The organism is Catenuloplanes atrovinosus (genome assembly GCF_031458235.1).
GTDB classification, from domain to species: Bacteria; Actinomycetota; Actinomycetes; order Mycobacteriales; family Micromonosporaceae; genus Catenuloplanes; species Catenuloplanes atrovinosus.
On sequence record NZ_JAVDYB010000001.1, the window covers coordinates 6,255,894 to 6,313,564 of the forward strand.

47 protein-coding genes, 1 tRNA gene, 2 pseudogenes and 1 riboswitch (2 of these 51 cut by a window edge) are annotated in these 57,671 nt (G+C 70.5%); of the genes and pseudogenes, 30 read left to right on the top strand and 20 right to left on the bottom strand.

Going from position 1 to position 57,671, the window contains the following annotated elements; all coding sequences use genetic code 11:
• Positions 1-1,294, top strand: partial view of a methyl-accepting chemotaxis protein gene (locus J2S41_RS27675; RefSeq protein WP_310371905.1) — the 3' portion only. Its footprint begins 305 nt before the window's first position; only the last 1,294 of its 1,599 coding nucleotides appear in the window; the start codon falls outside the window, past its left edge; its stop codon occupies positions 1,292-1,294.
• A 65-nt stretch (positions 1,295-1,359) separates the two neighbouring features.
• Here the strand turns inward: J2S41_RS27675 and J2S41_RS27680 are convergent, their stop codons facing one another.
• The 6 genes from J2S41_RS27680 to J2S41_RS27705 all read right to left on the bottom strand — a co-directional run bounded on the left by J2S41_RS27680 (position 1,360) and on the right by J2S41_RS27705 (position 16,291).
• The gene (locus tag J2S41_RS27680) at positions 1,360-4,920 is read right to left on the bottom strand and encodes a LamG-like jellyroll fold domain-containing protein (protein ID WP_310371908.1); all 3,561 of its coding nucleotides are present in this window, start codon (positions 4,918-4,920) and stop codon (positions 1,360-1,362) included.
• Complete coding sequence (locus tag J2S41_RS27685; RefSeq protein WP_310371910.1) at positions 4,917-6,374, bottom strand: integrin alpha; 1,458 nt, start codon at positions 6,372-6,374, stop codon at positions 4,917-4,919. Before J2S41_RS27685 ends, J2S41_RS27680 begins: the two co-directional genes overlap by 4 nt.
• 480 nt (positions 6,375-6,854) lie before the next feature.
• Positions 6,855-7,406 carry a hypothetical protein gene (locus tag J2S41_RS27690; protein ID WP_310371912.1) on the bottom strand — a complete coding sequence of 184 codons (552 nt, stop codon included), beginning with the start codon at positions 7,404-7,406 and terminating at the stop codon, positions 6,855-6,857.
• On the bottom strand, positions 7,403-13,834 hold the full coding sequence (locus J2S41_RS27695; RefSeq protein WP_310371914.1) for a polymorphic toxin-type HINT domain-containing protein: 6,432 nt from the start codon (positions 13,832-13,834) through the stop codon (positions 7,403-7,405). The genes J2S41_RS27690 and J2S41_RS27695 overlap by 4 nt, the downstream gene beginning before the upstream one ends.
• A 761-nt stretch (positions 13,835-14,595) precedes the next feature.
• A tRNA-Arg gene (locus J2S41_RS27700) sits at positions 14,596-14,672 on the bottom strand.
• 554 nt (positions 14,673-15,226) lie between these two features.
• Positions 15,227-16,291 carry an alpha/beta hydrolase gene (locus tag J2S41_RS27705; protein ID WP_310371916.1) on the bottom strand — a complete coding sequence of 355 codons (1,065 nt, stop codon included), beginning with the start codon at positions 16,289-16,291 and terminating at the stop codon, positions 15,227-15,229.
• A 148-nt stretch (positions 16,292-16,439) separates the two neighbouring features.
• On the opposite strand from J2S41_RS27705, the pseudogene J2S41_RS27710 reads away from it, so the two are divergent.
• From J2S41_RS27710 to ybiA, 5 genes and pseudogenes are all read left to right on the top strand, one after another.
• Positions 16,440-17,124 (top strand): annotated as a pseudogene (locus tag J2S41_RS27710) (single-stranded DNA-binding protein); the annotation flags it as partial.
• 178 nt (positions 17,125-17,302) lie between these two features.
• Positions 17,303-18,276 (top strand): annotated as a pseudogene (locus J2S41_RS27715) (cobalamin biosynthesis protein); the annotation flags it as partial.
• The gene (locus J2S41_RS27720; protein ID WP_310371920.1) at positions 18,262-19,800 is read left to right on the top strand and encodes a cobyric acid synthase; all 1,539 of its coding nucleotides are present in this window, start codon (positions 18,262-18,264) and stop codon (positions 19,798-19,800) included. The pseudogene J2S41_RS27715 and the gene J2S41_RS27720, both read left to right, overlap by 15 nt.
• 682 nt (positions 19,801-20,482) lie before the next feature.
• The gene (locus J2S41_RS27725; RefSeq protein ID WP_310371922.1) at positions 20,483-21,049 is read left to right on the top strand and encodes a hypothetical protein; all 567 of its coding nucleotides are present in this window, start codon (positions 20,483-20,485) and stop codon (positions 21,047-21,049) included.
• 210 nt (positions 21,050-21,259) lie between these two features.
• Positions 21,260-21,772, top strand: coding sequence for a riboflavin biosynthesis intermediates N-glycosidase (gene ybiA / locus J2S41_RS27730; RefSeq protein WP_310371923.1), 513 nt, complete (start codon positions 21,260-21,262; stop codon positions 21,770-21,772).
• Positions 21,773-21,952: 180 nt separating this feature from the next.
• Here ybiA and J2S41_RS27735 read toward each other — a convergent pair whose 3' ends face one another.
• Positions 21,953-22,807 (bottom strand): SDR family oxidoreductase, encoded by an 855-nt coding sequence (locus J2S41_RS27735; RefSeq protein ID WP_310371925.1) that lies wholly within the window; start codon positions 22,805-22,807, stop codon positions 21,953-21,955.
• A 202-nt stretch (positions 22,808-23,009) separates the two neighbouring features.
• Here J2S41_RS27735 and J2S41_RS27740 point away from each other — a divergent pair, with 202 nt between their 5' ends.
• Positions 23,010-23,333 (top strand): winged helix-turn-helix transcriptional regulator, encoded by a 324-nt coding sequence (locus J2S41_RS27740; protein ID WP_310371926.1) that lies wholly within the window; start codon positions 23,010-23,012, stop codon positions 23,331-23,333.
• 82 nt (positions 23,334-23,415) lie between these two features.
• Here J2S41_RS27740 and J2S41_RS27745 read toward each other — a convergent pair whose 3' ends face one another.
• Positions 23,416-23,691: an SCO0607 family lipoprotein gene (locus J2S41_RS27745; RefSeq protein ID WP_310371927.1), complete on the bottom strand. Its 276-nt coding sequence runs from the start codon at positions 23,689-23,691 to the stop codon at positions 23,416-23,418.
• 311 nt (positions 23,692-24,002) lie between these two features.
• Between J2S41_RS27745 and J2S41_RS27750 the strand changes: the two genes are divergently transcribed.
• From J2S41_RS27750 to J2S41_RS27790, 9 genes are all read left to right on the top strand, one after another.
• Positions 24,003-25,166 carry a serine hydrolase domain-containing protein gene (locus J2S41_RS27750; RefSeq protein ID WP_310371928.1) on the top strand — a complete coding sequence of 388 codons (1,164 nt, stop codon included), beginning with the start codon at positions 24,003-24,005 and terminating at the stop codon, positions 25,164-25,166.
• A 20-nt stretch (positions 25,167-25,186) separates the two neighbouring features.
• On the top strand, positions 25,187-27,067 hold the full coding sequence (locus J2S41_RS27755; RefSeq protein ID WP_310371929.1) for a site-specific DNA-methyltransferase: 1,881 nt from the start codon (positions 25,187-25,189) through the stop codon (positions 27,065-27,067).
• Positions 27,067-28,860, top strand: a complete 1,794-nt coding sequence (locus J2S41_RS27760) for a DEAD/DEAH box helicase family protein (RefSeq protein WP_310371931.1) — start codon at positions 27,067-27,069, stop codon at positions 28,858-28,860. Before J2S41_RS27755 ends, J2S41_RS27760 begins: the two co-directional genes overlap by 1 nt.
• Before the next feature lie 105 nt (positions 28,861-28,965).
• Positions 28,966-29,667 (top strand): YqeB family protein, encoded by a 702-nt coding sequence (locus J2S41_RS27765; protein ID WP_310371932.1) that lies wholly within the window; start codon positions 28,966-28,968, stop codon positions 29,665-29,667.
• Between the two features lie 11 nt (positions 29,668-29,678).
• The gene (locus J2S41_RS27770; RefSeq protein WP_310371934.1) at positions 29,679-31,142 is read left to right on the top strand and encodes an MFS transporter; all 1,464 of its coding nucleotides are present in this window, start codon (positions 29,679-29,681) and stop codon (positions 31,140-31,142) included.
• 44 nt (positions 31,143-31,186) lie between these two features.
• Positions 31,187-31,777: a class I SAM-dependent methyltransferase gene (locus J2S41_RS27775; RefSeq protein WP_310371936.1), complete on the top strand. Its 591-nt coding sequence runs from the start codon at positions 31,187-31,189 to the stop codon at positions 31,775-31,777.
• Positions 31,778-32,042: 265 nt separating this feature from the next.
• Positions 32,043-32,915 carry a sigma-70 family RNA polymerase sigma factor gene (locus J2S41_RS27780; protein WP_310371937.1) on the top strand — a complete coding sequence of 291 codons (873 nt, stop codon included), beginning with the start codon at positions 32,043-32,045 and terminating at the stop codon, positions 32,913-32,915.
• Between the two features lie 74 nt (positions 32,916-32,989).
• Positions 32,990-34,684 (top strand): MDR family MFS transporter, encoded by a 1,695-nt coding sequence (locus J2S41_RS27785; protein ID WP_310371939.1) that lies wholly within the window; start codon positions 32,990-32,992, stop codon positions 34,682-34,684.
• Positions 34,685-35,063: 379 nt separating this feature from the next.
• Entirely contained in the window at positions 35,064-35,360 is a 297-nt protein-coding gene (locus J2S41_RS27790) for an antibiotic biosynthesis monooxygenase family protein (RefSeq protein ID WP_310371941.1), read from the top strand.
• Between the two features lie 170 nt (positions 35,361-35,530).
• Here the strand turns inward: J2S41_RS27790 and J2S41_RS27795 are convergent, their stop codons facing one another.
• From J2S41_RS27795 to J2S41_RS27810, 4 genes are all read right to left on the bottom strand, one after another.
• A complete protein-coding gene (locus J2S41_RS27795; RefSeq protein ID WP_310371942.1) occupies positions 35,531-36,310 on the bottom strand; it encodes a GAF and ANTAR domain-containing protein in 780 nt (259 codons plus the stop codon).
• 71 nt (positions 36,311-36,381) lie between these two features.
• On the bottom strand, positions 36,382-37,182 hold the full coding sequence (locus J2S41_RS27800) for an ABC transporter permease (RefSeq protein WP_310371944.1): 801 nt from the start codon (positions 37,180-37,182) through the stop codon (positions 36,382-36,384).
• A complete protein-coding gene (locus tag J2S41_RS27805; protein ID WP_310371946.1) occupies positions 37,175-37,963 on the bottom strand; it encodes an ABC transporter permease in 789 nt (262 codons plus the stop codon). Before J2S41_RS27805 ends, J2S41_RS27800 begins: the two co-directional genes overlap by 8 nt.
• A complete protein-coding gene (locus J2S41_RS27810; RefSeq protein ID WP_310371947.1) occupies positions 37,960-38,961 on the bottom strand; it encodes an ABC transporter ATP-binding protein in 1,002 nt (333 codons plus the stop codon). The genes J2S41_RS27805 and J2S41_RS27810 overlap by 4 nt, the downstream gene beginning before the upstream one ends.
• A 124-nt stretch (positions 38,962-39,085) precedes the next feature.
• Between J2S41_RS27810 and J2S41_RS27815 the strand changes: the two genes are divergently transcribed.
• Positions 39,086-40,174 (top strand): S-(hydroxymethyl)mycothiol dehydrogenase, encoded by a 1,089-nt coding sequence (locus J2S41_RS27815; protein ID WP_310371948.1) that lies wholly within the window; start codon positions 39,086-39,088, stop codon positions 40,172-40,174.
• Positions 40,171-40,800: an MBL fold metallo-hydrolase gene (locus tag J2S41_RS27820; RefSeq protein ID WP_310371949.1), complete on the top strand. Its 630-nt coding sequence runs from the start codon at positions 40,171-40,173 to the stop codon at positions 40,798-40,800. The genes J2S41_RS27815 and J2S41_RS27820 overlap by 4 nt, the downstream gene beginning before the upstream one ends.
• 236 nt (positions 40,801-41,036) lie before the next feature.
• Here the strand turns inward: J2S41_RS27820 and J2S41_RS27825 are convergent, their stop codons facing one another.
• Positions 41,037-41,237, bottom strand: coding sequence for a hypothetical protein (locus J2S41_RS27825; RefSeq protein ID WP_310371950.1), 201 nt, complete (start codon positions 41,235-41,237; stop codon positions 41,037-41,039).
• A gap of 282 nt (positions 41,238-41,519) precedes the next feature.
• Here J2S41_RS27825 and J2S41_RS27830 point away from each other — a divergent pair, with 282 nt between their 5' ends.
• Entirely contained in the window at positions 41,520-42,596 is a 1,077-nt protein-coding gene (locus tag J2S41_RS27830) for a 3-deoxy-7-phosphoheptulonate synthase (protein ID WP_310371951.1), read from the top strand.
• A 354-nt stretch (positions 42,597-42,950) separates the two neighbouring features.
• Here the strand turns inward: J2S41_RS27830 and J2S41_RS27835 are convergent, their stop codons facing one another.
• Positions 42,951-43,244 carry a DUF6158 family protein gene (locus J2S41_RS27835; RefSeq protein WP_310376568.1) on the bottom strand — a complete coding sequence of 98 codons (294 nt, stop codon included), beginning with the start codon at positions 43,242-43,244 and terminating at the stop codon, positions 42,951-42,953.
• Positions 43,245-43,589: 345 nt separating this feature from the next.
• Between J2S41_RS27835 and J2S41_RS39945 the strand changes: the two genes are divergently transcribed.
• Complete coding sequence (locus J2S41_RS39945; RefSeq protein WP_374728173.1) at positions 43,590-43,937, top strand: hypothetical protein; 348 nt, start codon at positions 43,590-43,592, stop codon at positions 43,935-43,937.
• Between the two features lie 46 nt (positions 43,938-43,983).
• Positions 43,984-44,331, top strand: a complete 348-nt coding sequence (locus J2S41_RS27845) for a DUF3817 domain-containing protein (RefSeq protein WP_310371953.1) — start codon at positions 43,984-43,986, stop codon at positions 44,329-44,331.
• Between the two features lie 93 nt (positions 44,332-44,424).
• Here the strand turns inward: J2S41_RS27845 and J2S41_RS27850 are convergent, their stop codons facing one another.
• Positions 44,425-44,628: a DUF397 domain-containing protein gene (locus tag J2S41_RS27850; RefSeq protein WP_310371954.1), complete on the bottom strand. Its 204-nt coding sequence runs from the start codon at positions 44,626-44,628 to the stop codon at positions 44,425-44,427.
• 622 nt (positions 44,629-45,250) lie between these two features.
• Here J2S41_RS27850 and J2S41_RS27855 point away from each other — a divergent pair.
• Together J2S41_RS27855 and J2S41_RS27860 are read left to right on the top strand one after the other, a co-directional pair.
• The gene (locus tag J2S41_RS27855) at positions 45,251-46,117 is read left to right on the top strand and encodes a helix-turn-helix domain-containing protein (RefSeq protein WP_310371955.1); all 867 of its coding nucleotides are present in this window, start codon (positions 45,251-45,253) and stop codon (positions 46,115-46,117) included.
• A gap of 108 nt (positions 46,118-46,225) precedes the next feature.
• Positions 46,226-47,053 carry a helix-turn-helix domain-containing protein gene (locus J2S41_RS27860; RefSeq protein WP_310371957.1) on the top strand — a complete coding sequence of 276 codons (828 nt, stop codon included), beginning with the start codon at positions 46,226-46,228 and terminating at the stop codon, positions 47,051-47,053.
• Positions 47,054-47,230: 177 nt separating this feature from the next.
• On the opposite strand, the gene J2S41_RS27865 is transcribed toward J2S41_RS27860, so the two are convergent.
• Positions 47,231-47,686, bottom strand: a complete 456-nt coding sequence (locus tag J2S41_RS27865; protein ID WP_310371958.1) for a DUF6232 family protein — start codon at positions 47,684-47,686, stop codon at positions 47,231-47,233.
• Positions 47,687-48,469: 783 nt separating this feature from the next.
• Positions 48,470-48,614: riboswitch (cyclic di-AMP (ydaO/yuaA leader) on the top strand.
• Positions 48,615-48,622: 8 nt separating this feature from the next.
• Here J2S41_RS27865 and J2S41_RS27870 point away from each other — a divergent pair.
• A complete protein-coding gene (locus tag J2S41_RS27870; protein ID WP_310371960.1) occupies positions 48,623-49,651 on the top strand; it encodes a C40 family peptidase in 1,029 nt (342 codons plus the stop codon).
• A 47-nt stretch (positions 49,652-49,698) separates the two neighbouring features.
• Here the strand turns inward: J2S41_RS27870 and J2S41_RS27875 are convergent, their stop codons facing one another.
• The 4 genes from J2S41_RS27875 to J2S41_RS27890 form a co-directional block, all read right to left on the bottom strand.
• Positions 49,699-50,319: a DUF6642 family protein gene (locus J2S41_RS27875; RefSeq protein WP_310371963.1), complete on the bottom strand. Its 621-nt coding sequence runs from the start codon at positions 50,317-50,319 to the stop codon at positions 49,699-49,701.
• Positions 50,320-50,506: 187 nt separating this feature from the next.
• Positions 50,507-51,448, bottom strand: a complete 942-nt coding sequence (locus tag J2S41_RS27880) for a sigma-70 family RNA polymerase sigma factor (RefSeq protein WP_374728174.1) — start codon at positions 51,446-51,448, stop codon at positions 50,507-50,509.
• Between the two features lie 484 nt (positions 51,449-51,932).
• Positions 51,933-52,832: a MurR/RpiR family transcriptional regulator gene (locus tag J2S41_RS27885; RefSeq protein ID WP_310371966.1), complete on the bottom strand. Its 900-nt coding sequence runs from the start codon at positions 52,830-52,832 to the stop codon at positions 51,933-51,935.
• Between the two features lie 106 nt (positions 52,833-52,938).
• Complete coding sequence (locus J2S41_RS27890) at positions 52,939-53,646, bottom strand: dTMP kinase (RefSeq protein ID WP_310371968.1); 708 nt, start codon at positions 53,644-53,646, stop codon at positions 52,939-52,941.
• Between the two features lie 282 nt (positions 53,647-53,928).
• On the opposite strand from J2S41_RS27890, the gene J2S41_RS27895 reads away from it, so the two are divergent.
• From J2S41_RS27895 to J2S41_RS27920, 6 genes are all read left to right on the top strand, one after another.
• Complete coding sequence (locus J2S41_RS27895) at positions 53,929-54,633, top strand: SigB/SigF/SigG family RNA polymerase sigma factor (protein WP_310376569.1); 705 nt, start codon at positions 53,929-53,931, stop codon at positions 54,631-54,633.
• Positions 54,634-54,733: 100 nt separating this feature from the next.
• Positions 54,734-55,357 (top strand): nucleotidyltransferase family protein, encoded by a 624-nt coding sequence (locus J2S41_RS27900; protein WP_310371969.1) that lies wholly within the window; start codon positions 54,734-54,736, stop codon positions 55,355-55,357.
• A 15-nt stretch (positions 55,358-55,372) separates the two neighbouring features.
• Positions 55,373-55,654 (top strand): hypothetical protein, encoded by a 282-nt coding sequence (locus J2S41_RS27905; RefSeq protein ID WP_374728175.1) that lies wholly within the window; start codon positions 55,373-55,375, stop codon positions 55,652-55,654.
• Positions 55,651-56,412: a metallophosphoesterase family protein gene (locus tag J2S41_RS27910; protein ID WP_310371970.1), complete on the top strand. Its 762-nt coding sequence runs from the start codon at positions 55,651-55,653 to the stop codon at positions 56,410-56,412. Before J2S41_RS27905 ends, J2S41_RS27910 begins: the two co-directional genes overlap by 4 nt.
• A gap of 93 nt (positions 56,413-56,505) precedes the next feature.
• Positions 56,506-56,658, top strand: a complete 153-nt coding sequence (locus tag J2S41_RS27915) for a GPGG-motif small membrane protein (protein WP_310371971.1) — start codon at positions 56,506-56,508, stop codon at positions 56,656-56,658.
• Between the two features lie 253 nt (positions 56,659-56,911).
• Positions 56,912-57,671 carry the 5' portion of an MHYT domain-containing protein gene (locus J2S41_RS27920; protein ID WP_310371973.1) on the top strand. Its footprint extends 152 nt past the window's final position, so only the first 760 of its 912 coding nucleotides appear in the window; the start codon lies at positions 56,912-56,914; its stop codon lies off the right edge, out of view.

Below are 57,671 nucleotides of genomic sequence, written 5' to 3' on the forward strand. Positions count from 1 at the left end.
CAACTGGGGGCTCTACACCGCCACGGACATGACCGGCCGGGAGGAGGCGCGCGACCGGTTCGACGCCGCACTCGCCGAATTCCGGCAGGTACGTACCGGGACGCTGATCCCGGCAGCCGAGTCCAGCGACTTCGATGCGTTCCTCACCGCCTACAACGCGCAGGGCAAGGCGCTGGAGACCGCGATGAGCGCGGCACTGGACGACCTCCAGACGATCGAGGACACCGCCGCGCAGCGGGCACTCGACGACGCCACCTCGGCCTCCCGTGCGGCCACGCTGCTCATCTGGCTGCTCATCGCCGGCGCGGTAGCGGTCAGCGTGGTCGTCGTGATCGTGGTGAGCCGCATGATCGCCGGGCCGCTGACCCGTACCGTCGCGGTGCTCAACGGGCTCGCCGAGGGCCGGCTCGACGAGCGCCTCGACGTGACGAGCCGCGACGAGGTCGGCCGGATGGCCACATCGCTCAACGCGGCGCTGGACCGCATCTCCGGCGCCATGCGGGAGATCGCCACCAACGTCGACACGCTCGCCTCCGCCAGCGAGGAACTGTCCGCGGTCGCCGGCACCGTCAACGACTCCGCCGCGCGCTCATCCGCCCAGGCCCAGGCCGCCTCGTCCGCCGCGGAGCAGATCAGCGTCAACATCTCCACGATCGCGGCCGGCAGCGACGAGATCGGCGCCTCCATCTCCGAGATCGCCCGCTCCACCTCCAGCGCCGCCGACGTCGCGGCCGGTGCCGTCACCGCCTCCGCCCGCGCCGGCGAGATCCTCGACCAGCTCGGCGCGTCGTCCGCCGAGATCGGCAACGTGGTCAAGCTGATCACCTCGATCGCGGAGCAGACCAACCTGCTGGCGCTGAACGCCACCATCGAGGCCGCGCGCGCCGGCGACGCGGGCAAGGGCTTCGCGGTGGTCGCCTCCGAGGTCAAGGACCTGGCCCAGGAGACCGCGCGGGCCACCGGCGACATCTCCGCCCGGGTCGCCGCCATCCAGTCCGACGCCGACGCCGCGGTCGCCGCGATCGCCGCCATCAGCGACGTCATCGAACAGATCAACGCCACCCAGACCGCGATCGCGGCCGCGGTCGAGCAGCAGACCGCCACCACCGCCGAGATGAGCCGCAACGTCAACGAGGTCGCCACCGGCTCCTCCGAGATCAGCTCCAACGTCACCGGCGTCGCCGAGGCCGCCGCCGAAACCACCGGCGCGGCCGCGAACACCGAGCAGACCTCGGCGGAACTGGCCCGGGTGGCGGCGGCACTCCAGCGCAACCTGGCCCTGTTCCGCTACTGACCGGCCCCGCGACGCGAAACGGGTCCACGGGGGAATCCCTTCCCCCGTGGACCCGTCGTTTCCGGTCAGAGCTGCGTCTGCTCCTGCCGGTTCGCCAGCAGTTGCACCATCGGCGTGGTCGCGACACCGGTGTAGACCCGCACGTCGTCCACGACACCGGCGAAGTACTGGCCGTACGCGCCGTCGGTCATCGCCCGGCCCACCTGGAGCCCGCCACCGGCGGCCCAGTCGGACGCGTACGGGACCGTCGCCGTGGCACTCAGCGCGCCGTCGACGTAGAGCGAGGCCGTGTTCAGGAACGCGTTGTAGACCAGCGCGAGATGCTGACCGCTGTTGTCGGTGCTCACCGCGACACCGCTGTCGATCACCGTCTGCGCCGAGCCGTTCGCGTCGTCATGCGGCAGGACCGCCTCCCAGCGGCCGGTGGCACCGCACCGGATCACGAACCCGCTCGACCGGGTACCGGCCTGAGAGATCGCCGCGCGGCCGGTGCCGCACTGCGTGGACGCGGCCTGGACCCGCAAGCTCACGGTGAAGCTGCCATCGGTCGCGGCGACCGGCCCGGCCGTGTACGCGTGGTCGTCGACCCCGTCGAACACCAGGTGGCCCGCGCCGACCAGGGCCGACCGCAGGGTCGGGTCCGCGTCGAGGTCCGGTGCGTACAGCACCGGCCCCCCGGCCAGCGTCAGGTCCTGTCCGGGTGTGGTGTCGTCGTCGCTGTAGTACGGCGACGTGTTACCCGCGACCGAGTTCAGCGTCCAGTAGCCGACCCGGCGGGGCGCCAGCTCGGCCAGCGCGGTGATCTGGCCGGGCATCACGATCCGGTCGAAGAGCGCCACGTCGGCGACCTCGCCCTTGAAGAAGTCGCGGTAGCCGGCGTGGTGGTAGCGGCGGCCGATCTGTATCGGCCCTTGTGCGTACCAGCTGGCGTCGACCGAGACGTACCCCTGCACCACTCCGTTGACGTAGAACGTCATCTTCCCCAGCCGCGGGTCCACGACCAGCGCCAGGTGCGTCCACTCGTTCGGGGTGGCCCGCGTCGGGGTCCAGGCCGAGTGCGAGTCGAGACTGATCACGTCGGTGTGCGGCAGCCGGGCCACCCACGCATCGAGTTCGGCCTCGTACCCGATCGAGTACGCGTACTGTCCACTGCCGTCGTGGCTGAGCACGGTCTGATCACGGCGTGCTCCGGTGCCGTGGTCCGCCAGCCGTGCCCACGCCGAGACCGTGTACGGGCGGCTGGTGTCGATCGGCACGGCACCCGCGCCGGTGGTCAGGTGGCCGGCCGCCGTGCCGTTCAGCGCCACGGCGTTGTCCGTACACCCGGTGGGTGTGTCCTGGCAGGCCGGGCCCGGCACGTCGAACGTCACGCCCGCGCCCGCCGTGGCGGGCAGCGCACCCCGCGCGTCGGCGGCGGTGGCCGAGCCGGCCGCCTCGTCCAGCGCCCACTCCGCCACCGACGGCCGGTTCGGGACCCAGAACGTGCACACGGATGTCACCGTGGCGTTGTTCGCCTTGTCGAACGCCTGCACCGTGACGAAGTTCTGCCCGTCCCCGGTCGGCATCCAGTCCACCGACACCGGTCCGCCCGGCGCGGCAGGCGTGAGGACGTTGTTCGCCGACGGGTTGGTGTTGAACCCGTACCGGTAGGAGACGACGTCCGCCGACGGGCTGTCGAACGTGAAAGTCCCGTACTGCCCCACCGAGCCGATCCAGTCCTCGCTCTCCACGCACGCCGCCGTGGTGTCACCCGCGTCCGACGCCAGGTACTCCGGTGAGTCGATGTCCGGCCCCACCGGTCGCGTCCGGTCCAGCACGAACTGGCACTTCGACTGGCCGCCCTCGCCGCTCCACTGGCTGATCGTCCGGTCATCACGCGCCCGGACCTGCCAGGTCACCACCACGTTCTCCGGGATGTCGGACGGCGCGGTGATGCTGAACTGCGAACCGCTGGCCTTCACGCCGGTGGTGATGAGCCGGGTCACGGTGCTGCCGCCCGCCGGCGTCCAGGACACCTGGAACTCGCCGGTCATGTTCTCGGTGTGCTTGCCCGGCTTGTGGTCCGGGTCGGTGAGCGTGGCCCTCAGCGTGGGGATCGTGTCGGTGTACGGCGCGTTCGCGCCCGACACGCACGCACCCCCCGGCGTGGTCAGCAGCGAGTTCTGCGCCGGCCGGTTCGGCGTGGAGTTGTAGTTGACCCGCAGCAGCGCGTTGCCGCAGAAGCGCTTCCACGCCGTACCGTCGGTCTCGCTCGTCGCCTTCAGCAGGAACGTGGTGGTCGACCAGTTCTTCGCGGCGGCCTGCTGCACCGCGTTCGTCGCGTTGAACTCGACGTTGCGCGAACCACAGCCGACCGTGTTCGTCGGCGACTTCTGCTCCTGCAGCGCCCCCATCGCGGGCTGGTTGTTCCACGTGGTGCCGGAGCCGATGCCGGCGTTCGCCAGATGCAACGACACCGACCGGGTCACCGGGCCCCACAGGTACGTCATGCCCACGTGGAACTGCGCGCTGATGATGCTCTTCCCGCCGTACGGCGTGGGCAGCGCGTACAGGATGCGCTTGACGTCGTTGCCGCCGGCGCAATCGGAGTCCGCGGGCGGGCACAGGCCGACGCCCGCGTTGCCGCTGAACTTCCAGTTCGGCTGGTTCGGGAACGCCTTCTGGACGCCGGCCCAGCCGGAATTGGTCGTGTCCACCCACACCGGGTCGATGTACACCGGCCAACGGGTGTCCTTCGCGGTGAGCATCGCCCGGTCGGGAGTCAGCGTGAGCGTGTCCTTGCTCAACCGCACGCCGAGCTCGGCGCGCTTGGCGTTGTCCGGTGCCGCGCTCGCCGCGTCGACCGGCGGCGGAGCCGCGGAGCGCGCGTTGGCTCGCGGAGCCGGGCCAGAGTCCCACACGATCGGATCCGCCGCCTCGAAGAGCGCGCCGCCGGTCGCGGTGTCCACCGCGGCGAGACCCTCACCCCGCTCACGCACGGTCAGCCCGCCGGTACGGACACCGAGGTCCAGCTCGGCCAGCTCCGGATTGGTGGCCGCCTCCGCGTTCTTGACCACAAGAACGTGGGAGAAACCGGTCGACGTCACGTTGACCACCAGGTCGACACCCGGCAACACCTCGCCGTACGTCGCCCGGTCCCCACTGAGCGTGGGCTTCGGCAGCTTTCCCGGCCATGTCAGGCCCATCGTGCGGCCGGCACGCTCAACCTCGATGAACGGCGCCTCAGCACCGCCACCGGACAGAGCGGCACCGAACGGTACGGCCTTCGGCGCCACCGAGCCGTCCGAGCGCTCGACGAGCGTGGTGTCCACCGGCACCCAGCTGCCGCCCTTCGCCACATGCTCGGGCTGGACGTACAGGTTCTCGGTCGTGGTGCCGTCCGGGTTGGCGAAGACCTCGCGGCGCTCACCGCGGAACGCGAGGATCTCGACCGGCTTTCCGGTCTTCGTGGCCGCCTCGATCGCGGCGTCCTGGGTGTGCTGCGGGCCATCGGCCGGCGCGGTCACCGCCGACGCGGCCACCGCCGCGTCCGGCGCATGCTCCACGTAGGCCAGGCCGCCGAGCAGGCCGGCGAGACCGGCCGTCAGCCCGGCGGCGCGGAACCATCTCGTGCCGTGAATCGTCATGACGCGGTCCATCCCAGGAGTGCGGAGCCGGCCGGGGCAGAGGTGCCGTCGTTCGGGAACACGTAGTCGTAATCCGGCGTTCCGACGGCCACCGTCGACCACAGGACGCCGTAGAGTTTGTCTTCGCCGGTGGGGGTGCCGACATGCAGGCGGGCGCCGGACATGCTCATCGCCATGCCGATCATTTCGCCGGCCCTCGGCTCACCCGGCAACGCGGTGTTCCGGTCGACTCCGACGTCGGAGGGGATCGAGGTCAGGCCGCCACGGAACACCCGGATCGTGCCCGCGTCGCGCGCACCGCCCACGTCCTTGCCGGGCGCGCCGACCGCGAGGAGCAGCGTGTCATCGGTCACCGGCGTCGGTTCGGCATGGTTGACCATCCGCACCGAGAACCCGAAGTAGCCGCCGCGCTCCGGATCGCCGCCGATGCCCGCCGTCGCCTCGGTGACCGGGCTGAGCACCGTGCTCGTCGTGTCCGTGATGACGAACCGCTGCACCATGCCCGCGTCCTGGACATTGTTGACATCCTCGTTCGGCACACCGATCGCCAGCAGCGACGTGGCGGTCCCCGTGTACTGAATGATCGCCACGGACTTACCCCACTGGTCACCGCGCCCCGCGACGCCGTCCACCTCTCGACCGGCGCTGTCCTTCGAGTCCTGGCTGAGGTCGGCCACGAGTTTCGGCAGCGAGCCGCTCATGGCCGTGCTGCTGAAGACCTGCGCCGAGCCGGCGAACGGCCGATCGCCGATCGTGTCCCCGGGCCGCCCGAGCACGAAGTGATGGGTGGCGGCGTCGAGGGAATAGCCGACCTGATCGTTGAGAGCCGCGGCACCGGGTATGCCGTTGCCACTCCACATCGCGTAGTTCGCCGTGCCCCGCAGCACGTGCACGAGCCCCGCGTCCCAGTGGCCGAAGTGGTCCTCACCCGGCACCCCGATCAGCAGGTACGGCTGGTTGGCCGCGGTCCTCGACGCGGCCACGGCGTACCCGAAGTGATCCCGGTTCTCCGCGGCATCGCCGAACCCGGCGGCGTCGCTGTCCTGAGACCAGTTCTCGCTGGCCTTACCCTTGCCCAGCCCATCCGGCGACCCGTAGATCAGGTGCACCATCCCGTGATCCCGGCCGCCGTTCGCCAGATCCTCGTACGGCACCCCGACCAGCAGATCCGTGCACCCATCGGAATTCCAGTCCACGACGTCCATCGAGTAGCCGAACTGATCACCGGCCTCGGCACCCCAGAGATTATTGCTGGCCGCATTCTGATCGATCGTCTGGGTGACGTTGATCCCCTCGTACTGCACGATGATCCGCCCGGCGCCATCATTCGCCCCGGGATCGGCGATGGCGATGTCCCGATGCCGGTCCCCGTTGAAGTCGTAAGCGCCACCGGTCCCGGCGCAGGTGGCCGCAGCGATCGCCATCCCCCTCTGAGGAGCAACGGTGGCCGACACTCCGGGACTGATGAGCGGATCAGCAATTGATTTAGTGAACCCAGACATGACCTCGGCCCGGGGTCCAGATACCGAGCCAACGAGGACCGCAGCGCCGAGCAGAATGCAGCCAAAAATCGCAACAGCGCATCGACCGCGCCCCACATTGAAGCCTGGCGGAGAGCCGCGCAGACCGGCCATAATGATTCCTCCTCTGGGAACTTATGCACTGGCACCAAATAGGCAATACATAGCCCGGCACGGACAGCGCACACATCACATACGCAACGGCACATCCATTGAGTCAGAATGCGATGCTACCGGTCGCCAACACCCACGGAACCTCTTTAACCACGGCAGTGACCGCCCCAGCCCTTCAATACGCCGACCAGGAAACACCGAGAACCGCGTTCACCAATTGAATCGCCGAGGGGCCGGCCTACACCAGAGTACGCATAATTAGAGACCCAGCCGAACAGAACTAACGCCGTCGGCATACCGTCAGTACAATCCTCGGTCAATCTCCGAAAAGATCCTCTGAACACCTTCGGCCTTGTCCACTTCTCGCCTAACACCCATAACTAGCGCCCACCGGCGGGCATCAGGTTCCACCTTCCGGAGAATCAGAATAGCCAGTTGCCGAACATCACTATCACCATCACTTAACCAATCATAGAAAACCCAAATGGCGCCACGCGCAAGCCGCTGGCACTCACTCGCAATATCGGAGTTTCCTAATGCCATTTCAGACGGGTGCGGCTGCCCGAATACCATCTGCTGAATTAGTTCAGCCACCGTTCGCCGCACGGCACCAGAGGGCACGGACACTGCCATACACAAAAGAATTTCAAGCGTCGGCACAGCCGCCTCGTGCAGTTGCCCCTGCACGATCACCTCATTGTCGATACGCCAATATGCGGCCTCAGCAGCATCCTCGGAGGACGCCGAGAACAGGTCCCATAGCGCCTGTGGCACGCCAACGGCACTACCCGAGTCCGATCTCAAGCTCGCCCAATACACAGAGTCAATTAAGATTCGCGCGACATTATTCATGGCACAACTTCCATATCCCACGCGCCGCCAGGCTTCACCAATGTCCCGGACGGAAACTGAGACGGATCGAGGTTTTCCTGACATCGGTGACAGATTGGCACCTGCTTGCCGGTCCGCGGACGAATTGCCTCGACATATATGATTTTCTTTGGATCGATCCCTAGTTGCCGAGCAACGTCATCCTCCGCACAGCCGTCCGGATTGCTATTACAGCCTGCCGCAACCCTCCCAGTAGCCGGATCCGATCCGGCCGTCACCGTTGCCTTACTACTTCCAACCTCCGCCGCAAGGGCGTCGCGCGCCTCCCTTGCCTCATCAAGCGGGTCACCACAGCCACCAGTGTTGTGCACAAGCACCGACGTTGCGCCCGCCAGTACATAGTACGTGTGAATGTCATCAACGGTCAGGTTGTGGACGCGTTCAACTTCGGACCAGCGAGAAACTGCGGAGATTGAGACTCGAGCGCCACTGGACGTCCGCAGCCATTGACCCGGATTCAGATCAGCAGCTCTCGCCCATGCGCCTTCTTCTGGAAGCCAAAAGGGATGACCATCAGTGGCGATGATCTGGTCGACATCTTTGCCACCGGTGTCGATAGTGAGTCGAACTAGATTCTTTTCACCATCACCAACAATCGTCGCGACGACGCTCTTCGCCGCCGTCTGACCGGTATCCGGATTCGTGGCGAGCACGCTGTCGCCAGTTTCGACTTCCTCGATCGGCTTTGTAGACCCGTCAGCGAGAACGACCACGGTACCGGGAAGAAAACTATTCTTGATCGAGATTGGGCAACTGCCGTTCATATTTGGCAGAGCATCAACACGTTTGCGGCTGGCGAACCAGTTACGAGCGCCCTCGATCAGCTTGCCGCCGAGGTTCCACAGACGCTTGCCGAGGGCCGCGGCCTTCTCCCACTGCCACGGTGCGCCGTACTTGCGGGCGATTTTGGCGGGAAGCCCGCCGATGAAAGTGGTGAGAACGTTGATGGCGGTTTCGGCGCAGGCCATCAGGTCGCCGTTGGTGAAGCAGTCCAGAGCGTCGGTGATGCCCAGTTCGTCCATCAGGATCTTGCCGAGTTCCTTGGCGACCGTGATGACCAGTTGCTTGGCCGCCTCGGCCTCGGCCTGGGCCTTGGCCACCGCCGGGTCGACCGTCGGCGTGGGGTTGCGGGCGTAGCCGCCGGTGTTGGCGGTGGTCGCCTTCTTGCCGCTCGGCCGGTCGTACAGGTAGAACTTGCCGTTCGAGGCCTTCTTGAACTGGGTGTTGTTGGCCTTGTGGTAGTCCTCCTCGGCCCGGCCGCCCTCGGTGACCAGCGGGCGCAGCCCGTCCGGGTCGGAGTAGGACGTCGGGTTGTTGTTGCCGTAGGCGTACCCGTGCATCTGTTGCGGATCGGTGCTGTCGATGATCGGGTCGACGGAGATGAACCGGCCGATCGCCGGGTCGTACTCGCGTGCCCCGAGGTGGGTCAGCCCGGTCGACGCGTCCTGCGTGCCGCCGACGAAGCCCTTCTCGCTCGACCACGATGCCGGCTGCGTGCCGCGCGGTGTGCCGAACGGGGTGCTGCGCCGCATGGTGATCGCGCCGGTGGTCGCGTCGATGCTGGCCTGGCCGGTGCCGTGGTGGTCGGCGACCTCGAAGAACGTGCCCGCCACGGTCCGCACCACGACCGCGCCCGAGCCCACCGGGTAGTACCGCGTGCCGTCGACGACGCCGGTCGCCGTCTTGAGCTTCAGCTCCATGCTGCCCATGTACAGCGTGGTCGCGCCCGGTTCCTTGCGCACGATCCGGTTGCCCGAGGCGTCGTAGACGTAGCTGGTGGTCTGGCCGGCCTTGGTGACCGACTCGAGCTTGCCCTCGGCGTTCCAGTCGAACGTCTGCTCCTCGCCCACCTGGACGCGCTTGGTCATGTTGCCCGCGGCGTCGTACTCGTAGGTGTGCAGCCGGTCCCCGGCGATGGTGCGCTCGGTGACCTTCGTGAGCGCGTGCGGCCTGGCCTCGCCCGGCTCCGGGGTGACGTAGTCGCGGGTGACGCTCGCGGCGCCGCCGACGCCGTGCTGGGTCTCGGAGACCCGGTTGCCGGCCTTGTCGTAGGTGTACGTCGAGTGGTACGCCGCCGGCCCGCCGACCGTGCCGGATTCGCAGGTGGTCGAGGTCGATCGCGCCTCGGTCATCCGGCGCAGATAGTCGTAGGTGAAGCACTGGACGTCGGCGGGACCGCTGGCGGACCTGTCCTCGATTCTCTGCACGTTGCCGGAGGCGTCGTAGGCGTAGTGCTGGTCGAAGGCTGTTGCCGGCGTCGCGCCCTCGCGGCCGAGCGTGGACCGCACCAGGCGGCTGGTGCCCTCCTCGTAGAAGAACGTCTGCCACGCCTTCTTGCCGCCCGTGTTCAGCTCGGCCTGGAGCAGTTCGCCGGTCTGCGCGTAGGAGGTCGCGGTCAGGATCGTCGAGATACCGGTGCGGATGCCGGTCAGCCGCTGAAGATCGTCGTACGAGTAGGTGACGCCCTCGCCGGGCAGCCCGCCGGACGCCGGGAACGACGTCGACTTCACCGACCCGTCGGCGTTGTACGACGTGACGAAGCTGTAGGTCCCGCCCAGCGCGTCGCCGACCTCGGCCTTCGGGAAGCTGTATCGCACGGTGGTCGGCCGGTAGTTGACGTCCAGCTCCGCGTTCACCTGCACGAACTTGTTGCCGTTGACGATCCGGCTCGCCGTGTGCAAGTGCCCCTTGGCAACCTGGTCGTAGGTGTACTCGGTCAGCTTCGTGCCGGTGGTGTCGGTACCCGCGTAGGTGGCGAGCGTTCGGCCGATCACGTCGTATGTCGTGTGGATGCTCTCGCCGTTGCCGTTCTTCGTGGTTACCGGCCGGTCGAGGTCGTTGTACGTGATCTCCGAGGTGCCCGCGTCCGGGTCGATCGACTTGATCTTCCGACCGCGCTGGTCGTAGAAGTACCGCCAGACGTTGCCCTCGGGGTCCGTGACCGTCGCCTGCTGACCACCCGGCGTGTACGTGTACTTCGTGACGTCGTACGCGTCGCCGGTCGCCGTGGCACCGTGGTACTGCCGCAGCTCGATCAGCGCACCCCGGGCATCGGTGATCCGGGTCGTCGCCGTCTCGCCCGCGGGCGGGTCGACGTGGACGCGATCACCGCCGTACCTGGTGACCGAGTGCCACTTCTCCTGGCCGGCGACGAGCGTGGTCGTCACCTTGACCCGGTCGGCGCCGTCGTAGGTGTACGCGGTCTGGAGGTCGACCAGGCCGTTGTCGATCGCCTTCGTACCGTCGCTGGTCAGCAGCTGCCCGGACGGAGCGCCCGCCGCGAAGTAGGTGTCGTTGACCTTCGCCAGCTGGCCGGTGTGCGTGTAAAACGTGTCCGCGACCAGCCGGCCGCCCTCGGGTCCCTCGGACTGGGTCTGCCGCGGCCGCAGGAAGCCGTCGTAGAGCGTGTACTCGGCGCCGTACCCGACGCCGTCCGCCTCGATCTTCTCGGTCCTCGTCGACACGATCTTGCCGGACTCGATGGTGTAGCCGTACTTGATGGATGGTGACGCGCCGGCCGCGCGCGACCGATCCGGCAGCCACACGCTCACGACCCGGCCGATCGGGTCGTACGCCATCTCGGTCCGGCGCCCGTTCGGGTCACTCTGCGCCTTCGGCAGGCCCCAGGCGGGCTCGTACTCCGTGGTGGTGACGAAGTTGAACGGGCTGGGTGTGGTCTCCACCTTCAGCGTGGTCAGCCCGTACGTCTCGGTGTACGCGGTCTTCGTGAGCGTCCCGGCTCCGTCCCGCGACTCGACCGGACGCCCGTAGCCGTCGTAGACCGTGCTGGCCACCGGCACGAACGTCGCCGTGGTGCCGTCGTGCGTGGCCAGCTTCTCCGTCTTGGTCACGTCGCCCTTGGAGGGCGCCGCGCCGAGCGTGGTGGAGACGTCGTGGTAGTTCCGGTCGTGGGTGAGCAGTTGCGTGGCCCGGTTCGGCGTCACCGAGCAGAGCACGGAGAAGCCCTCGACCTGGGACACCACCTGATACAGGTGCGCGGTGGCGTTGTCGGCGTAGGTGGTGCGCGTGCACTTCTCGTCGCCGGTGACCTTGACGTCGCCGTGCTCCTCGACGCGCGTGACCCGGCCGACCGTCGTGTCGTAGCTGGTGACGGTCTTCGTCTCCCGCCAGCCGCCGGACTCCAGTGCCGTGAACCCGCGTTCGGTCTCGGGCGACACGAAGAACGCCCGGTCCCAGCCCCAGCTGTGCTGCACGGCCGCGGTCTCGTGCCGCCACGGCGACGTCACGGTCTTAGAGATCATTTTCGCGCCGTCGAAGGCCTGCGTCTCGTACGTGAATCCGGCCAGTTCGTCGTGGTCGGTGTGCGTGGTACCGACCGAGTCGGTAACCGTGCCGCCGAGGCCTCGCAGGTAGAAGTGGTCACTGCGGGTGGTCTCGATCTGGCCGTTGCCCTGCCGGACCCGCACCTGGTTGTAGCCGCGCCAGTCCGACCAGGTCAGATACGCCGGGTCGGAGAGGCCGTTCGGCTCCTCCTTCTTCCAGCCGGCGTTGCCCACGTACTCGTAGGAGGTCACCATGTCCGGCGCGCCACCGGTGTTGTCCGTCTCGGTCACGGACCTCACCACGTACTTGTGGAACCAGTCCGTGATCGGCTGTTGCTCACCCGTCGGATGCCATTTGACCGGGTAGCAGCGCTTCGTGCTCGTCGACTCCGAGCCGGGCAGGTCACCGATCCCGCAGTCCGCGTCCCAGTACCGGACGGTGACCTGGCCGCCGCTGTCGTTGAGCACCTGCGTCAGCCGGGGCCGGATCAACGGCGCGATGTTGTCCTCCGAGCCGTTGTCGATCCGGTTCGGCAGTTGCAGCGGGCCGAGTTCCACCGACGGCATCGTGACCGTGCCACCGGCCAGACCGCGATGGGTGATCTTGTGGAGCCAGAGGGAGCGCGAGCCGTCGGCGTTGTTCGTGAACGTGTGCGTCAGGTCCCAGGCGTCGACCGGGTTCCAGGCCGTGGCGCCGCGGATCTCCGTGGTGACGGTGACCAGGCGCTTACGGGTCCAGAACGACGGCGCCGACTGCGCGGTGGTGCACTTCGTGTTCGCCGCGCAGTTGCGGTCCCAGGGCACGTCCGGCCACGAGGTGGCGGTGCTGTTGTTGAGCGACCCCGGGGCGCAGGCGAAGGTGTCGGTCTTCAGGCACCGCTCGTCCGTGCCGAAGCGCACCCGCGCGGGCGCGTTCGTGGAGTAGACCGCACCGTCCTTCTGCCCGTAGTCGGCCCGGACCAGGTAGCCTCCGCGGTCGTACTCCGTACCGTTGACGTCGGACTTCGCGTTCTTCGCGTAGTGATTGGTCTCGCGCTCGTAGAAGTACGAAACGACGTTGCCGTGCACGTCCTTGACGTAGTCGAGATTCCAGCGCCAGCCCTGGTTGCAGGCCGCGTTCGCGAACGTCGCGTTGTAGCAGGGCTCGTTCGCGTCGTCGCCGAAGACCGGCACGGCCCAGACCGAGTTCGTCTCCTGCTTGTTCGCCGACCAGCCCGGAAGCCGGTTGAGGCCGAAGAAGTACTGCGTGCCGTCGACCGTGGTGACCTGCCAGTACTCGCCGTCCGCGTCACGGTTGACGGTTTTACCGGACACCAGCTTGATCTTCGTGCCGTCGTCGGAACTCAGCCGGTACGAGTCGCCCGACTTGACGAGCTTGCCGGAGCGGCCCGCGAGCGAGATGGTGGCGTTGTCGTACGCCCAGCACAGGTCACCGACCGCCTCGTGGCCGTCATCCGCGCAGGCCTTGTAGGACCGTTCGATGAAGCCCGGCTCGAACGCGAAGCCCTCACCGATCCACGAGCCCTGGTTGTTCGTCGCCGAGGTGCGCCCGTCCACCGTCTGCGAGCTGTAGGAGAGCGTGACGCCCGGGGCCTCACCGCCCGGCACCGGCGGCACGCGCATCGGATACGACCAGCTGAACGCGCCGGACGAGTTCGCCACGTTCCACTTCGACGACGGCGACAGCGAGGTGGCCGCGTACGTGCCCTGCGACGACGCCTCCTCCGCCGCCGCGGCGACCAGGGACGACGACGGTACGTCGGCCGACAGCGTTCGCGCCTCGGCGTCGTTCTCCGTCTTCAGCGGCACCGGCAGACACTCGGCCGCGTGCGGCGTGGTCAGAGCGCACTCCGGCAACCGCACCAGCCGCAGCCGCGCGCCGTAGTCACCACCGAACGCGTCGGCGAAGCCCGCGTAGCCCAGAGACAGCCGTACCGACCCGGTGCTCTTCGCGCCGCTCGCGGCACCGACCCGCACCAGCGGCCCGTCCACACCGGCGCGCGTGGACGCCGCCCGGTCCAGCGTCTCCACCCGCACCCGCGAGGGCGCGGACCGCGCGGCGGCGGCGGCCGATCGCCCGGCCACCGCCGTGACGGATACCGGCATGCCGCCCACAGTGGCCGTCGGTGCGCCGGCCGCGACCGTTACCTCCGCCGCCGCGGCCGAGGGCCAGCTGACCTTCGCGGGAGTGGCCACCATGGCGTGTACCGGATTGACAGGGCGAGGCTTCGGTACGCCGTCCACACCGCGGACAGGCTCATCCTGCTCCTGAACGGCCGGACGGCCCAAACCCGGTGCGGCCGTTGCCGGTTGCACCACGGCTTGAAGCAGTGTGGAGGAGACGATGATGGCGCTGAAGGCGGCCAAGCCGCGCCTGCGCTTCGATCGGCTGCGGCGATTCCAGGGCTGGATGAGTCGACCGACCATCACGCCTCCCCCGTCAGACATGGATCAAGGTCGAGGCGAAACGCTAGAGGCTCACAGAATGTCGTGTCAATCTCACATTCAGTGTTGAGTGAGCACTGAGGACACTCGGATCACCTACGGTCACCACGCGGAACGCCCTGACACGACGCCAGGCCCGCAAGATCAACATTGGTGATGTCAGGGATCGACACGCTGCGTTATGCCTCATACGGAAAGTTCATCGAGCCGACACCAACGCGGGCCGCCGAACTCCAACGGCCAAGCGCGATCCCCGCCGCCGGGAAACCGGCCTACTCCGGGGTGCCGGGCGGCCACCGCGCCGAGCGACGCAGCCTGGGGCCTCACCGCCGTCGGCGAGGACCGGCGTTCGCAAGATCCGGCCGGTGCACCCACGGCACACCCATGCCAGTTCCAAGATCTTTTATTGGGATGGTTCTTCCTGGTGCGCCCAGCAGGACTCGAACCTGCGACCGGTGGATTAGAAGTCCACTGCTCTATCCAACTGAGCTATGAGCGCGCGTCGGCACGTGCAGATTACCGCCGGTGGCCGCACCCCCGGGGAGGGGGCATGGATCACCGTGCGAGGACATACTAGGTTTTCGAGCGTGCAGGTGACGAGTACGACCTATTTCCCGATCCTGGTCTCTGCCCGGGAAGCGGAGTTTCACCCGGATTGGGTGCTGGACCGCTTCATCCCCGGCCTGGCCGTCGGGTACAGCTTCGGCCCGCCGTTCGGGGAGCAGATGGTGACCTGGCCGGATCTGGAGAAGATGCGGGTCAGCCGGCGGACCGTCAAGCGCCAGGCCGAGGAGACGCTCTACGCGGCCATGTCGCAGCTGCGCATCCACGGTCAGCCGCCGTCGCTGATGCTCTCCTTCGAGGGGCTCGAGTCGACCGTGCTGCTCGTCGAGGAGTTCTGGAACGACCTGGCCGAGCAGGTGCCGGGCGAGCTGGTGATCGGCGTACCGGCGCGGGATGTGGTCATCGTCACCGGTTCCGGGTCTCAGGCGGGTCTGGAGAAGACCCGCCGTGCGGTCGAGCGGATGTTCTTCGCGGGCGGCTCGCAGCTGCTCATGAACGATCTGCTGGTATGGCGAGCGGGCGGCTGGGTGCCGCTTCCGCCTCCGGAGGAGCTGCCGCAGGAGCCGGAGCTCCCGCTACCGGATCTTGATCGTGCGGAGTCCGAGGCGGTGGCGCCACGTACACCTGAGCCCATCGATCAACCTCGGTGAAAACGCGTTCCCGCACCTCCGGGCCGGAGAGCGTCAGATCGTGCATGCCGCCGTCGAACCGTACCAGCGTGAGATGACCTCCGAGGTGCGCGGCCCACTGCGCGATGTGCTCCACGTTGAGCACCGCGTCGGCGAGTCGGGCGGCCTCGTCCCAGGAGGCGCCGCGGAAGCTGCGCGCGGAGCAGGCGAGCAGGATCGGCGCCTCCACGTTCAGCCCGCGGCGCAGCCGGGCCTGCGCGTCCCGGATCGCGTCGAGCCAGCCGAACCGGACCGGGAAGCCGGCCAGCGGCTTCCACTCCAGGTTGTAGCTCCACTCGCCGCGGTGGTCGGCGTGGATGCTCTCGCCGTACACCTGGTTGAGGCTGCGCGGCAGCATGCCGTAGGGCCGCAGCCGGGTCGCCCGGCACACCGCGGACAGTAGCGGCCGGCGCATCACCCACGGCAGGTTCAGGTCGAAGAACGGGCTGTTCAGGAACAGGGCATCGACCCATCCGCGGGTACGGCGGGCGTCCGCCCAGAGGGAGACGATGAGGCCGCCGGTGGAGTGCGCGGCGACCAGCATGCGGTCGTGGCCGTCCTCCTCGCGGATGATCCGGGTCGCCTCGTCCAGTTCGGGGAAGTACTCGTCGACCCGGCGGCAGAAGTTCGGGGTCTGGTGCGGTAGCAGGCTTCTGCCGTATTTGCGCAGGTCGAGCGCGTAGAAGTCCCAGCCCCGGTCGGTGAAGAACTCGGCCAGGTGGGTCTGGAAGAAGTAGTCGACGAAACCGTGCACGTAGAGCACGGCACGGCCGTCCGGATTGTCGCTGCGGCGGCGGACCAGGGTGGCGACGACGGGGCCCTCGTCGTCGTTCCCGAGGTCGATCGTGCGGCGTTCATAGGGCTCGCCGAGAACGTCAATCTCCACGTCAGCGACGTTACCCGCAGTCGCGTGGCATAGCAGATCATCCGGCCGTACGAACGTTGTCCACAGGCGGTTTCGCCGTCCACAGGCAGGATCTCGAGCGACGGTACGGACGGAATCTGGACCCCTCACATCCGAGCAAGGGGGTCCCATGTTCGACACGTACGTCACCGTGGTCGGCAACGTGCTGACCGCGCCCGAGTGGCGCCGCACCGAAAAGACGAAATCGCTGGTCACCCACTTCAAGGTGGCGTCGACGGCCCGCAAGCTGGACCGCGAGACCGGCCAGTGGGTCGACGGCAACGCGCTGCGCGTCCGCGTCACCTGCTGGCGCCGTCTCGCCGAGGGCGTGGCCGCGTCCGTGATGACCGGCGACCCCATCATCGTCCTCGGCCGAATGTATACGCGGGATTGGATCGACCCGGAGGGCAACCCCCGCGTGCAGTACGAGTTGGAGGCCGTCGCGGTCGGCCACGACCTGACCCGGGGGCGCAGCAGGTTCCTGCGCACCAAGGCGGCCGGGCCCGCCACCGGCGGCGTCGACGACGCCGCGTCCGACGCCCAGATCGGCGGCGAGGCCACCGAGCCGGTGCCGCCGGGCGAGGTTCCGCACGCCACCGCGGAGGACGACGACTACGAGCCGCCGGCCGTCCCGCTCGACCGGCCGGACGACCCGCTGGCCGGCGAGGACCTGGAGACCGCGCTGGAGCTCGACGACGACCGGGCGCTGGTCTCACCGCGTTGACCGCCGCCCGGCGCCACCGCCGCCGCGCACGCGGCGGTGGCCCGCCACCCACCGGCCACGGCCGGCCGAGGCTCACCCCCGTCGGGCCCGGCCGCCGGAGATCGCGACCTCCGTCGGAGAACGGCAGGGGCCGGTGGGTGGCATCCCACGCCCGCGCATGATGATCGGCCTCCGCCGGAGGCCCCGAACAGGGTGGATAGGCTGCCCGGCGGAGGTGACCCGTGCTCACGACAGCAGGTTCCGCACGACCGCGGTCCCACGCCCGGCGGCTGCGCGCCGCGGAGGCGATCGGCATCATCACGGGGTACGGGCTGGACGCGCTGATCGGCGATCCGCGGCGCTGGCACCCGGTGGCCGGGTTCGGCACGGCCGCCTCGGCGCTGGAGAAGCGGGTCTACGCGCCGGACCGCGCGGCCGGTGCGCGTTTCGCCGCGATCGCCGTGGGCGCGCCGGTGCTGGCCGGGGCCGCGATCGCCGGGCTGACCCGGCGGCGGCCCGTCCTGCGCGCGGTGGCGGTGGCGGCCGCGACCTGGACCGTGCTGGGCGCGCGCACGCTGCGCGCCGAGGCGCACACCATGGCCGGCGCGCTGGAGGGCGGCGACCTCGCGACCGCGCGCGGGCGGCTCGGCCACCTGTGCGGGCGAGACCCGTCCGCGCTGGACGAGCCGGAGCTGGCCCGCGCCACGGTCGAGTCCGTCGCGGAGAACACGTCGGACGCCGTGGTCGCCCCGCTCTTCTGGGGCGCGGTTGCGGGCCTGCCCGGACTGCTCGGCTACCGCGCGGCGAACACGCTGGACGCGATGGTCGGTCACCGGTCGGCGCGCTACGCACGCTTCGGCACGGCCGCGGCCCGTCTGGACGACGCGCTCAACCTGGCACCGTCCCGGCTGACCGCCGCGCTCACCGTGGCCCTCGCCCCACTCGCCGGCGGCGACCCGGCCCGCGCGCTGCGGACCTGGCTGCGCGACGGGCACCGCCACCCCAGCCCGAACGCGGGGCAGTGCGAGTCGTCCATGGCCGGCGCGCTCGGCGTCCGGCTCGGCGGGCGCAACGTCTACTTCGGACGTGCCGAGACCCGTCCATACCTGGGTGACGGCGCTCCCCCGCTGGCGCCGGACATCGCGCGCGCGGCCCGCCTCTCCGGCGCGGTCGGCCTCACCGCCGCGCTGCTGGCCACCGCGTGGCGCCTCACCGCCGGCGTCCGCACCACCCCGGCGGGCGGCGAGCGATGAGCGGCGGGCTGCTGGTCGCCGGCACCACGTCGGACGCCGGGAAGAGCGTGCTCACCGCCGGGATCTGCCGGTGGCTGCACCGGCGCGGCGTGCGCGTGGCCCCGTTCAAGGCGCAGAACATGTCGAACAACTCGGCCGTGGTGGTCGGGCCGGACGGCCGCGGCGGCGAGATCGGCCGGGCCCAGGCCATGCAGGCCGCCGCCGCCGGCGTGGCGCCGGACATCCGGTTCAACCCGGTGCTGCTCAAGCCCGGCAGCGACCTGCACAGCCAGGTGGTGCTGCTCGGCGAGGCGGTGGACACGGTGAGCGCGGGCAGCTACCGGGCGCTGCGCCCCGCGCTCGCGGAGACCGTCTTCGCGACGCTGGCCGAGCTTCGGGCGGAGTACGACGCGGTGATCTGCGAGGGCGCGGGCAGCCCCGCCGAGATCAACCTGCGCGCCGGCGACTTCGTGAACATGGGGCTCGCCCGCGGCGCGCAGCTGCCCGCGATCGTGGTCGGCGACATCGACCGGGGCGGCGTGTTCGCGGCGCTGTTCGGCACGCTCGCGCTGCTCTCCCCCGAGGACCAGGCGCTGCTCAGCGGCTTCGTGATCAACAAGTTCCGCGGCGACCTGGAGCTGCTCCGCCCCGGCCTCGACATGATCACCAAGGCGACCCGCCGGCCCGTGCACGGCGTCCTCCCCTACGACCACGACCTGTGGCTCGACGGCGAGGACTCGCTCGCCTACGGCAGCACGCTCGGCCGTCCCACGCCGCCGATCGGCCGCGATTGGCTCCGCGTCGCCGTCGTCCGCCTGCCGCGCATCTCCAACGCCACCGACGCGGAGGCGCTGGCCGCCGAGCCCGGCGTCCGGGTCCGCCTCACCGGCACCCCCGCCGACCTGCTCGACGCCGACCTGGTGGTGCTCCCCGGCTCCAAGTCCACGGTCGCCGACCTGCGCTGGCTCCGCGAGACCGGCCTCGCCGACGCCGTCACCGCCCACGCCGCCGCCGGCAAGCCCGTGCTCGGCATCTGCGGCGGCTTCCAGATGCTCTCCCGCGTCATCCACGACGACGTGGAAAGCCGCGACGGCACCGTCCCCGGCCTCGGCCTGCTACCCACCGAGATCACCTTCGCCCCCCGCAAGACGCTCGGCCTCCCCCACGGCAGCGCCTTCGGCACCGAACACGTCACCGGCTACGAGATCCACCACGGCGTGGTCTCCAACACCGACGACGACACCCCCGCCTTCCTGCACTACGCCGACGGCCGCCCCGAGGGCGCCATCGCCGGCCCGGTCTTCGGCACCCACTGGCACGGCGCCTTCGAGTCCGACGGCTTCCGCCGCCGCTTCCTCACCCAGGCCGCCCACCTCTCCGGCCGCCACGGCTTCACCGTCGCCCCCGACACCTCATTCGCCGCCGCCCGCTCCCACACCCTCGACCGCCTGGCCGACCTCGTCGAACAACACCTCGACACCACCACCCTCTGGCACCTCATCGAATCCGGCCCCCCACCCGGCCTCCCCTTCATCCCCCCAGGCGCCCCTTCCTGACCCACCACCACCTCCACACCCCCCGACCAGCCACCCCAGTGACCAGCACACCGTCACCGGACGCGACGCAAGCCCGCCGCAACGCAAGCAACCCGCGCAGGGCAAGCCGCCGCAACGCAAGCAACCCGCGCAGGGCAAGCCGCCGCAACCCAAGCAACCCGCGCAGGGCAAGCCGCCGCAACCCAAGCAACCCGCGCAGGGCAAGCCGCCGCAACCCAAGCAACCCGCGCAGGGCAAGCCGCCGCGCACCCCAGCCACCGCACAAACGCGCAACCTAAGCACCGCGCAGCGCAAGTCCGCCACGCTGCGCAGGTCCTCCGCGCAATGCAAACCCGCCGCGCATCGCAGCATGTTTCGCGCAGCAAGCCCGCCACGCGACCCGAGCCACCGACAGCGCGAGCCCGCCACGCTTCCAGGCCCGCCACGCTGCGCAGGCCCGCCGCGCAGCAGCAGGGCGCGGTGTGGTTTGTTCGCGAGTTCCGGCACCAGCAGGACCTCACTGATGTGGATGTTCGCGAGTGTGGGCACCACCCCGATCGCGCCTGCGGTCAGCCCGGCTTTTCTCACGGTCTGTGAGCGCACTGGAAGTGCAGGATGCGCCTGGTCCGCGGCGGGTGAGGGCGGCCGAATACCGCATGAAATGCCTGATGTCTCTGGATGCAGAACGCGTACTGTAGCCGTCATGTCTGTGGATCTTGAGGCGACGTTGGAGAGACCGGTCGCGTTCGCTGATGTGCTGAACGCGGCGCGAGAAGTCCTCTCCGTCATGCTCAACGTCTCCACGGTTCCTGCACTAGCCGTCTTCGCCGACCGTGAATACCAACAAGGGCAACGCGTCGGTCAGGGCCGCCGGTTGGAGCCGGCGGACATCATGATCGGCGTACCGCTGACAGAAGGTGCCGTCCACTTCGAGATCGACCTACCGGCAACTGGTGACGGCGCCCGGTTCATGGTGATCGACGGGGCAGCGGAAGGCTGGGGCAGCGGGCGCACGGCCGTGATCAGCCCGTACCGCACCTGTGTCGGTGTGGCATTGGCAACCGGGCTTGCTCTGGCAACGGCACAGCTGGCAGGGGGCCGCTACATCGATGAGCAGATCGGCATGCTCAGCGGGTGCCACGCGCCTGATCACGTCATCGGCCGCACCCGGCTACTCGAGCGTGGCGACGACTTCACCGTCCAATGCGAGAGGTATCTGCGACAGTTTTCCCATCTCAACGGCTGGCCAGAGGACCGTTCAATACGTTGATTCCCCACGATGAGGTCCGTGCCGGACAGCGCACTACTCGCGCAGCGGTGATCAATCGTCATGACGCGAGTCGGTAGAACGGCATGTCCGGGCGTCGGCCGACGGTCAAGCGCAGGTGACGCCTGCGGTGAGCGCCGCACTCAATCCGCCGGCAGCTCCGGATGGCGTACCGGCAGAATCAGTCGCCGCATCGTCGATGTGTGGCACCCTGTGGATCTTCACCCCTACCGCGAGGCCACGGTGACGATCTACTTCTACGGCGCCGACGACCTTCCGTACGGTTGCTTCTCCAACTTCTCCTCGCACGGCTTTGACCTCGACGGTCACTGGTGGGCGACGTCCGAGCACTACTTCCAGGCCCAGAAGTACGCCGGCACCCGCCACGCCGACCTGATCCGCCGGGCGGCCACCCCGTTGCGCGCCGCCGAACTGGGCCGCGACCGCTCCCGCCCGCCGCACCGCGACTGGGAGCGGGTCAAGGACGACGCGATGCGCCGGGCCGTCGCGGCCAGATTCGCCGCCCACGCCGACGTCCGCGCCATCCTCCTCAACACCGGCGACGCCGAGATCGTCGAGGACAGCGGCACCGACCACTACTGGGGACGAGGCCGCACCGGCACCGGCAAGAACATGCTGGGCCGAATCCTGATGCGCACCCGCACCCGGCTACGCGCCGGCCCCGCCCACAACGACGACGTACGGGACGGCCGACAACATCGATAGTTCCCGGATGCAACCACCGGCAACCGGCGTGAACTCCGGCCTGGCCGCGGTCACTGCTGGCCTCAGCGTGCCTTCGGTTCCGGCCCCGTCGAAGGCAACGTCGACCGCATCATCACGCAAGGAGGGACAGAATCCGGTGCTCGCTGTCGCAATCGGGCGGGACGGCGCGGCGCCGCCCGGTCAGCGGAGGGCGGCGGCGATCGCTTCCGCCGGGGTCGTCGTCGGCCGGCCGATCAGGCGCCGCAGGTCGCCGGAGTCGGTGAACATTTCGTCGTGGCTCATGGCGCGGTCGGCGTCCGCGAGGACGTGCGCCAGTTCGGCGGGCACGCCCGCGTCGACCAGCACCCGGGCGAACTCGTCGACCGGCAGATCGGTGTAGCCGATCCGCTTGCCCGTCGCGGCCGAGATCGCCGCGGCCAGCTGTGTCAGGGTGAAGGCCTCATCGCCGCCCAGCTCGTACGCCGTGCCGTCGTGGCCTTCGGTAGTCAGCACGACCGCGGCGGCGTCGGCGTAGTCGGCTCGGGTCGCGGCGCTGATCCTGCCCTGGCCGGCGGCCCCGACGAGCGCTCCGCCCCGCAGTACCTGAGGGAGCCGGTCGGTGTAGTTCTCCAGGTACCAGCCGTTGCGCAGCATCACGCTGGGGAGGCGCTCGCGCACGTACTCCTCCGTGGCCCGGTGGGTGGGAGCAAGGCTGGTGGTGGACGTGTCCGCGTGCAGCATGCTCGTGAACGCGACCAGCGACGCGCCCGCCACCACCGCGGCGTCGATGGCGCGGCGGTGGTTGGCGACGCGCTCGCTCGGGGTCGTGGTGGAGATCAGCAGAAGCTTGTCCACGCCCTCGAAGGCTGCGGGGAGGCTGTCGGGCTCCGCGAAGTCGGCCCTGCGAACCTCGACACCGCGGTCGGCGAAGTCCTTGATCCTGCTGATGTCACGGCTGGTCGCGACGATCTCGGAGGCCGGCACCCCTCGGGTCAGCAGCGCTTCGACGGTGAGCCGGCCCAGATTTCCGGAGGCTGCGGTGACGACGATCGACATGGCGGTGACACCTTTCTGCCGCGGGCCTTCCGCGACGTGAACCCACGATGACCTGGTCGCTCTCCTTTGGTAAGGGCGAACTTTCGGGTAAGGTGCCCACCCGGGCGAAAGAATCCAGGTGAGGTTTGTGGCGACGGTTCGGGAAGTGAGCGGGTCCACACCATCGTGGGACCCGTATACGCGGGGTTGCCCGTCGCGTGACGTGCTCGACCAGATCGGCAGCAAGTGGGCTGTCCTGGTGATGGGCGAGCTCGGCAGGCATGGGGCGCGCCGGTTCACGGAGCTGCGGCAGCACCTCGGGGGGATCAGCGAGAAGATGCTCACCCAGACGCTGCGCACGCTGGAACGCGACGGGCTGATCCTGCGGACGGTGTATCCGGAGGCGCCGATCCGGGTGGAGTACGAGCTGACCCCGCTCGGCCAGACCCTGCGCGGTCCCCTGAAGGCGCTCACAGAGTGGTCAACGCAGCACATCGAGGAAGTCGTCGACGCCCGCCAGAAGTACGACGAACGCACCAGGAAATAGCGGGCGCCTCCGGAGAAGCGGGGTGATCTCGCCGGGACCCGGCCGGATCGCCGGTGCCGTGTCAGAGAGGATGGCGGGTGGGTCAGGAGGCCTCGGTGATGGTGCCGTCCTCGTGGATTATTCGGCTGCTCCAGTAGGTGTCCCACTCGTCGCCGAGGTGTTCGGGGACCTGGCCGTCGGGGTAGCGGACGTAACCGGACGGGGGCTCCTCGCCGTCGGCGACGCACGCGCGGCCGGTGGCGTTGCCGATGGCCTTGACCGGGTACTCGCCGCCGGCGCAGATGCTCTCCTGGAACGAGCATCCGGCGATGACGGTGGTCAGCGTCAGGAGCGGGAGCAGACGCGTGAGGGTACGCATGACTCCGACGCTAGTGCCCGGCCGGGAAACCGCCACCGTACGGCCGCCATCCCGCGTGGAAGCGGGTGCGGGCGGACGGGCGTAAGCCGGCGGCCTCCTGACGCCGAGGCGGGCGTACTCGCCGACCGGGAGGAACCCGGCCACGCCCGCGCCCGGCGGCCCGGCCGCCGTCTCAGGGGCCACCCCACCCGCGCGAGGGAACCCCCCGAGCCGGTCCGGGGTCGCGATTCCAGGGAAAACCGCCGATGCCGGTTCAAGATCACCTTCCTAGGCTCAAATCGCCCATACGGCTGAGGAAGGGAACACCCGACATGCACCGACGCATCGCCGTGACGGCCCTCGCCGCCACGATGGCGACGACGCTGGCCGCGACGTTCGCCGTGGCTCCCGCCGGCGCGACCATCGCGACGACGACGACCGGCACCGGAAGGGAGGACAAGCGACTCGTACAGGAGGCCGCCAACGACCTCGCCGCCTTCGGCATCACCGGGGTGCAGGCCCTGATCCGGGACGGCCACCGCACCACCGAGGCGCGGGCCGGCGTCGCGGACGTCACCACCAACCGGCCGGTGCCGAAGAACGGCTACTTCCGGATCGGCAGCAACACCAAGACGTTCGTCTCCGTGATCGTGCTCCAGTTGGTCGGCGAGGGCCGGCTCCGGCTGGACGACCCGGTCGAGCGCTGGCTGCCCGGCCTGGTCACCGGCAACGGCCACGACGGCTCGAAGATCACGATCCGGCACCTGCTGCGCCACCAGTCCGGCCTGACCGAATACCTGGACGATCTCCAGTTGCAGACCGTCGAGGACTTCGAGCGGCACCGGTTCGACCACTGGGAGGACGAGGGCCTGGTCCGGCTCGCGCTCGCCCATCCGCCGCTGTTCGAGCCCGGCACTCAATGGTCGTACTCGAACACCAACTACATCCTGGCCGGCATGGTCATCAAGAGCGTCACCGGCAAGCCGTGGCACGCCCACCTGCAGCAGCGGATCCTGCGGCCGGCCGGCATGACGCAGACGGTCTACCCCGGGGACAAGGCGGACCTGCCGAACCCGCATGCGCAGGCCTACGAGGTCTTCGATCCGGACGGCACCCGCCTGGACACCACGCGGTGGAACGCCACGGCGGCGGGCGCGGCCGGCGGCCTGGTCTCCACGCCGACCGACCTGAGCCGTTTCTGGCAGGCACTCCAGTCGGGCAAGCTGCTGCGCCCGGCCGAGTTCCGCGAGATGCACCAGACCGTGCCGCTTGGCGACGGCGTCGGGTACGGCCTGGGCATCTTCTTCACGCCGTCGGAGTGCGGCGGCTTCTGGGGTCACGACGGCGGCACGCCGGGCATGTACACGATGAACGGCGTCACGTCCGACGGCGACCGATCCGTGATCATCTCGATCAGCTCGGCGCCGGCCGACCCGGCCAACGCGAGCGCGCGCGCCGCACAACTGGTCACCGACGCGCTCTGCCAGGACCGGTAGAAGGACTACGCTCGACCGACGTGACGAGTCCCCTGGATCGCACCACCCGGAACGTGGCGCTGCTCGCGGAGCTCTTTCCCGGGTGCGTGACGGAGACGCGGGACCCTGACGGCTCGGTGCGCATCGCGATCGATCTCGATCTGTTGCGCACCGAGCTCGGCGAGCACCTGGTGGAGGGCCCGCGCGAGCGGTTCCATCTGGACTGGCCGGGCAAGCGGGAGGCACTGCTGGCCGCGAACCGGCCGGCCGGCCGCGCGCTGCGCCCGGACCGGGACGGCAGCGCGGACTTCGACGGCACGCGGAACCTGTTCATCGAGGGCGACAACCTGGACGCGCTGCGCCTGCTCCAGGAGACGTACCTGGGCAAAGTCAAGGTCATCTACATCGACCCGCCGTACAACACCGGCAGCGACCGGTTCGTCTACCCGGACCGGTTCCGCGAGCGCGCCGACGACTACCGCACGCGCGCCGGGCTGCGCGGCAACCTCGCGACGGACGGCCGGTTCCACTCGAACTGGCTGTCGATGATGTATCAGCGGCTCACGCTGGCCCGCACGCTGCTGCGCGAGGACGGGGTGCTGCTGATCTCGATCAACGACGTGGAGCAGGCGCACCTGCGCCGGATCTGCGACGAGATCTTCGGCGAGGCGAACTTCCTGACCCAGTTCGTCTGGCTCAACGAGGGCAACGTCGACCAGCAGAGCGCGATCAAGGGCATGCACGAGTACGTCCTCGCCTACGCCCGTGACCTGCCACGACTTGGCCGGCCGGCGATCATCGACCCGAACATCGAGGACGAGAGCAAGCTCTTCAACGACCGCATCGAGAACTCGATCACCAAGAACGGGCCGGCCAACCCGGAGTCCACGATCACGCTGCCCGCGGGGTTCCCGGCCTGGTTCGAGCACGGCGAGATCCCGCCCCGCACGGACAAATACCCCAAAATCCTCGACCCCATCACGGTACGGAACGGGAAACTCACCGGCCCCGCGCGGATGCGCAGCGGCTGGAGCAGTCGCAACCTGCTCGAACTCTTCATCGCCAACGGCTTCACCCCGATCCGGGACGCCAAGGGCCGCACCACCACGTTCGCGCTGACCGATCGCGGCGTCCTCTACTACGCCAAGCACCGCCCGCCGGACGCCGGGCACGTGGTGTCCGTGCTGCGCAACATGGGCACCACCAAGCAGAACAGCGCCATGCTCGCCGCCTGGGGGATCGAGTTCTCGTACCCGAAGCCGGTCTTCCTGATCGAGTTCCTGATCCGCACGTTCACCACCCCGGACGACGACGCGCTGGTCCTGGACTTCTTCGCCGGCTCGGCGACCACCGCGCACGCGGTCTTCCGGGCGAACGCGGCCGACGGCGGCAATCGGCGGTTCGTGCTGGTGCAATACCCCGAGCCGTACGCCGGGCCGGGCTTCGAGACCATCGCGGACCTGGCCCGGGAGCGCATCCGCCGGTGCGGCGCCGAGGTCACGTCCGCGCCGCGCCACCACGGCTGGCGGGGAGATGTCGGATTCCGCAGTCTGCGCATAGACGCGCCGAGCCTCCGGGAGACGCCGCCGGGCGTCCGGCAGGAGGATCTGCCGTGGCACGCCGACCGCGCGGCCCCCGGCCGTACCGACGAGGATCTGCTCTTCGACGTGCTGATCCGGTTCGGCGTGGATCCGGCCGAGCGCATCGCCCGGGACCGTATCGCCGGCCACGACGTCTTCGCCGCCGGTGACCTGCTGGCCTGCCTGTCCGACGCGCCGCCCTACACGCCGGAGTTGTTCGCCGAGGTGGCCCGCCGCCGGCCCGCGCGGATGGTGCTGCGCGACGCCGGATTCACCGGCGACGAGCTGCGGATCAACGCGGAACGGCTGCTCGGCCCCGGCATCGACCTGCGGGTGCTGTGATGCGGCTGCGGTACGCGGTCCAGCCGCACCAGACCGAGGCGGTGGCCGCGGTGGTGGACACGTTCGCCGGCCAGCCGCACGTGGCCGGACCGTCCAACGCGCCGCCGCGGATCGGCGCGGACCGGCTGCTGGCGAACGTGCGCGCGGTGCAGTCCGCGCGCGGGCTGCCGCCGTCGTCCGCGCTGGTCCCGAGCGCCGGCTGCGCGATCAACCTGGACGTGGAGATGGAGACCGGGACCGGCAAGACCTACGCCTACATCAAGACCATCTTCGAGCTGCACCGGGCGTACGGCTGGGGCAAGTTCGTCGTGGTCGTCCCCGGCATCGCCATCCGCGAGGGCGTGGACCGCACGTTCGCGCAGACCGCGGAGCACTTCATGGCCGCGTACGGCAGGAAGGCCCGGTTCTTCGTCTACCGCTCCCGGCACCTGCACCGGCTGGAGAGCTTCGCGTCCGGCCCCGGCATCAACGTCATGATCATCAACATGCAGTCGTTCACCGGGGCGGAGCGGCGGCGCATCCACACCGAGCGCGACGACTTCCAGTCCCGGCGCCCGATCGACGTGCTGGCCGGCACCCGCCCGGTCCTGATCCTGGACGAGCCGCAGCGGATGGAGGGCGGTCGCACGCTCGGCGCGCTCACCGAGTTCCGCCCGATCGCGATCCTGCGCTACTCCGCCACCCACCGGATCGCCCGCAACCTGGTGCACCGGCTCGATGCGCACGACGCCCACCGGCGCGGGCTGGTCAAGCGCATCGCGGTGCACGGCGTGACCGCACCCGGGCTGAGCGAGGAGGGGCTGCGCCGCGTGCAGATCCGGGAGGCGGTGCGCGCGCACCTGGATCGGGAGGCGCGGCTCGGTCCGTACCGGGTGAAGGTCCTATCGCTGTTCTTCATCGACTCGGTCGCGCGGTACCGCGACTACGCGCGCCCGGACGGCAAGGGCGACTACGCGCGCGTGTTCGAGGAGGAGTACCGGCGGGCCACCGGCTGCGACGCGCCCGGGTCGGTGCACCGCGGCTACTTCTCCGTCGACCGCCGGACCGGGCGGCTCACCGACCCCGCTGCGCCGGACGACGAGGACGCGTTCGACCTGATCCTGCGCGACCGCGAGCGGCTGCTCTCGCCGGACGAGCCGGTGCGGTTCCTGTTTTCCCACTCCGCGCTGCGCGAGGGCTGGGACAACCCGAACGTCTTCGTCATCTGCCTGCTCAAACGCGGCGACAGTACGATCTCCCGCCGCCAGGAGGTGGGCCGCGGCCTGCGTCTCGCGGTCGGCGCGGACGGCGAGCGGCTGACCGATCCCGCGCTCAACGAGCTGACCGTGATCACGCCGGAGTCGTACCGGGACTTCGTCGCCGGCCTGCAACGCGAATTCCCCCGCCCGCCCGATGTCCAGGACGCCACCCGCCCGCGCCCGCCGCGCGCACCGGAACGGCCACCGGCCCACCTGATCACGCTCGACTCGGCCGCGCTGATCACCGCGTGCGTGACCGCGCTGAACGCCCACCTCCCGGCCGCCCCGCCGCGCTACACCGTCACCACCGCGGCCGGCACCCGCGAGACCGACGCCGGCCCGATCCCCACCACCGCCCACGACCTGCTCGCCGACCTGGCCGACGCCACCGGCCTCACCCGCCGCACGCTGGCCGCCATCCTCACCGCCATCCACCCCGCCGTCTTCGCCGGCTTCGCCCGCGACCCCCGCGCCTTCCTCACCGAGGCCGCCCGCGTCATCACCGATCAGCGCCGGCGCGCCGAGATCATCGAGCGACCGGTGGACCGGCACTGACCCGCGCGGCCGCGGAGTCTGGGCACGCACCGGTGAACTTTGGTCTACGGAGTGATCGACCAATGCCGGTCGCGACGGCGGGGCGGGCGAGGGCAGGCTGAGGCCGTGGTGACGGTGAAACGGTCGTTCTGGGATCTCGCGCTGGTCTGTGCCGGTTTTCCGGTGCTCGGGACCGGCCTCGGACTGCTGACCCACCGGTTCTGGGACTGGCTGGACGGCCTCGACTGGCTGCCGATGCACGGCCTGGTCCGCTGGGTCGGCGGCTGGCCGGAGCCGTGGGCGCTGGTCGGCTTCACCGGCGGCGGGCTGGCGCTCGGCCTGGCGCTGACCGCGTCCGCGTTCTGGGGCTACACCGTGATCCGGGTGGACGGCGACGAGCTGGTGGTCCGGCGCGGCGACCGGACGAAGCGGGCCCCACGGGCCGCGATCGGCACGGTCTGGGCGGACGAGTCCGGCGGCCTGCTCAGCAAGGAGCTGGTGGTCCTCGGCCGGGACGGCACCGAGCTGTGGCGGGTCCGCGGCGACCTCCCACCGCGCGACAACATCCGGGACGTGCTCACCGCGCACGGCTTCCCGTGGCGCGACGGCGGTGATCCGCACGCGTCGTCGTACCGTCGCTGGGTCGAGGGTCTTCCCGAGGACGACGCCCCGGACGGCCTGCCCCGCGGCGCGAACGCGCTGCTCGCCGCCCGGCAGCGCGCGCTCGGCCGGGACGATCACGACGACGCGGACGCGCTGCGGCAGGAACTGGCCCGGCTCGGGATCTCGTTGCGGGACGAACGGAAGCGCCAATACTGGAGGCGGTAGCTTGATCCGCGATGAACGCGGACATCCGACTCGGGCGGCCCACCGGCCGCTGGGTCCTCCTCGCCACGGTACTCGGCTCCGGCCTCGCCTCGATCGACGCGACGGTGGTCAACATCGCGCTGCCCCGGCTCGGCGAGGAGCTGCACGCCGGCGCCGCCGCGCTGCAGTGGACCGTGAACGGCTACACGCTCAGCCTGGCCGCGCTGATCCTGCTCGGCGGCTCGCTCGGCGACCACTACGGCCGGCGTACCGTCTTCGTGCTCGGCGTCGGCTGGTTCGCGCTCGCGTCACTGCTCTGCGGCCTCGCGCCGAACGTGGAGACGCTGATCGCCGCCCGCGTGCTCCAGGGCATCGGCGGCGCGCTGCTCACCCCGGGCTCGCTGGCGATCCTGGAGGCGGTGTTCGCGCGCGAGGACCGGGCGAAGGCGATCGGCGCCTGGTCCGGACTCGGCGGCGTGGCCGGCGCGATCGGCCCGTTCCTCGGCGGCTGGCTGGTCGAGGTCGCCAGCTGGCGCTGGGTCTTCCTGATCAACGTGCCGCTCGCGGTGCTGGTCATCCTGGTCGCGCTGCGGCACGTGCCGGAGACCCGGGACACGGACGCGCCGCGCGGCCTGGACCTCGCCGGGGCGGTGGTCGGCGCGGCCGGGCTCGGCGGCCTCACGTACGGCTTCACCGCCTGGCCCACGCTCGGCGGCGGCCACCCGGTCGTGCTCGGCACGCTCGCGCTCGGCGTCGCCGGCCTGGCCGGGTTCGTGCTGGTCGAGCGCCGGTCGCCGCATCCGATGCTGCCGCTGACCGTGTTCTCCTCGCGCGCGTTCTCCGCGACCAACCTGGCCACGTTCGCGGTGTACGCGGCCAACGGCGGCGTGTTCCTGCTGGTCGTGCTCAACCTTCAGGTGGTGGCCGGGTTCAGCCCGCTCGCCGCCGGCACCGCGATGCTGCCGGTGACCGCGCTGATGCTGGTGCTGTCGTCCCGGGCCGGGGCGCTCGCGGAGCGGATCGGCCCGCGTCTGCCGATGACCCTGGGCCCGCTGATCTGCGCGGTCGCGCTGGTGCTGTTCGCGCGGGTCGGGCCGGACGCCGACTACCCGCGCGACGTGCTGCCGCCCGTGCTGGTGCTCGGGCTCGGCCTCTCCGCGACCGTGGCGCCGCTCACCGCGACCGCGCTCGGCTCGGTCGACTCCCGGTACGCGGGCGTGGCCAGCGGCGTGAACAACGCGGTGGCGCGCGCGGCCGGGCTGCTGGCCGTGGCCGTGCTGCCGCTCGCGGCCGGGATCGGGACCGGGAGCCTGACCGACCCGGTCGCGCTGGCGCCCACGTACCGCTGGTCCATGTGGATCTGCGCGGGGCTGATGGCCGCCGGCGCGCTGATCGCGTTCCTGGGCGTGCCGGGCCGCGCCCGCACGGCGGACACGCCGGTTCGGACGCACTGCGCGGTGGCGGACACACCGCTACACCCCGCGGAGAAGCTCTGAGAGGCTTGTCTTCCCACACCGTGCGACCTCCGGGAGTCTGATCGATGACCAACGCCCTCTTCCTGCGCGAGTTCTTCCGCTCGCCCGCGCGCACCGGGGCGATCGCACCCAGCTCGCGCCGGCTCGGCGAGGCGGTCGTCGCACCGATCCCGGAGAGGGGGGACCCGGTCGTGGTCGAGCTGGGGCCCGGCACCGGCGCGTTCACCACGGTCATCCAGGAGAAGCTGGCCGGTCGCGGCCGGCACCTCGCCATCGAGCTGAACCCCACGCTGGCCGCGCACATCGCGGCGCGGCACCCCGGCGTGGAGGTGCTCAACGACAACGCCGCCGACCTGCCGCGACTGCTGGCCGAGCGCGGCGTGCAGCGGGCGGACGTGGTGATCAGCGGGCTGCCGTGGGCGTCGTTCCCGGTCAGCGCGCAGCGGTCGATCCTCGCCGCGGTGCACGCCACGCTCAGCCCGACCGGCGCGTTCACCACGTTCGCGTACACGATGGCGGCCTGGACCCCGGCGGCCCGCCGGTTCCGCGGCATGCTGCGGGAGTCGTTCGAGGAGGTCGTGCTGGGCCGCACCATCACGGCCAACCTGCCGCCCGCGTTCGTCTACCACGCCCGCCGCCCGCGCGGCGCCGCCTGACCACGCCGGGTTCGCCGTCACCTGACCGTGCCGGTGCCGCGCGTCCCCCGGCGGGCGGCACCGTCCACGGCCATTCCTCGGGCGCCGCGCACCACGCTCGCACCCGAAATTTCACCATATAGGCCTCCGGTTCCCCTCAGCACCGCTTCCCTGAGAGATCCCCGGCCGCTACAACCGAACGGCAACCGTTCGCAACCCGTCCCGCACCCGAGCGATTCGAGAGTTTCCCCTGGCCAGCGAGCCACGACTTCCAGGGGGAACGCAGATGAGCACCACGACGACGATCGCGCCCGCACCGATGAGCGACCGGGACCGCGAGGACCTGATCCGCGGGAACATGCCCCTGGTCGGTCACCTGGTCCGCGAGATGCTCGGCCGGGTCCCGGCCCACGTCAACCGCGACGACCTCACCTCCGCCGGACTGGCCGCGCTGGTCACCGCGGCCCGCGGCTTCGACCCGGAGCGCGGCATCCCGTTCCACCGGTTCGCCGCCACCCGCATTCGCGGCGCGCTCCTCGACGAGTTGCGCGGCCTGGACTGGGCATCCCGCTCGGTCCGGCACCGCGCCCGCCAGACCGACGTGGCCCGCCAGCACCTGACCGCGCTGCTCGGACGCACGCCCACCGCGCGCGAGCTGGCCGAGCACCTGGGCATCCCGGTCTCGGAGATCGCCTCGGTCGAGGACGACGTGCAGCGCGCCGTGGTGCTCTCGCTGCAGGGCTTCACCTCGGGCAGCGCCGAGGACATCGTCCCGGAGCCGACCATGGGCCCGGAGGAACTGCTCGTCCACCGCGAGCGGATCGGCTACCTGCACAACGCGATCGAGGCGCTGCCGGAGCGCCTGCGCACCGTGGTCACCCGGTACTTCCTGAACGACGAGCCGATGGCCGTCATCGCGGCCGAGCTGGGCGTCACCGAGTCGCGGATCTCACAGCTGCGCGCGGAGGCGCTCACGCTGCTCAAGGACGGCCTGAACAGCCACCTCGACCCCGACCAGGTCACGGTCGACGGCCGGCCGGACGGGTGCGTGGCCCGGCGCCGCGCCAGCTACTTCGCGCAGATCGGCAGCAGGGGTACGCTCTCCAGCCGGCTGGCCCACACCAACCATCACGGCCTGCCGTTGAGCCGCGCCGCGTAAGGCGTCTCGCACACCGGCGAACATCACCGCCCGACCTGTGGGGTAATCGGAAGAGCCGACCACCAAACATGTGTATGGTGCAAGCAAATCGATCTCCAGGAGAACGCGTGAGCGCCTCTGCCACCACCCCCGCCCCGCCGGCCGCCGAAGGCGACTTCACCCACCGCCAGATCATGACGATCCTGGCCGGCCTGATGATGGGCATGTTCCTGGCCGCGCTGGACCAGACCATCGTCGCCACCGCGATCCGGACCATCGCCGACGACCTGCACGGCTTCTCCGTCCAGGCCTGGGCCACCACCGCGTTCCTGATCACGTCCACGATCTCGACGCCGCTCTACGGCAAGCTCTCCGACATCTACGGCCGGCGCCGGTTCTTCCTGGCCGCGATCGGCATCTTCGTGGTCGGCTCCGCGCTGTGCGGCATGGCCGGCGACATGTACCAGCTGGCCGCGTACCGTGCGGTCCAGGGCATCGGCGCCGGCGGCCTGATGTCACTGGCGCTGGCGATCATCGGTGACATCGTGCCGCCCCGCGAGCGTGCCAAGTACCAGGGCTACTTCCTGGCCGTCTTCGGCAGCGCCAGCGTGCTCGGCCCGGTGCTCGGCGGCCTGTTCGCCGAGGCCGACGACGTCTTCGGCATCGCCGGCTGGCGCTACATCTTCTACATCAACGTACCGCTGGGCCTGCTCGCCATGGCCGTCGTCGCGCGCGTGCTGCACCTGCCGCACCACCGCACCGACCACCGCATCGACTGGCCCGGCGCGCTCGCGCTCATCGTCGGCCTGGTCCCGCTGCTCACCGTGGCCGAGCAGGGCCGCGACTGGGGCTGGGACTCGCCGCGCGCCATCCTCTGCTACGTCGTCGGCGTGGTCGGCCTGGTCGCGTTCGTCCTCGTGGAGCGCGCCTACCGGGACGAGGCCCTGCTCCCGCTGCGCCTGTTCCGCAACCGTACGTTCGGCGTCGGCGCGGCCAGCAGCTTCGTGGTCGGCATGGCCATGTTCGGCGGCCTGATGATGGTGCCGCTCTACCTGCAGATCGTGAAGGGCTCGTCCCCCATGGTCGCCGGCCTCCAGATGATCCCGTTCGTGCTCGGCATCATGGCCGGCTCCATCCTGTTCGGCCAGATCATCTTCCGGACCGGCCGCTACCGCTTCATCCCGATCGTCGGCTCCGCGCTGATGTTGATCGCGCTCTTCCTGTTCTCCCTGATCACCGCGGACACGCCGCTCCCCGCGACGATGGCCATCATGCTGCTGATGGGCCTCGGCCTCGGCGGCAACATGCAGCCCATAGTCACCGCCGTGCAGAACGCGGTCTCCCCGCGCGAGATCGGCACCGCCACCTCGGCCGTCACGTTCTTCCGTCAGATGGGCGGCACGCTCGGCACCGCGGTCTTCCTCTCGGTGCTCTTCGCCGCCGTACCCGGCAGGATCCGCGACGCCTTCACCTCGGCCCAGTCCTCCCCCGAGTTCCAGCAGGCCCTCCGCGACCACCCCGATCAGGCCCAGGCACTCCAGGCCGGCCAGTCCACCGAGGGCCTCAACGACACCTCGTTCATCAACACGCTCACCGACGTCATCGCCCACCCCTTCAAGGTCGGCTTCTCCGAGTCGATGAGCCTGGTCTTCCTCCTGGCCGCCATCATCATGATCGCCGGCCTCATCGTCGTCCTCTTCCTCCCCGAACTCCCCCTCCAGAACCGCTCCGCCGCCGCGGCCCGCGCCGCCGAGGCCGCCGAGGCCCGCGCCGCCGCCGAAACCCCGTGAGACCCCGCCCTTCCCCATCACCACCCGCACACTCCCGCGGGCGCTGCACCGGCTTCGCCGTGGTGCGGTGCCCGCGGCACTCCCGCGCCACCCCGGAGCCGGATGTTCCCGCTTCCGGCGTGGTGCGGCCCGCATGCTCCCGCGGGCAAACCCGCGGGAGCCTCCGACTCCGCTAGCGCCCCGCTCCGGAGCCGGTCCCGCACCACTCCCCGAAACCCCGCCGCCGGGTCACGTCGGATTCCCGAGACCTCGCCCGGCGCCGCGTCTCCCACGGACCGCACCGCGATTCCCGCCGCCGGCTCGTGCCGGACGTCGTCCCGATGGCCGACGCCGCACCGACCCGAACGGCACGAAACGCCCGACAGCTACCCTCGACGGCATGGCTGTTGTGAAGATCAACGCGATCGACGTCCCCGAGGGTGCCGGCCCCGAGTTGGAGAAGCGGTTCGCCGCGCGGAAGGGTGCCGTGGAGCACGCCAAAGGCTTCCTCGGCTTCGAGCTGCTGCGCCCGGTCGGCGGCGAGACGCGCTACTTCGTCTACACCAAGTGGGAGAGCGAGGAGGACTTCCAGGCCTGGTCGCAGGGCTCCGGCCGCGCCGCCCACGCCGGCGAGCGCGCCCGTCCCATGGCCGGCAGCGCCACCCTGCTGGAGTTCGAGGTGGTGCAGAGCGCCTAGGTGTGCTGTCCCGGGACGGCACACCTAAAGCCTGTATCGACCGGGCTGCGGCGTGGCCCAGGCGCCGCCTGGCCACACGGCGCGAAAGCCCACAGACAACACCGGTATGCCGACTTCCGCGCCGCACAGCCGGACCTTGCCTCGCTCCGGCCCTCACGTCGATACGGGCTCTAGGCGGACGCAGACCGCCGCTGCGCCGTCTCCAGCAGACGCTCCGCCACCACGCGCGGGCTGACCGCGAGCCGGGTGGCCGTCTCGTCGATGACCTCGAACGCCTCGGCCGGCCCGCACCCGCGCTGCGCCATGATCAGCCCGACCGCGTGGTTGACCGTGGCGTCGGACGTCTCCTGCGCGGCCAGCGGCACCGCCGCCTCCTCCGCCCGGCGCAGCACCTCCGCCAGCAGCAGCGCCGCCTGCCCGGCGATGGCCATGGCCGCGACCGTCCGCCGCGGCCCGGCCGCGTCGGGCTCGGCGAGGTAGAGCGTGAGCGCGCCCACCGCGTCGCGGCCCACGTCGATCGGCAGCGCGATCGCGGTACGCAGCCCGGTCCCGACCGCCGCCGGCTGGAGCGCCGGCCAGCGCTCGTCGACGTGCAGGTCGGCGCTGACCACCGGCTCACGCGTGCGGATCGCGTCCAGCGACGGCCCGGCCGCCTCGTCCTGCTGCACGTCGTCGATCTTGCGTCGGCCGCTGTCCGACGCGACCGAGACGGCCGGACGCCCCTCCGTGATCAGCAGCACCGAACAGTGCGCGACGCCCGGCACCGCGAAGGCCGCGAACCGGGCAAGGTCGGCGAGCGCGGCCTCGATCCCGGTCGCCCCCAGCAGCATCGCGGTGAGCTCGTGCAACAGCCCGACCAGCTCCACGCTGTGCGGCCCGGACGCGCCCGGATCGCAGGACCCGGTGGGATCAGCGGGCTCGGCTCCATCGTCGTCGACGGCGAAAATCACCCGGCAACGTTACCAGCGCTCCCGGCCCACCGCGGGGCCTGTGATCGACATCTGTGACCGGATCGCGGGTTTCAATGTCCGGTGCTTTCATAGCGGCGTACCCCCCGGTGGTAGATCTGGACCGCGAGGAACACGCAGGCCGCGGCCACCACCGGCGCCACCAGCGCGACCCAGCCGTGCCCGGCCGGATCGAGCAGCCACGAGACCGGGAAGAACGCGGTGAACGCGAACGGCACGATCAGCGTCAGCACGCCGCGCACGGCGAGACCGTAGATGGTCAGCGGGTACCGCGCGAGCGTACCCATCTGATTGATCGCCATCGCGAAGCCGGAGTGCGGCGAGTTCAGCCAGAACGACGCCGCGGTGCTGGCCGCCAGGACCGAGATCCGGACGGCGAACCCGCACGCCAGCAGCACCAAACCGACCAGCACGGTCAGCGGTGACCAGGCGATGTCCACGTGCCACAGCCCCCAGGCGATCATGCAGACCGCGACCGTGACGTCACCGAACCCCTGCATGCCCACATAGGACCCGGAGACCTGGAGCATCACCGGGTACGGACGGACCAGCGCGTAGTCCAGCTCGCCCTGGTTGACCAGCCACGCGGTGCGCCACAGCCCGTCGAAGAACAGCGGCGCCAGCCCGAAGACGAACGACGCGAACCCGTAGAGCAGTACCGCCTCCTCGAACGTCCAGCCACGCAGCGCCGGCACCTGCGCGAACACCGCACCGAGGAAGGCGAGCCCGACCAGTTGCTGCAGCAGCCCGGCGACCACCAGCAGCCAGAAGTCGGCCTCGTACTCCATCATGCTGCGCACGTGCGCGCCCAGCCCGCGCCGATAGATCCACAGGATTCGGGTCAGCTCAGCCACCGTGCACCGTCAGCTTCCGGATCGCGAACCGCCAGGCCACGCGCGCCCCGCACCACAGCGCGACCGTCCAGACCACCTGCATGAGGATCAGCCGCACCGCCGTCGTGCCGGTCGCCGCGCCCACGAAGATCAGTGCCGGCGTGGACACCACGCTGGCGAACGGCGTGAGCGCGGACAGCACCTGCAACCAGCCCGGCAGCAGCGCGATCGGCACCAGCGCGCCGGACAGCAGCGCCGAGATCGTCTCTCGCGCCCAGAACAGGCCCACGTAGTTCTGCGTGTAGAAACAGAGCGTGCAGGTCAGGTAGATGATGACGAACTTGAGCGGCACCAGTGACACCAGCGACGCCGCGAACAGCAGCGCCTGCGTGCCGCCCGGCACCGGCACCGGCCCGGTGACCAGCACCACGCCGGTCACCACCAGCGCCACGGAGAGCACCTCCATCCCGACGCCGCCGAGCGACTCCGCGAACCGGGACCGCTGGTAGTCGACCGGCTTGACCAGGTCCAGCGCCACCCGCCCGTCCAGAATCCGGTTCGCCATCCGGAAGTCCCCGTACGCGGTCAGCAGCGCCCCGGTCCCGAACGTGACCAGCAGGTACGCGCGCATCTGCGGCCAGTCCAGCCCGCCCAGCGCCCGCCCGCCGGCCAGCATCGCGCCCCAGATCGCGGACAGCGCCACCAGCGGCACGACGCTGCCGACCACGTTGAGCCAGAACGCCATCCGGTACGCGAGCACGGAGCGCGCGGAGTTCCGCAGCAACGCCACGTACGCGGTCATGCCAGCCTCAGCTCCCCGGCGTACACCTTGCGCACCACGTCCTCGATCGCGGGCTCGTCGATGCGCAACTCCACCACCTCGGCCAGCGGCAGCACCGCGGAGATCACCGCGCCGGCGGTCTGCCGGAAGCGGTCCACCGTGACGGTGAACTCGCCCGGCCCCTCGCCGGCCACCACCCGCGCGTCCGGCAGGCAGCCGGCCACGGACGCCAGCGGCACCGCCGACGCCAGTTGCAGGTGGATGTGCCGCTCGCGGGCGAAGTCGTCCTTCACCGCGGCCAGCGCGCCGTCGTAGATCACCCGCCCGTGGTCGATGATCACCAGTCGTTCGCAGACGTCCTCGATGTCGCCCAGGTCGTGCGTGGTGAGCATGATCGTGGTGCCCTCGTCGCGTAGCTGCCGGAGGAACTCGCGCACCCGGTCCTTGACCGCGATGTCCAGCCCGATCGTCGGCTCGTCCAGGTACGCGATCCGCGGCCCGTGCAGCAGCGCCGCCGCCAGGTCCGCGCGCATCCGCTGGCCGAGCGACAGCTTCCGGGCCACGACCGGCAGAATCTCGCCGAGCCCGAGCACCGCGTCGAACCGCTCCATCCGGGTGCGGTAGTCGCGCGCGCTCACCCCGTACATGTCGCGCAGCAGCGTGAACGACTCGCGCACCGGCAGGTCCCACCAGAGCTGGCTGCGCTGGCCGAACAGCACGCCGACCTGCCGCGCGTTCGCGATCCGGTCCCGGTGCGGGGAGAGCCCGGCCACCCGTACGTCCCCGCTGGTGGGCACGATGATCCCGGCCAGCAGCTTGACCGTGGTGGACTTGCCCGCGCCGTTCGGTCCCACGTACGCCACCGCCTCGCCCGGCTCGATGCGCAGGTCCACGCCGTCCACGGCCGTCACGTCCCGATGCCGCGGCGCGACCAGGTGGCGCAGCGCGCCGCGGAAGCCGGGGTCCTTCACCGGCCGGCGGAAGATCTTCACGAGCCCGGACGCCTCAACCAGTGACATGCACCGATGTTCGCAAATCAGGGCGCAGCGGTCGACGCGATTTAAATCCCGGGAAGAACCTCCGATTCAGAAGATCGCTGTGTTACGGATGGACGACGAACCGACGACATCGGAGGTGGCCAGCGTGAGCCAGACAGTCCGCGGGGTGATCGCCCGCGCGAGGAACGCCGAGGTGGAGGTCGTCCCGATCGTCGTGCCCGACCCGGGCCCCGGCGAGGCGGTGGTGAAGATCCAGACGTGCGGCGTCTGCCACACCGACCTGCACTACAAGCAGGGCGGCATCAACGACGACTTCCCGTTCCTGCTCGGCCACGAGGCGGCCGGCACGGTCGAGTCGGTCGGCCCGGACGTCACCGAGGTGGCCCCCGGCGACTTCGTGGTGCTCAACTGGCGCGCCGTCTGCGGTGCCTGCCGCGCCTGCCGCCGCGGAAAGCCGTGGTACTGCTTCGCCACCCACAACGCGACCCAGCCGATGACGCTGGAGGACGGCACCCGGCTCTCCCCCGCGCTCGGCATCGGCGCGTTCATCGAGAAGACGCTGGTCGCGGCCGGTCAGTGCACGAAGGTCGACCCGGCGGCCCGCCCGGCCGCGGTCGGCCTGCTCGGCTGCGGCGTGATGGCCGGCATCGGCGCCGCACTCAACACCGGCGGCGTGCAGCGCGGCGACTCGGTCGCGGTGATCGGCTGCGGCGGCGTCGGTGACGGCGCGGTCGCGGGCGCGGCGCTGGCCGGCGCCACCACGATCATCGCGGTGGACACCGACGACCGGAAGCTGGACTGGGCGAAGCGGTTCGGCGCCACCCACACGGTCAACGCGCGCGAGGGCGACGTGGTCGAGGCGATCCAGCGGCTGACCGGCGGCTTCGGCGCGGACGTGGTGATCGACGCGGTCGGCCGCCCGGAGACCTGGAAGCAGGCGTTCTACGCCCGCGACCTGGCCGGCACCGTGGTGCTGGTCGGCGTGCCCACACCGGAGATGAAGATCCCCGAGATCCCGCTGCTGGACGTGTTCGGCCGCGGCGGCGCGCTCAAGTCCAGTTGGTACGGCGACTGCCTGCCCACCCGCGACTTCCCGATGCTGACCGAGCTGTACCGCCAGGGCCGCCTGGACCTGGACGCGTTCGTCAGCGAGGAGATCGGCCTGGAGCAGATCGAGGAGGCGTTCACCAAGATGCACCGCGGCGACGTACTCCGCTCGGTGGTGGTCCTGTGACCGCCCGGATCGACCACGCGGTCACGTCCGGCACGTTCTCGCTGGACGGCCAGACGTTCGACGTGGACAACAACGTCTGGATCGTCGGCGACGACACCGAGTGCGTGGTCATCGACGCGCCGCACGACGTCGACGCCATCCTCGCCGCGGTCGGCGGCCGCACCGTCCGGGCCATCCTGGCCACCCACGCCCACGACGACCACGTCCGCCAGGCCCCCGCGCTGGCCGCCGCCACCGGCGCCCCGATCCTGCTCCACCCGGACGACCGGCCGGTCTGGCAGCTCACCCACCCCGAGGTCACGCCGGACGCGCCGCTGGCCGACGGTCAGACGATCGAGGTCGCCGGCGTCACGCTGCACGTGCTGCACACGCCCGGCCACGCCCCCGGCGCCTGCTGCTTCCACGTGCCCGCGCTCGGTGCCGTCTTCACCGGCGACACGCTCTTCCAGGGCGGCCCCGGCGCCACCGGCCGCTCGTTCAGCGACTTCGACACCATCATCGAGTCGATCACGTCCAAGCTGCTGCCCCTCCCCCCGGAGACCGCGGTCCACACCGGCCACGGCGACAGCACCTCGATCGGCGCCGAGGCCCCGCACCTCGACGAATGGATCAAAAGAGGACACTAGGCCCGTCTTCTCCCGCTCCCGGCGTGGTCACCCCCGCGGGCACTGCACCAGCCCCGGGGGACGACCCCGGACCCCGACATTCCCGCTCCCGGCGTGGTCACCCCCGCATGCTCCCGCGGGCAAACCGCGCGGCGGCTCCGCCGCCGCTCCGACGCCGCGTCGGAGCCGGTTCCGGCCCACGCCGGGAAACCCCGCGAGGTCCGCCGTCGGTGACGACGGGCCTCGCGCCACAGGTCTCAGTCCGGCGGCTCCCCCGCCCCGGCCGCCTCCACGGACGTCCGGTGCTCGACGAACGAGTCCGGCGCCGCGGTGACGTCCGCGGTGCGCTCGTCCGACTCCAGCAGGATCTCCTCCGCCTGCGCCTCCACGTCGTCGCTGCCGACGCGGCGCTCCTCGGGCAGCAGTGAGGCCGCCCTGCTCTCCACCCGATCAGTCATGCTCGTTCAGTACCCGGACACCGCGTCTTCAGTCACGATCACGACCCTGATGGCAGACGGGGGCCGTGGAACGCGGTAAGGTGTCCGGCGTGACGAGGTCCTTTTATTGGTTTGGGTGGCCGGCCCTGAGCGCCGGTGACTCAGCTCTGACCTGACGTCACCACAGCCTTCAGAGAGCCGGCCGGGGCAGGGAGCTTCTTCCCTGCCCTTTTCGCATGCCACGACGCTGCCCGGCTCTCCAGGTCACCGGCCCTGGGGTTGCCGGTGAAAGGAACCGGAACGATGACGTCCTCACCACGGGTCACCGACCAGCGGATCGACCGGGTCGTCCCGCTGATGACCCCCGACCTGCTCCACCATCACCTGCCGCTGAGCGAGGAACTGGCCGACCGCGTGGTCGAGGGCCGCCGCGCGGTGGCCCGCGTCCTCGACGGCGAGGACGACCGCCTGCTGGTCGTGGTCGGCCCGTGCTCGGTGCACGACCCGGCCGCCGCGCTCGACTACGCGCGCCGGCTGCGCCCGGTCGCGGAGCGCCTCTCCGACGACCTGCTCGTGGTCATGCGCGTCTACTTCGAGAAGCCGCGCTCCACGGTCGGCTGGAAGGGCCTGATCAACGACCCGGCGCTGGACGGCTCCGGCGACGTCAACACCGGCCTGCGGGTCGCCCGCCAGCTGCTGCTGCAGGTGCTGGAGCTGGGCCTGCCGGTGGGTTGCGAGTTCCTGGACCCGATCACGCCGCAGTTCATCGCGGACACCGTGGCCTGGGGCGCGATCGGCGCACGGACCGTGGAGAGCCAGGTGCACCGGCAGCTGGCGTCCGGCCTGTCGATGCCGATCGGCATGAAGAACCGCCCGGACGGCGCGATCAGCACCGCGATCGACGCGATCAACGCCGCGAGCGTGCCGCACGTGTTCCCCGGCATCGCGATGTCCGGCACGCCCGCGATCCTGCACACGCGCGGCAACGCGGACTGCCACCTGGTGCTCCGCGGCGGCAACGACGGGCCGAACTACGACGCCGACTCGGTCGAGGGCGCGCTCGCGCTGCTGCGCAAGGCGGGCCTGCCGGAGCGGCTGGTCATCGACTGCAGCCACGCGAACAGCGGCAAGGACCACCGCCGTCAGCCGCTCGTGGCCGCGGACGTGGCGGAGCAGCTGACGGCCGGTCAGCGCGGCATCTCCGGCGTGATGCTGGAGTCGTTCCTGGAGCCGGGCCGGCAGGACCTGGACCCGACGCGCGAGCTGACCTACGGCCAGTCCGTCACCGACGCCTGCCTCGGCTGGGAGCAGACCGAATCGGTGCTGGACGTGCTGGCCGCCGCGGCCGCCGCCCGGCGCGCCGCGGTCGCGGTCGCCTGAACCGCGCCCCCGCATGACGCACGACGGCCGCACAACGGCCGCGGGTGACCGCCGAGCCCGGGGCCTACCGGCCCCGGGCAGCGACGACGCGAGTGCACCGGCCGGTGCACGTCCGCACAAGTCCGGGCCGGAAACGGCGACGCCCCCGCCGGGCGGACCCGACGGGGGCGTGCACTGAAGGAGGTGCCGGTGTGCCGGTCGCCTCTCGGCGAGTGGCGCGACGCGGCTCCAGCCGAACGGTATTCCGCGAAGGCTAATTAGGTGAGGCCCGGGGACACTGCGCACACCGACACCCGTCTCAACCATCGGCCATCGGAGCGTGTTCCTGAGGCCGATGTATCGGGCATCACACGATCAGCCGTCCCGCAGCCGCTGCGGGTCCACCTCGCGGCCCGGGTGCCGGGTGAGGTACTCGGTCTCCAGGTCCGCGGTGCGGCGCAGGTGGGTGGCGAGCGCCGCGTCGGATGCGTGCCGCAGCGTGTCCAGCCGGGTGCGGTGCAGGCTGGCCATCTCCCGGGTGAGGTCCTCGTCCGACAACTCGGCCGGGTCGATCCCGATCTCCTCGTACGAGTCGGCCGGTCCGGCCTGGCCGCGCAGGTGATCGCCGTCCCACTCGTCCACCCGCTGCTCGGGACTGGCCTCCGGCAGCGGCGTCTGCTCCGGAGTGGGCGGCCGATCGGGGTTCGGCTGGAATGCGGTGCCCGAGGCCGACGGCGAGCCGTCGCTGTAACGCACTGAGTCGGTCATCGTTGCCCCTCTCCTGTCGTGACAACGGTTGCCCGGACACCGCACCGCCAAACCTCCTACAGCCTGGCCTGCGCGTAGGCCGCGATCGCGTCCCGCGGGAACCCGGCCGGCCGGGAATGCCGCCGAGCCGCGCCCGGAAGTCCGGGCTGTCCACGTGGAGCCGCCCGAGTCCGGCGTAGGACGCACCGGCCCCGCTACTACGACGGCGCGTCGGAGACGACACGGCTGCCCGGTACGCTCGCTTGCATGAAGCGGCTCTGGACACCGCGGTGGATCGCGGTCCACCTCGCCACCGTGCTGCTCGTGATCGCGTTCCTCGCGCTGGGCTGGTGGCAGCTGACCCGCGCCGAGGCCGGCGGAAATCCCTCCAGCTGGGGATACATGCTGGAGTGGCCGGTCTTCGCCGCGTTCGTGATCTTCCTCTGGGCGCGCGAGGTCCGCGCGGTCCTGCGCCGCGACGCGCCCCCGGCTCCCGAGCCGGAACCCCAGGACCACAACCGTCTGGCGGTACGCCGCCCGGTGCGCACCGAGGCCGTCCGGCGCGCCACCGAGCGATCCGCCTACGGCCCCGCCCGCCCTCCGGCGGACGACTGACCATGCGACTATCCCGGCCCTCACGCCGGACGAAGGGAAGGCAGCGGTGCGCGGAGCACTGATCCGCTATCGGACGATCGCCTACATCGTGGGCGTCGTGCTGATCCTGCTCGTGGTGATCGGCATGCCGCTGAAGTACATCTGGGACCAGCCCGCCGTGGTCCAGGGCATCGGCCCCGCGCACGGCTTCCTCTACATGGTCTACCTGATCGCCGCGTTCGACCTGGGCCGCCGTGCCGGCTGGCCGCTGCGGCGCATGCTGCTGGTCATGCTGGCCGGCACCGTGCCGTTCCTGTCGTTCTACGCGGAGCGCGTGGTCACCACCCGCTGGGTCCCGCCGACGCCGGACCCGGCGGACCTCCCGGTCGCCTCGGACCGCCAGCCGACGCACTGATCTCGCCGGCCGTCGCCGGCGGGTCTACCCGGAAGACGCGACCGCCCGGCCGAGCAGCGGCTCGCCGGGCGGCGGTGTTCCGAGGGTGGTACGTCAGTGGGAGCCGAGGTCCCCGTCACGCACCGTGCGGACGAAGGCCTGCCAGGCCGGCCCCTCGAAGCTCAGACGCAGCTGGGGGCGGGTCGAGTTGCGGACCGCCATGCGGCCGCCGGGCGCCTCGGCCACCTCGAGGCAGGTGTGCGACTCGCAGCGGCTGCTCTTCCGCCACGCCATGTCACCCGCGGTCGACGTGATCATCTGTCACTCCAGTCCGGCGCGGGCAGCGTTGGCCGCGCACTATCGAAAAATATCGCATTAATTGAACAATTACTGCTTGAATACAAGATTCGAGCAAATGGGACCAACCGCGCGATGAACGCTCGATCGGACAGATGCCCGCGCGAGCGTAGCGTCCCGTCAGGCCCGGCACCAAGACCACTCCCGCGCCGTTCCACGCACTCTCCGTGACAAACGGCGCGGCCCGCCCCTGGTTACCGCGAAATATCCCCAGCTCACGCAATCCGGCTCACACCCGTTCGCGTGACGGCCGATCCCTACTCTTCCGGCCTGGAATATGCATCCATGCGCGAGTAACCTCTCAGTCACTGGCTCATTGACAGGAGGCCATCCGCCAGGTGGCAGCCGGCCAGGGCTGGATAGCCAGGTGGCAGCCGGCCAAGGCTAAGTGGCCGGGTGGCAGCCGGCCACGGCTGGATAGCCAGGTCGCATGTGGACCATGCAGGGCAGGCACATGGCACGTCGCAATATCAGGTCTGCCGGGTGACACCGACAAGCCGGTGCCCGCGAGGGCACCTCCCGGGCGGCCGTAAAGTAGCGGCCGTCACAGCGGGCGACGTGCCCGTGAGCGCAAGGAGGCGCCATGTCCACCGCCCACGGCCCTTCGGGCGGCCGGCGGCAGCTCCGGGCCCGGCTGCGCGCGGCGCGCGACGCGGCGGGGCTGACCCAGGAGCAGGCCGCCGAGGCGATGGACTGGTCCCTGTCGAAATTGATCCGCATCGAGGCCGGCACCGTCTCCATCTCGACGAATGATCTGAAGGCGCTGCTCCAGCACTACCGCGTCGACGATCCGGACGACGTCGCGGAGCTGCTCGGCCTGGCCCGGCTGGCCCGCCAGCGCGGCTGGTGGGTGCAGTACCGGGAGATCTTCGACCGCGAGCGCGCCTACTACGACTACGTCGGCCTGGAGGCGGAGGCCGCCACGCTGCGTGTCTTCCAGCCGATCGGCATGCCCGGCCTGCTCCAGACGGAGTCGTACGCGCGGGCGTACATCAGCGCCGCCGTGCCGTCCCAGGTCGAGCCGGACGACGTGGCGGTCCGCGTCGGCCTGCGCCTGCGCCGCCAGGAGGAGCTGTTCTCCCGCCCGGTCCCGCCGACGCTGCAGGTCGTGCTGGACGAGGCGAGCCTGCATCGTCACATCGGCGGCCGGCAGGTGCTGCGTGAGCAGCTGGAGCGGCTGCGCACCGACGGCACGAAAGATCACGTCACGCTGCAGATCCTGCCGTTCACGGCGGAGAGCTACGGCGCGACCGGGCAGTTCAACCTGCTCTCCTTCGAGGCCGGTACGCCGGACGTCGTCTACATCGAGTCGACGCCGACGGTCGCGCTGGTCGACCAGCCCGCGGAGGTCGAGACCTACCGGCAGACCTTCGCCCGACTGCAGAAGCTCGCACTCAACCCCAGCGAGTCCCTCGAAATGATCAACAAAATGGTCACCCAGATGGTCTGACCACCCCTAGTCAGGTGCGGCTACGCGATGACACACGATCAGAGCGAAGACCCAGGCCACGGACCACGGTCGACGAAGCGCACGGTTGCGGCGCGACAGGGCCCCTCGATGGGGCGGCGGCGCCTCAGCCACGCGCTGAAGGCGGCCCGGGAGGCGGCCGGCAAGACCCGCGCCGAGGTGGCGGCCGCCATGGACTGGTCGCTGTCGAAGGTGATTCGCATCGAGGCCGGCACCGTCGGCATTTCCACGATCGACGCCCGCGCGCTGACCGGGCTGTACGGCATCACCGAGCCCGACCGGGTGGAGGAGATCCTCGGCCTGGCCCGCAACTCGCGCCTGCGCACCTGGTGGTCGACGCTGCGCGACCGGGTCAACCCGTCCTACTACGCCTACATCGGGCTGGAGGACGAGAGCGTGGAGGTGCTTTACTTCGCCCCGACCACGCTGCCCACGCTGTTGCAGACCCGCGGCTTCGCGGCCGGCGGCGCGCCGGTGCGGCCGATGGACGAGGACGACCGGGACACCCGGATCAACGTGCGGCTCCGGCGCCAGGAGGAGATCCTCAACAAGAGGCGCCCGCCCCGGATCACCGCGATCATCGACGAGGCCGTGCTGCACCGGATCGCGCACGCGCCGAAGCGGGCGCCGGAGCAGCTCACCCACCTGGTCTCGCTGAGCGCGTCGCCGCACATCACGATCCAGGTGCTGCCGTTCAGCGCGGGCCCGCCGCCGGTGGTGGCGCCGTTCGCGATCCTGCAGTTCCCGGACCCGGAGGACGCGGACGTCATGTTCGTGGAGAACGCGGTCACCGACGAGGTCATCGACCGCCCCGAGGAGGTCCGGCCGTACCTCGACGTCTTCCGCGAGTTGCGGGACAAGGCGCTGGACCCGGCGGAGTCACTGGCGATGATCAAGGAAATCGTCGGCGGCGAATGACGAAGCGCCTTTCCGGCCGGAACCGCCAAAGGCGCCATGGTCATGGGCGCGCCCGGGGAAGCGCGCCCATGATCTCCCAATGTGGTCCGTGAACCAGCGGGCTATCTGAAGGGGTCGTGTCGTGCCGCCACACCCCGGTCCGGAATTGTCACTCGGGCACGGACATCGTGCTTCGACTCACATGCTGTACGGGTCGATCGACGACACCGGCGCCCGGACGGCACCGAGCTTCGCGACCTCCTGTGCGCGCACCAGTGCGCGGGAGATCTGGCCGTACTGCCTCTCGTTGTCGCTGACGAACAGCCGGACCGTCATGCCGTGGTAATCGCCCCAGAGTTCCCAGACGCGCGGCCGGGTGCGATTGCCGACCACGCCGAGCAGCATCGGCACCAGCGCCGCCGCGCCGAGCACGACGTAGGTGGCCGGGCCGAGCCCCTGGAGACCGTTGCCGAAGCTGAGTGCCGCGAAGACCGCCAGCAGGCTCACCCCTGAGGCGGCCACCGCACGCACCGTGAGCCGGTCGAATGGGCCTCGCACGGTGCGCAGCCCTGCCAGCTCGCTGGTCGGCCAGCGCCGGCCGCCGACCTCGAAGTACTCGGGGGTGACGATGACGTCGGCCGTCTCGAACGCCACCCGGGTGCTCGGCGCGGCACCGGGAGATACGTAGCGACGGGTTGAACGCGGCGAGTAACGAGCGCTATTCTCCATCGGAGTCCTCCTGCGGCTCTTTAGGAGTTGGTCTGTTGTTTACGGCGATCGCGGGTGGTGTTTCCGGTTGCCGCCGGTCACCACCCCGCGTCCGCCGCGGTGGCTTTCCCCGCCCCCGGGGAAAGACGATCTCCGGAGTCCTGTGGCGTGGACTCCGAGGATCACGTGATGCGTTAGCGCGCGCTGCGGGAAAATCGCCTGGGCTCCCGTGCCGAGAAGCGTCTCCCTTGCGGGAGAACCCTGAGACCTCCCCAATGGCCATACTCCCAACCGCACGCCACTAATGGGAAGGGGGCAATCTGCCACCTGGCAGATTTCCACCCGTCAGGGCTGCGCGGCAGACGATTTCCTGTGGCGTTTATACGCATTTGCCCGAGAAGTGGAACGGGAAGCGTCCGCAAGAACTCGCAAATTGCGTATTCCGCGCGTTCATCACCGCCGCCGCATCGATCAATTACTCCAAGAAGGCATTCCTTTACTCTCCGCTATCACGAAATTTGCCCCATTCTCGGCGAAAGCCCACAGATGACCGCCGTCACCCTTTCGATACTCCGATTTGGTCGTTACCGTGGGTGGGCCGGACCTGGTCCGCAGTCACTCCCCCCGGAATGACGCCAGCCCGGCGCCGCCGAATCGCCCGGCCTCGGCCGGCGGTGCACCCCCGCACCGTCCGGAATCGAGCCCGCCGATCGCCGGTCCTGCCGGGCCCACCCGGCGTGGCCCTCGAGCGGTGTTGCGGCGAACCGGGGACCCATCAGAGTCCCATCCGGGGTGAATCCGTGCGCACGCGCGGTAGGGCGTCCTTCTGGCCCGAATCCGTCAGCTAACCCGGTAGGCGGCAGGGAAGAAGGGTCCACCCCGTTGTCAGCTTCGCGTGCGATCCTGCGCGCCACCGTGCTGGCGGCCATCGCGGTCGGCGTTCTCGCGCCGGCCACCGCCGTCCACGCCGAGCCGTCCAGCGCCGACCTCACCAAGCAGATCGACAAGGCTTCCCACGAGCTGGAAGTCGTGATCGAGTCCTACAACAAGCTCAATGAGGAGCTGAAGGCCACCCAGGCCGCCGCGAAGCAGCTCAGCGACAAGACCGCCGCGCTCGAGGAGCAGGTCAAGGAGGCGAGCACCTCCGTCGGCCAGCTCGCCAATCGGGCCTACAAGTCCGGCCGCTTCGGCGAGGCGAACACGTTGCTCACGCTCACCGACAGCCAGGACCTGGTCGCCGGCCTCAGCGTGCTCGAGCAGCTCGCCGAGACGCGCAACGACGAGGTCGCCGTCTACACCGCCACCGAGGCGCAGTACGCCGAGGAGAAGGCCAAGCTCGACGCCGCCGAGAAGAAGCAGAAGGCGCAGCGGGACGAGGCCGCCAAGCGCCGGGCCGGCATCGAGGGCGAGCTGAAGAACCTGTACTCGCTGCGCAAGGCCGCGTACGGGCGGGAGCAGGAGGAGGCGGCCGCGCGGACGCCGGTGAACAACGGCGGCAACAACGGCGGCGGTGGCAGCAACGGCGGTGGTGGCAACAACGGTGGCGGCGCCGTCCCGAGCGCGCCCGCCGGGTCGAGCAGCGTGGTCCAGTTCGCCTACGCGCAGCTCGGCAAGCCGTACATCTACGGCTCCGCGGGCCCGAACGGATTCGACTGCTCCGGCCTGGTGAAGGCGGCGTGGGCGACGGCCGGCAAGTCGCTGCCGCACAACGCGGCCATGCAGTGGAACGTGGTGGCGCACATACCCGCCTCCGCGGTGAAGCCGGGCGACATGGTCTTCTACCGCGATCTGGCGCACGTCGCGATCGCCATCGGCGGCGGCAAGGTGATCCACGCGCCCCGGCCGGGCGAGGTGCTCACCATCGCACCGATCAACATGATGCCGCCGTACGGCTACGGCCGGGTCAGATAGGCGGCACGGCGCGAAAGGGCGGGTACCCCACGGGTGCCCGCCCTTTCTCACACCGCGGTGGCCTGCACCGGCACCCGCCCGCGCGTGCCCGGCCGCCAGGTGCGCCCGTTCGCGTAGACGATCCGGAAACCCAGGTAGGCGGCCAGCTCCCGCCACGGCCCGGAGCCCATCCGCTTCTCCGCCGCGTTCACCATCGCGCCGTTGGCCAGCACGTCCAGCAGTACGGTCTCGAACGCGGCCGAGTCCACCCAGTCGACCTCGCGGGTGTAGCCGCACACCATCGCGGCGCCGGAGACGTCCAGGAAGTCCAGCAGCGTGGCGTCCGAGGCCTTCAGCACGGAGCAGGACCCGAAGTAGAGGCGCTTGTCCTGGCAGCGCCCGGCCAGTTGCTCCGCCACGTCGTCCAGCTCGACCGCGGCCTTGTCGGTCAGGCACAGCCGGCCCGGCTCGCCGTGCATGGCGAAGAACCCCACGCGGTAGTCGCTGTACTGCTTCAGCAGCCACCGGTCGAGGAAGTAGCTCAGCTCCTCGGGGGTGGCCACGTCACGGTAGATGAACCGAATCCGGCGCAGGCGCTCCAGCAGTTCCAGCGTGGGGATGACGGAGCCTCGCTCGTAGAGGTCCCGGTGCCACTGACCCTCCACGCAGAAGATGCCGCCGCGCGCCACATCGCCTCCCCCGAGCTGTGGTTTCCCGTACCCCGCAGGCGACCCTACCCATCCCGCGCCGCCCTGCCCATCGCTGACGCGGTGGCCATCGCGACGCGACGCGGCCGCAGTGACGAACGCAACGGCCGGCCCCGGGGATCGGGACCGGCCGGTTCGTTCGTACCGCCGAGGGGTGTGGGGTTGTGGTCTAGGCCGCCTGGAGGCCCTCCGCGCGGGCCAGCTCGCGCAGCCGGCCGAGCGCCTGGATCTCCAGCTGGCGGATCCGCTCCCGGGAGAGCGAGAACCGCGAGGCCACCTCGGTCAGCGAGTGCTCACGGCCGTCCTCCAGGCCGTACCGCGCGCGCATGATGCCGGCGGAGCGGTCGTCGAGGTGGTTGAGCAGGCCCTCGATGCGCTGACGCTCCAGGCCGGTGAGCACGATCTCCTCCGGCGAGGGGGCGTCCGAGTCGGCGACCAGGTCGCCGAGGTTGGTGTCGCCGTCGTCGCCGACCGGGGTGTCCAGCGACACCGTGTCCTGCGACCAGCGGATCAGCTCCAGCACCCGCTCCACGGTCACGCCCAGCGCGGTCGCGATCTGCGCCGGCTCGGGGTCGGACCCCAGCTCGCGGGTGAGCTGGCGGGTGACGTTGCGCATGCGGTTGACGTCCTCCACCAGGTGGACGGGGAGCCGCACGGTGCGCTCCTGCTGCGCGATGGCGCGGCTGATCGCCTGGCGGATCCACCACGTGGCGTACGTCGAGAACTTGTAACCGCGCTCGTAGTCGAACTTCTCGACCGCGCGGACCAGGCCGGTGTTGCCCTCCTGGATCAGGTCGAGCATCGGCATGCCGGAGCGGACGTAACGCCGGGCGATCGAGACGACGAGCCGCAGGTTCGCGCGGATGAACTCGTCCTTGGCACGGTTACCCTCGACGATCAGGCGCTCGAGCTCCTCGCGGCTCACGCCGGCCGGGAGCTGGTCGCCGTCGAGCAGGTACTCCGCGTAGAGACCCGCCTCGATCGCCTTGGAGAGATCGACCTCACGCGCCGCGTCGAGCAGAGGTGTCCGGGAGATCTCGTGCAGGTAGACTCCGACGAGGTCGCGCTCCTCGGCAACCTCATCCGTTCGCAACACCATGCCTTTTTCCATGTCGCCCACGGTCCCCTCGTTGACCCCATTTGCCTTCTTACGGGCCGTCCCTGTATCCATCAGGCCCTCCCCGGTAATCTCCGCAATCCCCAGCGGTGGCCCCTCTAACAACGGCCTGCGCCCCCAGCTGATTCCGGCATTCGGATGTAATCTCGTCGTCATACGACGCTGTCACGAACGCCTGAATCCTGGCTGTGAGCGCGGTGCGTAGTTCCTGAATCGGCTCGGCTGGCGGGGGATGTAGTCGTTACCGGCCGGTCGATGCGCTCAACGGGTGCTTACCCCTGGCCCGTCAAATCACACCATCCGGGACAGTTGAGTCGCAGCGACCCACCTCACTGACCCTCTGCGATCCCTGTCACCCGAGACATACGGGAAACGAGATCCGAGGGTTCAGCTCACCAGCGAACCTTCCTGGCCGCAACGGCATTCCCGGCGGACCGGCAGTGCGCCACCACCCCGACGAGAGCAAGATCGTCCCAGGTCAGCGGGGCCTGCCACGGCCGCTCGGGGCACGCAGCCGCGCGGTCGCCTCATCGGCCGCGGCGAGCGCCTGCCCGGCCCGTTTGCGGTTACGCACAGCGACGCCGACGAAGATGCAATCGACGACCATCAGCTGCGCGAGGCGTCCGGCGAGCGCGCCCGAGCGGTACGTCGTCTCCCGCGCGGCCGTGGTCAGCACGAGGTCCGCCGCCTCCGCGATCGGCGAGCGCGGGAAGTTCGTCACCGCGACCGTGACCGCGCCGCGCAGCCGCGCCTGGGCCAGCACGTCCAGCACGCCGGCGCTGGTGCCGCTGTGCGAGATGCCGATCGCCACGTCGCCGGGCCCGAGCAGCGAGGTGGAGGCGAGCGCGGCCTGCGGATCGGGCCAGTACGCCACGCTGCGGCCGATGCGGTGCAGCTTCTGCTGCAGGTCCAGCGCCGCGCTGCCGCTCGGCCCGGCGCCGTAGACCTCGATCCGCCCGGCGCCGTCCACGGCCTCCACGACCCGGTCGCAGGCGGCCACGTCCAATTGGGCCGCGGTCTCCTCCAGCGCCCGGGCCTCGTTGAACGCGATGGTGGCCACGATCCGGGCCAGGTCCGCGTCCGGCGGGATCTCGCCGCCGGCCACGCGGTCGTCCTCGGGCCGCCCGCGGCTGGCCGCCTCGGCCGCCTCCGCGGCGAGCCGGATGCGCAGCTGCGGGTAGCCGGTGATGCCGATCGAGCGGCAGAACCGGATGACCGTGGCCTCGGAGGTCTCCGCGGCCGTGGCCAGGTCCGTGATGGTGTGGCCGGCCGCGTCCGCGGGATCCGCCACGACCAGGCGCGCGACGCGCTGCTCGGCGGGTGACAGCGAGGGCAGGAGCGCGTTGATGTGCACCAGCAGCCCGGGCGAATTCACCACGGTCCGAGTTTCTTTGCGCACTTCGTACCCGTCAACGAAACCCGCCCCACGGTGCCTGTTACGGGGAAAGCTTCGACGGAACGGGCCACCGCGGGTGAGCGGCCGGTCAGACCACGGTGACCGGGTGGCGGAGGTCACCCGTGACGGGCGTCACCGGTGGTGCCGGAGCCTCGGCCGGCGGGATCAGATGCGCCAGGATCTCGGCGGCCACCTCGTCCTCGGTGCCGTCGCCGTCGATCAGCACGAACGAGTCGTGCTCCGGCAGCGAGGCGTAGGAGGCGGAGGCGCGGGTGAGGTACTCGATGGTCTCGTGGTCGGTGCCACGCGCCTCGATCCGCCGGTACGCCGCACCCGGGCTCACCACCAGCAGGAACGTGACGTCCGGGGCGGGGAACAACCGGTACGCGAACCGGGCCAGCCGCTCCTCGCGACGGCCCCGGCCGAGCTGGGTGCGGATGCTGGCGTACTGGCAGTAGCTGTACCGGTCCATCACCGCGATGTGCCCGGAGCGGCGCGAGCGCACCAGCGCGCGGGCGATGGCGAGCCAGCGGAGCACCGACTCCACCACCGGCCAGCCGTGCCGCCCGAACAGGCCCTGCGCGTCGCCGGCGCCGAGCCGCTGGGCGATCCGGCCGAACCAGGCCCGGCCACCCGCGTTCTGCTGGTAGGTGGCGGGCAGCCCGGCCGCGGTGAGTGCGTCCGCGAGCCGGTGGGCCTGGGTGGTCTTGCCGGACCCGTCCACGCCGATCAGCGCGATGGTTCGGGGACGGCGTCCCCGGCGGTCACCGCGTGCGGACTCAATGATCGGCGTCATACCCGGACACGGTAGCGAGTCCAGGCATCTTTTCGCTGAGAGTCATTGCGCGCCATATACGTCTTTTCCGCTCAAAACGGGTTACGGGAGGTTGGGCGCCCCTCATCCATTCGGCTGGATTTCCGCTGGCCGTACGGACTAAAATTATTTGCCGTACGCGAAGCGATCCCCGCTGCCGCCCCGGCCGGGGCCCGGCGACCACAATCCCTCCACGGGGAGGCGATCGTGACACCCCCGGAACGCCGACGACACGCCGCCCAACTGCTCGCCACGCTGTCCGAGATGCCACCGAGGCATCCGGACCGCGCCCGCGTGCGCGCGGAGGTGATCGAGGCGTGGCTGCCGCTCGCGCATCACCTGGCCAACCGCTTCGCCGGCCGCGGCGAGCCCAGGGAGGACCTGGACCAGACCGCGATCGTCGGGCTGATCAAGGCGGTCAACCGGTACGACCCGGACCGCGGCGTGGAGTTCGTGGCGTACGCGATCCCGACCATCGCGGGCGAGATCAAGCGACACTTCCGCGACCGGTGCTGGGACGTGCGGGTGCCGCGCCGGCTCCAGGAGCTGCGCGCCGCCACCTCGGACGCCACCACCGCGCTGACCCAGGCCCTGGGCCGCTCCCCCACCGTGGCGGAGCTGGCCGCGCACCTGGGCCGCGGCGAGGAGGAGATCCTGGAAGGGCTGGAGGCGTCCCGGGCGTACAGCGCGGTCTCGCTCTCCACGCCGGCCGGCGAGGGCGAGACCCCGCTCGGCGACCTGCTCGGCACGGAGGACGAGGAGTTGGAGAGCGCGGAGCTGCGGGTCGCGCTCGGGCCCGCGCTGGCCGCGCTCGACCCGCGCGAGCAGCGCATCCTCACGCTTCGGTTCTACGGCAACCTGACCCAGTCGCAGATCGCGGAGCGGATCGGCATCTCGCAGATGCACGTGTCCCGGCTGCTGGCCCGGGCGCTGTCCACGTTGCGGGGGCAGCTGTCGGACGAACTCTGAGCCGGCGCGAGCGGTCCGATATGCCGGATTCCCGGGGTGTGAACCGGCATCTCGCCGGGTAGGTGGAGATGACACCGCCACACACCGACGGGAGATCGCCATGCCGTACCGGGTGGACGCCGGGCTCGTCAACACGCTCAAGCGCGTCGCCGCCATCTTCAAGCAGGCCGACGTGCCGTTCGCGCTGGGCGGAAGCTTCGCGGTGTACGCGCACGGCGGCTACTCCAGCGACCACGACGTGGACTTCATGATCCGCGAGCAGGATGTGGACCGCGCGCTCGAGGAGCTGACCGCCGCGGGCTTCACCAGCGAGCGGCCGCCGGAGGACTGGCTGGTCAAGGTCTACGACGACGGGCGGATGGTGGATCTGATCTTCCGGCCGGTGGAGACGCCGGTGACGGACGAGACGCTGGCCGACTCCGTCGTGCGGCCGGTCGACGCGATCCAGATGCCCTGTCTGTCCGCGACCCAGCTGATGGTGCACAAGCTGCTCAGCTTCTCCCAGCACTACTGCGATTTCGCGCGCGGCCTGCCGGTCGCCCGCTCGCTGCGGGAGCAGATCGACTGGGCGCGGGTACGCCGGGAAACGGCGGACTCGCCGTACGCGGAGGCGTTCCTGGTGCTCCTGGACCGGCTCGACGTGGTGCCCACGGAGGAGTCGGAGACGCCGGACCCGGAGTCAGAGGGCCAGCGCGGCACGCTCCGCCTCGCCGCCACTCAGTGAAGAGGGTGATAGCACGTGACACAGCATCATGCGGACATCGCGACCAACCGGCCGCTGGACGAGTACGTCGAGGCCGAGGTGCAGCGCATGCTCACCGAGGACGGGCGGGTGGCCGAACAGGGCCTCACCGTCTCCCGGCGCGAGCACACGCTGATCCTCTGCGGTGACGTGGAGAGCGTGCAGCGCCGCGACGAGATCGTGCGGCTGATCAGGGAGCAGTTCCCCGGCATCGACCTGTCGGTGGACATCGGGCTCACCCGGGCGGGGGCCCCGGCAGAGGCGGAGGAGCTGTCGTGATCCGGATCGCGGCCGTCGGCGACGTGCACATCGACAAGGACGTGGTCGGGCGGTACCGGCCCGCGCTGGAGGAACTGCCGGACCGGGCGGACGTGCTGCTGCTGGCCGGCGACCTGACCCGGCACGGCACCGAGGACGAGGCGCGCTGCGTCGCCACCGAGTTCGGCGGGCTCGGCGTACCGGTGATCGCGGTGCTGGGTAATCACGACCACCAGTCCGACCAGCCGGACGCGGTCACCCGGGTGCTCACCGACGCGGGCATCACCGTGCTGGAGGGCACCGGGACCGTGCTGGACTGCGGCGGCACCCGGCTGGGCGTGGCCGGCGCGAAGGGCTTCGGCGGCGGGTTCGCCGGCCGGTGCGCCAGCAACTTCGGCGAGCCCGAGATGAAGGCGTTCGTCGGCACCACCGAGCGGATCGCGGACCGGCTGGGCGAGGCGCTGCGCGCGCTGGACTGCGACGTGAAGGTCGCGCTCACCCACTACTCGCCGGTGCCGGACACGCTGGTCGGCGAGCCGCTGGAGATCTACCCGTTCCTGGGTTGCTACCAGCTCGGACGCGCGATCGACTCGGCCGGCACCGCGCTGGCGCTGCACGGGCACGCGCACCACGGCACCGAGCGCGGCACTACGCCGGGCGGCGTCCGGGTGCGCAACGTGGCCCACCCGGTGATCAAGCAGGCGTACAGCGTCTACCACCTGCTCGGCGACGACGCCGAGGAGAGCGAGCCGGGCGCGCTGGTCCACGCCGGACAGTAAGACGCCGATCGATGCGAAAGGCGGCCTACGGGCCGCCTTTTCGCTGCTCACGGCGATGTTTTGGATTTTCCGGCGTCGGGTACAGAACTGGTCATGGGTGCTTTCGATACTCTTCTGTGGATCCTGGCAGTGGTGCTCGTGGTCGCCGGCGTCGTCTCGCTCGTCCGGCGGCAGATTCTCTGGGGAATCGTCCTGATCGTGGTGGGCCTGCTGGTCGGGCCGTTCGGCGTCAGCATCTTCACCTAGGCCGCCCCGCGTGATGAATCCCCCCGCCCGTCACACACCGGGGTCGTCGCATAGACCGGAGTCCTCCCCGACCGTCCGGTCCACCGCGACGACCCCGGCTTCACGTCCGTGACCTGCGTCGATATGGGCTAGACCCCGTCCGGGTAGGACGGACGTGATGTGCGACGGCGGCGTGCGGCGGTGTGACTGAATCGTCGGCCGAGCGACCCGGATGTCCGAGCGGGTCCCATTCGTGCCGAGGTGCCCGTACGCGATGGCCGAAGTCCACCACTTCACACACGGGGCGTTCAACCCGATCGTCTCCTTCCTGCTGGCGTTCCTGGGCTCGCTGCTGGGCCTGGCCTGCACCGTGCGCGCCCGCGAGTCGCACACCCGAGGCCGGCGCGCGCGCTGGCTGATGATCGCCGCATTCGCGATCGGCGGCGCCGGCATCTGGCTCATGCACTTCATGGCCATGCTCGGCTTCGACGTGCCGGACAGCCCGATCCGCTACGACCTCGGCCTCACGCTGGCCAGCGCCGCCATGGCCGTCGGCACGGTCGGCTTCGGCCTGTTCGCCGTCGGCTTCGGCCCGCGTACCCCGCAGCGCATCCTGATCGGCGGCGTCCTGACCGGCGCCGGCGTGGTCGCGATGCACTACACCGGGATGCGCGGCATGCGCGTGGCCGGCGTCATCCACTACGACCCCGCGCTGGTCGCCGCGTCCTGCGTGATCGCGGTGGTCGCCGCCACCGTCGCGCTCTGGTTCACCGTGACGATCAAGGGCTGGGGCCCGATCATCGCGGCCGCCGCCATCATGGGCGTCGCGGTCACCGGCATGCACTACACCGGCATGGCCGCGATGCGCGTCGAACTCTGGAACGACGGTCGCGGGCACGTCGCGGGCCTCTCCCCGTACGTGCTGCTCATCCCGATCACACTGCTGGCCGCGGCCACGCTGATCGGCATGGCGTTCAGCGGTCTTCAGGCCATGATGCAGGAGGAGTTCGCCGCGGGCACGCCCATCGCGGCCC

Bases quoted from the DNA above. Each gene is read 5' to 3' on its own strand.
- J2S41_RS27915 (WP_310371971.1), top strand. From the start codon at position 56,506: ATGGGTGCTTTCGATACTCTTCTGTGGATCCTGGCAGTGGTGCTCGTG.
- J2S41_RS39945 (WP_374728173.1), top strand. From the start codon at position 43,590: ATGAAGCGGCTCTGGACACCGCGGTGGATCGCGGTCCACCTCGCCACC.
- J2S41_RS27880 (WP_374728174.1), bottom strand. From the start codon at position 51,448: ATGGAAAAAGGCATGGTGTTGCGAACGGATGAGGTTGCCGAGGAGCGC.
- J2S41_RS27680 (WP_310371908.1), bottom strand. From the start codon at position 4,920: ATGACGATTCACGGCACGAGATGGTTCCGCGCCGCCGGGCTGACGGCC.
- J2S41_RS27810 (WP_310371947.1), bottom strand. From the start codon at position 38,961: ATGTCACTGGTTGAGGCGTCCGGGCTCGTGAAGATCTTCCGCCGGCCG.
- J2S41_RS27895 (WP_310376569.1), top strand. From the start codon at position 53,929: ATGCCACCGAGGCATCCGGACCGCGCCCGCGTGCGCGCGGAGGTGATC.
- J2S41_RS27850 (WP_310371954.1), bottom strand. From the start codon at position 44,628: ATGATCACGTCGACCGCGGGTGACATGGCGTGGCGGAAGAGCAGCCGC.
- J2S41_RS27750 (WP_310371928.1), top strand. From the start codon at position 24,003: ATGCACCGACGCATCGCCGTGACGGCCCTCGCCGCCACGATGGCGACG.
- J2S41_RS27695 (WP_310371914.1), bottom strand. From the start codon at position 13,834: ATGCCGGTATCCGTCACGGCGGTGGCCGGGCGATCGGCCGCCGCCGCC.
- J2S41_RS27890 (WP_310371968.1), bottom strand. From the start codon at position 53,646: ATGACGCCGATCATTGAGTCCGCACGCGGTGACCGCCGGGGACGCCGT.
- J2S41_RS27785 (WP_310371939.1), top strand. From the start codon at position 32,990: ATGGTGCAAGCAAATCGATCTCCAGGAGAACGCGTGAGCGCCTCTGCC.
- J2S41_RS27770 (WP_310371934.1), top strand. From the start codon at position 29,679: ATGAACGCGGACATCCGACTCGGGCGGCCCACCGGCCGCTGGGTCCTC.
- J2S41_RS27830 (WP_310371951.1), top strand. From the start codon at position 41,520: ATGACGTCCTCACCACGGGTCACCGACCAGCGGATCGACCGGGTCGTC.
- J2S41_RS27780 (WP_310371937.1), top strand. From the start codon at position 32,043: ATGAGCACCACGACGACGATCGCGCCCGCACCGATGAGCGACCGGGAC.
- J2S41_RS27745 (WP_310371927.1), bottom strand. From the start codon at position 23,691: ATGCGTACCCTCACGCGTCTGCTCCCGCTCCTGACGCTGACCACCGTC.
- J2S41_RS27725 (WP_310371922.1), top strand. From the start codon at position 20,483: ATGTCTGTGGATCTTGAGGCGACGTTGGAGAGACCGGTCGCGTTCGCT.
- J2S41_RS27690 (WP_310371912.1), bottom strand. From the start codon at position 7,406: ATGAATAATGTCGCGCGAATCTTAATTGACTCTGTGTATTGGGCGAGC.
- J2S41_RS27720 (WP_310371920.1), top strand. From the start codon at position 18,262: ATGAGCGGCGGGCTGCTGGTCGCCGGCACCACGTCGGACGCCGGGAAG.
- J2S41_RS27790 (WP_310371941.1), top strand. From the start codon at position 35,064: ATGGCTGTTGTGAAGATCAACGCGATCGACGTCCCCGAGGGTGCCGGC.
- J2S41_RS27805 (WP_310371946.1), bottom strand. From the start codon at position 37,963: ATGACCGCGTACGTGGCGTTGCTGCGGAACTCCGCGCGCTCCGTGCTC.
- J2S41_RS27825 (WP_310371950.1), bottom strand. From the start codon at position 41,237: ATGACTGATCGGGTGGAGAGCAGGGCGGCCTCACTGCTGCCCGAGGAG.
- J2S41_RS27760 (WP_310371931.1), top strand. From the start codon at position 27,067: ATGCGGCTGCGGTACGCGGTCCAGCCGCACCAGACCGAGGCGGTGGCC.
- J2S41_RS27860 (WP_310371957.1), top strand. From the start codon at position 46,226: ATGGGGCGGCGGCGCCTCAGCCACGCGCTGAAGGCGGCCCGGGAGGCG.
- J2S41_RS27775 (WP_310371936.1), top strand. From the start codon at position 31,187: ATGACCAACGCCCTCTTCCTGCGCGAGTTCTTCCGCTCGCCCGCGCGC.
- J2S41_RS27900 (WP_310371969.1), top strand. From the start codon at position 54,734: ATGCCGTACCGGGTGGACGCCGGGCTCGTCAACACGCTCAAGCGCGTC.
- J2S41_RS27855 (WP_310371955.1), top strand. From the start codon at position 45,251: ATGTCCACCGCCCACGGCCCTTCGGGCGGCCGGCGGCAGCTCCGGGCC.
- J2S41_RS27735 (WP_310371925.1), bottom strand. From the start codon at position 22,807: ATGTCGATCGTCGTCACCGCAGCCTCCGGAAATCTGGGCCGGCTCACC.